The 56185-nt window shown below is 70.2% G+C and carries 54 protein-coding genes; 24 read left to right on the top strand and 30 right to left on the bottom strand.

Features of this window, described 5'->3' with window-relative positions; genetic code table 11:
- Positions 1-103 precede the first annotated feature (103 nt).
- Both Apa02nite_RS33170 and Apa02nite_RS33165 read left to right on the top strand, forming a co-directional pair.
- The gene (locus Apa02nite_RS33170; RefSeq protein WP_203828555.1) at positions 104-1741 is read left to right on the top strand and encodes a flavin-containing monooxygenase; all 1638 of its coding nucleotides are present in this window, start codon (positions 104-106) and stop codon (positions 1739-1741) included.
- A complete protein-coding gene (locus tag Apa02nite_RS33165) occupies positions 1728-2045 on the top strand; it encodes a DUF4286 family protein (protein ID WP_203828554.1) in 318 nt (105 codons plus the stop codon). Before Apa02nite_RS33170 ends, Apa02nite_RS33165 begins: the two co-directional genes overlap by 14 nt.
- A gap of 90 nt (positions 2046-2135) precedes the next feature.
- On the opposite strand, the gene Apa02nite_RS33160 is transcribed toward Apa02nite_RS33165, so the two are convergent.
- From Apa02nite_RS33160 to Apa02nite_RS33140, 5 genes are all read right to left on the bottom strand, one after another.
- Positions 2136-2957: an IclR family transcriptional regulator gene (locus Apa02nite_RS33160; RefSeq protein ID WP_203828553.1), complete on the bottom strand. Its 822-nt coding sequence runs from the start codon at positions 2955-2957 to the stop codon at positions 2136-2138.
- 163 nt (positions 2958-3120) lie between these two features.
- Positions 3121-4458 (bottom strand): FAD-dependent oxidoreductase, encoded by a 1338-nt coding sequence (locus Apa02nite_RS33155; RefSeq protein WP_203828552.1) that lies wholly within the window; start codon positions 4456-4458, stop codon positions 3121-3123.
- Positions 4458-4778, bottom strand: a complete 321-nt coding sequence (fdxA, locus tag Apa02nite_RS33150; protein ID WP_203828551.1) for a ferredoxin — start codon at positions 4776-4778, stop codon at positions 4458-4460. The genes Apa02nite_RS33155 and fdxA overlap by 1 nt, the downstream gene beginning before the upstream one ends.
- A 133-nt stretch (positions 4779-4911) precedes the next feature.
- Positions 4912-5109 carry a ferredoxin gene (locus Apa02nite_RS33145; RefSeq protein WP_203828560.1) on the bottom strand — a complete coding sequence of 66 codons (198 nt, stop codon included), beginning with the start codon at positions 5107-5109 and terminating at the stop codon, positions 4912-4914.
- A 2-nt stretch (positions 5110-5111) separates the two neighbouring features.
- A complete protein-coding gene (locus tag Apa02nite_RS33140) occupies positions 5112-6281 on the bottom strand; it encodes a cytochrome P450 (RefSeq protein WP_203828550.1) in 1170 nt (389 codons plus the stop codon).
- A gap of 118 nt (positions 6282-6399) precedes the next feature.
- Here Apa02nite_RS33140 and Apa02nite_RS33135 point away from each other — a divergent pair, with 118 nt between their 5' ends.
- A complete protein-coding gene (locus Apa02nite_RS33135) occupies positions 6400-7044 on the top strand; it encodes a TetR/AcrR family transcriptional regulator (RefSeq protein ID WP_203828549.1) in 645 nt (214 codons plus the stop codon).
- Between the two features lie 31 nt (positions 7045-7075).
- Here the strand turns inward: Apa02nite_RS33135 and Apa02nite_RS33130 are convergent, their stop codons facing one another.
- Positions 7076-8551 carry an MFS transporter gene (locus Apa02nite_RS33130; RefSeq protein ID WP_203828548.1) on the bottom strand — a complete coding sequence of 492 codons (1476 nt, stop codon included), beginning with the start codon at positions 8549-8551 and terminating at the stop codon, positions 7076-7078.
- Between the two features lie 326 nt (positions 8552-8877).
- On the opposite strand from Apa02nite_RS33130, the gene Apa02nite_RS33125 reads away from it, so the two are divergent.
- The 4 genes from Apa02nite_RS33125 to mftR all read left to right on the top strand — a co-directional run bounded on the left by Apa02nite_RS33125 (position 8878) and on the right by mftR (position 13370).
- Entirely contained in the window at positions 8878-10413 is a 1536-nt protein-coding gene (locus Apa02nite_RS33125; protein ID WP_203828547.1) for an aldehyde dehydrogenase, read from the top strand.
- 40 nt (positions 10414-10453) lie between these two features.
- A complete protein-coding gene (locus Apa02nite_RS33120) occupies positions 10454-11311 on the top strand; it encodes a mycofactocin-coupled SDR family oxidoreductase (RefSeq protein WP_203828546.1) in 858 nt (285 codons plus the stop codon).
- Positions 11312-11471: 160 nt separating this feature from the next.
- Positions 11472-12650: a pre-mycofactocin synthase MftD gene (mftD, locus tag Apa02nite_RS33115; protein WP_203828545.1), complete on the top strand. Its 1179-nt coding sequence runs from the start codon at positions 11472-11474 to the stop codon at positions 12648-12650.
- A 90-nt stretch (positions 12651-12740) separates the two neighbouring features.
- Positions 12741-13370: a mycofactocin system transcriptional regulator MftR gene (gene mftR / locus Apa02nite_RS33110; protein WP_203828544.1), complete on the top strand. Its 630-nt coding sequence runs from the start codon at positions 12741-12743 to the stop codon at positions 13368-13370.
- On the opposite strand, the gene mftF is transcribed toward mftR, so the two are convergent.
- The 6 genes from mftF to mftA are packed head-to-tail and all read right to left on the bottom strand — an operon-like array spanning position 13262 to position 18315.
- Positions 13262-14767: a mycofactocin biosynthesis glycosyltransferase MftF gene (mftF, locus tag Apa02nite_RS33105; RefSeq protein ID WP_203828543.1), complete on the bottom strand. Its 1506-nt coding sequence runs from the start codon at positions 14765-14767 to the stop codon at positions 13262-13264. The two genes, mftR and mftF, sit on opposite strands and share 109 nt — an antisense overlap.
- On the bottom strand, positions 14764-15480 hold the full coding sequence (mftE, locus tag Apa02nite_RS33100; protein ID WP_239164734.1) for a mycofactocin biosynthesis peptidyl-dipeptidase MftE: 717 nt from the start codon (positions 15478-15480) through the stop codon (positions 14764-14766). The genes mftF and mftE overlap by 4 nt, the downstream gene beginning before the upstream one ends.
- Complete coding sequence (gene mftD / locus Apa02nite_RS33095; protein ID WP_203828541.1) at positions 15480-16661, bottom strand: pre-mycofactocin synthase MftD; 1182 nt, start codon at positions 16659-16661, stop codon at positions 15480-15482. Before mftD (Apa02nite_RS33095) ends, mftE begins: the two co-directional genes overlap by 1 nt.
- On the bottom strand, positions 16661-17890 hold the full coding sequence (gene mftC / locus Apa02nite_RS33090) for a mycofactocin radical SAM maturase (RefSeq protein ID WP_203828540.1): 1230 nt from the start codon (positions 17888-17890) through the stop codon (positions 16661-16663). Before mftC ends, mftD (Apa02nite_RS33095) begins: the two co-directional genes overlap by 1 nt.
- The gene (mftB, locus tag Apa02nite_RS33085) at positions 17880-18176 is read right to left on the bottom strand and encodes a mycofactocin biosynthesis chaperone MftB (protein ID WP_203828539.1); all 297 of its coding nucleotides are present in this window, start codon (positions 18174-18176) and stop codon (positions 17880-17882) included. Before mftB ends, mftC begins: the two co-directional genes overlap by 11 nt.
- Before the next feature lie 10 nt (positions 18177-18186).
- Positions 18187-18315: a mycofactocin precursor MftA gene (gene mftA, locus Apa02nite_RS33080; RefSeq protein ID WP_203828538.1), complete on the bottom strand. Its 129-nt coding sequence runs from the start codon at positions 18313-18315 to the stop codon at positions 18187-18189.
- A gap of 132 nt (positions 18316-18447) precedes the next feature.
- Here mftA and Apa02nite_RS33075 point away from each other — a divergent pair, with 132 nt between their 5' ends.
- Positions 18448-19968, top strand: a complete 1521-nt coding sequence (locus Apa02nite_RS33075) for a GMC family oxidoreductase (protein WP_239164733.1) — start codon at positions 18448-18450, stop codon at positions 19966-19968.
- 217 nt (positions 19969-20185) lie between these two features.
- Here Apa02nite_RS33075 and Apa02nite_RS33070 read toward each other — a convergent pair whose 3' ends face one another.
- Positions 20186-20935 (bottom strand): excalibur calcium-binding domain-containing protein, encoded by a 750-nt coding sequence (locus tag Apa02nite_RS33070; protein WP_203828536.1) that lies wholly within the window; start codon positions 20933-20935, stop codon positions 20186-20188.
- Positions 20936-21127: 192 nt separating this feature from the next.
- Here Apa02nite_RS33070 and Apa02nite_RS33065 point away from each other — a divergent pair, with 192 nt between their 5' ends.
- Positions 21128-22243: a DUF4236 domain-containing protein gene (locus Apa02nite_RS33065; RefSeq protein ID WP_203828535.1), complete on the top strand. Its 1116-nt coding sequence runs from the start codon at positions 21128-21130 to the stop codon at positions 22241-22243.
- Between the two features lie 63 nt (positions 22244-22306).
- Positions 22307-23191 carry a hypothetical protein gene (locus Apa02nite_RS33060; protein WP_203828534.1) on the top strand — a complete coding sequence of 295 codons (885 nt, stop codon included), beginning with the start codon at positions 22307-22309 and terminating at the stop codon, positions 23189-23191.
- A 184-nt stretch (positions 23192-23375) separates the two neighbouring features.
- Here the strand turns inward: Apa02nite_RS33060 and Apa02nite_RS33055 are convergent, their stop codons facing one another.
- The gene (locus Apa02nite_RS33055; RefSeq protein WP_203828533.1) at positions 23376-23831 is read right to left on the bottom strand and encodes a GNAT family N-acetyltransferase; all 456 of its coding nucleotides are present in this window, start codon (positions 23829-23831) and stop codon (positions 23376-23378) included.
- Between the two features lie 49 nt (positions 23832-23880).
- On the opposite strand from Apa02nite_RS33055, the gene Apa02nite_RS33050 reads away from it, so the two are divergent.
- Positions 23881-24957 carry a DUF3616 domain-containing protein gene (locus Apa02nite_RS33050; RefSeq protein ID WP_239164732.1) on the top strand — a complete coding sequence of 359 codons (1077 nt, stop codon included), beginning with the start codon at positions 23881-23883 and terminating at the stop codon, positions 24955-24957.
- 7 nt (positions 24958-24964) lie between these two features.
- Here the strand turns inward: Apa02nite_RS33050 and Apa02nite_RS33045 are convergent, their stop codons facing one another.
- The 5 genes from Apa02nite_RS33045 to Apa02nite_RS33025 all read right to left on the bottom strand — a co-directional run bounded on the left by Apa02nite_RS33045 (position 24965) and on the right by Apa02nite_RS33025 (position 28372).
- Positions 24965-25180, bottom strand: coding sequence for a hypothetical protein (locus tag Apa02nite_RS33045; RefSeq protein ID WP_067697395.1), 216 nt, complete (start codon positions 25178-25180; stop codon positions 24965-24967).
- A gap of 80 nt (positions 25181-25260) precedes the next feature.
- Entirely contained in the window at positions 25261-25680 is a 420-nt protein-coding gene (locus Apa02nite_RS33040; protein ID WP_203828532.1) for an ATP-binding protein, read from the bottom strand.
- Entirely contained in the window at positions 25677-26534 is an 858-nt protein-coding gene (locus tag Apa02nite_RS33035) for an MEDS and STAS domain-containing protein (protein ID WP_203828531.1), read from the bottom strand. Before Apa02nite_RS33035 ends, Apa02nite_RS33040 begins: the two co-directional genes overlap by 4 nt.
- A 138-nt stretch (positions 26535-26672) precedes the next feature.
- A complete protein-coding gene (locus Apa02nite_RS33030; protein ID WP_203828530.1) occupies positions 26673-27458 on the bottom strand; it encodes an ABC transporter permease in 786 nt (261 codons plus the stop codon).
- Positions 27455-28372 (bottom strand): ABC transporter ATP-binding protein, encoded by a 918-nt coding sequence (locus tag Apa02nite_RS33025; protein ID WP_203828529.1) that lies wholly within the window; start codon positions 28370-28372, stop codon positions 27455-27457. Before Apa02nite_RS33025 ends, Apa02nite_RS33030 begins: the two co-directional genes overlap by 4 nt.
- A gap of 322 nt (positions 28373-28694) precedes the next feature.
- Here Apa02nite_RS33025 and Apa02nite_RS33020 point away from each other — a divergent pair, with 322 nt between their 5' ends.
- The 6 genes from Apa02nite_RS33020 to Apa02nite_RS32995 all read left to right on the top strand — a co-directional run bounded on the left by Apa02nite_RS33020 (position 28695) and on the right by Apa02nite_RS32995 (position 33847).
- Positions 28695-30185, top strand: coding sequence for an IMP dehydrogenase (locus Apa02nite_RS33020; protein WP_203828528.1), 1491 nt, complete (start codon positions 28695-28697; stop codon positions 30183-30185).
- A 34-nt stretch (positions 30186-30219) separates the two neighbouring features.
- Positions 30220-31638 carry a hypothetical protein gene (locus Apa02nite_RS33015; RefSeq protein ID WP_203828527.1) on the top strand — a complete coding sequence of 473 codons (1419 nt, stop codon included), beginning with the start codon at positions 30220-30222 and terminating at the stop codon, positions 31636-31638.
- Between the two features lie 159 nt (positions 31639-31797).
- The gene (locus tag Apa02nite_RS33010) at positions 31798-32595 is read left to right on the top strand and encodes a LamG-like jellyroll fold domain-containing protein (protein ID WP_239164731.1); all 798 of its coding nucleotides are present in this window, start codon (positions 31798-31800) and stop codon (positions 32593-32595) included.
- 146 nt (positions 32596-32741) lie between these two features.
- Positions 32742-33005: a GlsB/YeaQ/YmgE family stress response membrane protein gene (locus Apa02nite_RS33005; RefSeq protein WP_203828526.1), complete on the top strand. Its 264-nt coding sequence runs from the start codon at positions 32742-32744 to the stop codon at positions 33003-33005.
- A gap of 236 nt (positions 33006-33241) precedes the next feature.
- On the top strand, positions 33242-33436 hold the full coding sequence (locus tag Apa02nite_RS33000; protein WP_203828525.1) for a hypothetical protein: 195 nt from the start codon (positions 33242-33244) through the stop codon (positions 33434-33436).
- 24 nt (positions 33437-33460) lie between these two features.
- Complete coding sequence (locus Apa02nite_RS32995; RefSeq protein WP_067697412.1) at positions 33461-33847, top strand: winged helix-turn-helix transcriptional regulator; 387 nt, start codon at positions 33461-33463, stop codon at positions 33845-33847.
- Here the strand turns inward: Apa02nite_RS32995 and Apa02nite_RS32990 are convergent.
- On the bottom strand, positions 33844-34230 hold the full coding sequence (locus Apa02nite_RS32990; RefSeq protein WP_067697414.1) for a RidA family protein: 387 nt from the start codon (positions 34228-34230) through the stop codon (positions 33844-33846). The genes Apa02nite_RS32995 and Apa02nite_RS32990 overlap by 4 nt on opposite strands.
- Positions 34231-34387: 157 nt before the next feature.
- Between Apa02nite_RS32990 and Apa02nite_RS32985 the strand changes: the two genes are divergently transcribed.
- Positions 34388-35026, top strand: coding sequence for a tetratricopeptide repeat protein (locus Apa02nite_RS32985; protein ID WP_239164730.1), 639 nt, complete (start codon positions 34388-34390; stop codon positions 35024-35026).
- 101 nt (positions 35027-35127) lie between these two features.
- Here the strand turns inward: Apa02nite_RS32985 and Apa02nite_RS32980 are convergent, their stop codons facing one another.
- The gene (locus Apa02nite_RS32980) at positions 35128-35328 is read right to left on the bottom strand and encodes a DUF397 domain-containing protein (protein WP_203828523.1); all 201 of its coding nucleotides are present in this window, start codon (positions 35326-35328) and stop codon (positions 35128-35130) included.
- Between the two features lie 14 nt (positions 35329-35342).
- On the bottom strand, positions 35343-36152 hold the full coding sequence (locus Apa02nite_RS32975; RefSeq protein WP_203828522.1) for a helix-turn-helix domain-containing protein: 810 nt from the start codon (positions 36150-36152) through the stop codon (positions 35343-35345).
- A 309-nt stretch (positions 36153-36461) separates the two neighbouring features.
- On the opposite strand from Apa02nite_RS32975, the gene Apa02nite_RS32970 reads away from it, so the two are divergent.
- Genes Apa02nite_RS32970 through Apa02nite_RS32960 form a run of 3 tightly spaced genes read left to right on the top strand, consistent with a single transcriptional unit; the run spans position 36462 to position 37376 of the window.
- Positions 36462-36689, top strand: coding sequence for a hypothetical protein (locus tag Apa02nite_RS32970; protein WP_203828521.1), 228 nt, complete (start codon positions 36462-36464; stop codon positions 36687-36689).
- Entirely contained in the window at positions 36689-37042 is a 354-nt protein-coding gene (locus tag Apa02nite_RS52240; protein ID WP_307871997.1) for a helix-turn-helix transcriptional regulator, read from the top strand. The genes Apa02nite_RS32970 and Apa02nite_RS52240 overlap by 1 nt, the downstream gene beginning before the upstream one ends.
- Positions 37035-37376 carry an Imm51 family immunity protein gene (locus tag Apa02nite_RS32960; protein ID WP_203828520.1) on the top strand — a complete coding sequence of 114 codons (342 nt, stop codon included), beginning with the start codon at positions 37035-37037 and terminating at the stop codon, positions 37374-37376. Before Apa02nite_RS52240 ends, Apa02nite_RS32960 begins: the two co-directional genes overlap by 8 nt.
- Positions 37377-37550: 174 nt before the next feature.
- Here Apa02nite_RS32960 and Apa02nite_RS32955 read toward each other — a convergent pair whose 3' ends face one another.
- From Apa02nite_RS32955 to Apa02nite_RS32945, 3 genes are read right to left on the bottom strand one after another with little or no spacing between them, the layout of a single operon-like run.
- Positions 37551-38210 (bottom strand): NADPH-dependent F420 reductase, encoded by a 660-nt coding sequence (locus Apa02nite_RS32955; protein ID WP_203828519.1) that lies wholly within the window; start codon positions 38208-38210, stop codon positions 37551-37553.
- Positions 38207-39151 carry an SDR family oxidoreductase gene (locus tag Apa02nite_RS32950; protein WP_203828518.1) on the bottom strand — a complete coding sequence of 315 codons (945 nt, stop codon included), beginning with the start codon at positions 39149-39151 and terminating at the stop codon, positions 38207-38209. Before Apa02nite_RS32950 ends, Apa02nite_RS32955 begins: the two co-directional genes overlap by 4 nt.
- Positions 39152-39162: 11 nt before the next feature.
- Complete coding sequence (locus Apa02nite_RS32945; RefSeq protein ID WP_239164729.1) at positions 39163-39795, bottom strand: NADPH-dependent F420 reductase; 633 nt, start codon at positions 39793-39795, stop codon at positions 39163-39165.
- Positions 39796-39886: 91 nt separating this feature from the next.
- On the opposite strand from Apa02nite_RS32945, the gene Apa02nite_RS32940 reads away from it, so the two are divergent.
- Positions 39887-40798, top strand: coding sequence for a LysR family transcriptional regulator (locus Apa02nite_RS32940; RefSeq protein WP_203828517.1), 912 nt, complete (start codon positions 39887-39889; stop codon positions 40796-40798).
- A 42-nt stretch (positions 40799-40840) separates the two neighbouring features.
- Here the strand turns inward: Apa02nite_RS32940 and Apa02nite_RS32935 are convergent, their stop codons facing one another.
- From Apa02nite_RS32935 to Apa02nite_RS32920, 4 genes are all read right to left on the bottom strand, one after another.
- Positions 40841-43942, bottom strand: coding sequence for a GH92 family glycosyl hydrolase (locus Apa02nite_RS32935; protein WP_203828516.1), 3102 nt, complete (start codon positions 43940-43942; stop codon positions 40841-40843).
- Between the two features lie 100 nt (positions 43943-44042).
- Positions 44043-44603, bottom strand: coding sequence for a hypothetical protein (locus Apa02nite_RS32930; protein ID WP_203828515.1), 561 nt, complete (start codon positions 44601-44603; stop codon positions 44043-44045).
- A 228-nt stretch (positions 44604-44831) separates the two neighbouring features.
- Positions 44832-45737 (bottom strand): pentapeptide repeat-containing protein, encoded by a 906-nt coding sequence (locus Apa02nite_RS32925; protein WP_203828514.1) that lies wholly within the window; start codon positions 45735-45737, stop codon positions 44832-44834.
- Positions 45738-45808: 71 nt separating this feature from the next.
- On the bottom strand, positions 45809-54025 hold the full coding sequence (locus Apa02nite_RS32920) for a DNRLRE domain-containing protein (RefSeq protein ID WP_203828513.1): 8217 nt from the start codon (positions 54023-54025) through the stop codon (positions 45809-45811).
- A 368-nt stretch (positions 54026-54393) separates the two neighbouring features.
- Here Apa02nite_RS32920 and Apa02nite_RS32915 point away from each other — a divergent pair, with 368 nt between their 5' ends.
- A complete protein-coding gene (locus tag Apa02nite_RS32915; RefSeq protein WP_203828512.1) occupies positions 54394-54999 on the top strand; it encodes a YdeI/OmpD-associated family protein in 606 nt (201 codons plus the stop codon).
- 9 nt (positions 55000-55008) lie between these two features.
- On the opposite strand, the gene Apa02nite_RS32910 is transcribed toward Apa02nite_RS32915, so the two are convergent.
- On the bottom strand, positions 55009-55353 hold the full coding sequence (locus Apa02nite_RS32910; protein ID WP_203828511.1) for a hypothetical protein: 345 nt from the start codon (positions 55351-55353) through the stop codon (positions 55009-55011).
- A gap of 48 nt (positions 55354-55401) precedes the next feature.
- Here Apa02nite_RS32910 and Apa02nite_RS52555 point away from each other — a divergent pair, with 48 nt between their 5' ends.
- On the top strand, positions 55402-56121 hold the full coding sequence (locus Apa02nite_RS52555) for a DUF3885 domain-containing protein (protein ID WP_444978710.1): 720 nt from the start codon (positions 55402-55404) through the stop codon (positions 56119-56121).
- The last annotated feature ends 64 nt before the right edge of the window (positions 56122-56185 follow it).

Below are 56185 nucleotides of genomic sequence, written 5' to 3'. Positions count from 1 at the left end.
AGTATTCAATTTTTGAGCACAGCGGCTTATATTTGCCCGCAGAGCGCTGCTTCGGCGGCGCAGAGTGCCGCTTCGGCGGCCATGACCGAGCGAGGGTGAGTCAATGGCAGAGCGGACCGACCACGACGTCGACGTGGAAGTGCTGGTGATCGGGGCCGGTGTCGTCGGCGTCTACGCGCTCTACCGCGCGATCGACGCGGGCTTCTCGGCGCGCACGCTCGAGGCCGGCGACGGCGTCGGTGGTGTCTGGTACTGGAACCGGTACCCGCAGGCGCGCTTCGACTCGGAGAGCTACACCTACGGCTACCTGTTCTCCAAGGAGCTGTTCGAGGATTGGCGCTGGAAGGAGGAGTTCGCCACCCAGCCCGAGATCGAGAGCTACCTCAACCACGTCGTCGACCGTTTCGACCTGCGCCGGCACATCCACACCGGCCAGAAGGTCGCCTCGGCGGTGTACGACGAGGCCGCCAACGTGTGGGTGGTGACCACCGAGAAGGGTGACGTGGTCCGGGCGCGCTGGGTCATCTCGGCCACCGGCGGGCTCTCGGTGCCGCACTATCCGGAGCTCGACGGCCTGGACGACTTCGCCGGGCAGGCCCATCACACCGGAGCCTGGCCGCACACGCCCGTCGACTTCGCCGGCAAGCGGGTGGCCATCATCGGCAACGGCCCCAGCGGCGCCCAGCTGCTGCCGGCGATCGTCGACGTGGTGGCCTCGGTCGACCTCTACCAGCGCACGCCGACCTGGACCACCCCGCTGAACAACGGCCCGCTCACCGACGAGCGCCACCGCTGGCTCAACGACAACTGGGAGACCGTCGTCAAGGTGCTGAGCACCTCGCCGTCCGGCTTCCTGCACGAGCCGGCCGGCAAGTTCTCCACCGCCGACTCACCGGAGCAGCGCCAGGCCTTCTTCGAGACGATGTGGAAGGCGCCGGGCTTCGGCAAGCTGACCATGAACTACTACGACATGACCACGAACCGCGAGCTCAACCTCGAGTTCTGCGCGTTCCTGGCCGGCAAGATCCGCTCGATCGTCCAGGACCCGGTGACCGCGGAGCGGCTCATCCCGACGGACCATCTGTTCGGCGCGAAGCGGCCGCCGTTCGTGGCCGACTACTTCGAGTCGTTCAACAAGCCGGCCGCCTCGCTGATCGCGCTGCGCGAGACGCCGATCGTCCGGGTCGACGCGACCGGTATCGAGACCACCGAGAAGCACCGCGACTACGACATCATCGTCTACGCGACCGGCTTCGACTTCGGCACCGGCGCGCTGACCCGGATGGGCGTGCAGGGCCGCGAGGGCCTGGACCTCAGCAAGGGCTGGGAGGACGGCCCGGCCGACTTCGGCGGGTTCAGCGCACACCAGCTGCCGAACTTCTTCTTCCCCGGCGGCCCGCACGGCGCCGGCGGCGGCAACTACCCGAGGTACTCCCAGGACCAGGTGGACTGGATCACCGCGACGATCGTGTACGCGCGCGAGCACGGCTTCGACGTCTTCGAGCCCACCGCGGCGCACCAGGACGCGTGGATGTCCATGATCGAGACGCTGGCTCCCAAGTCGATCTTCTCGGCTGAGCACAGCCACTACTACGGCGCCAATGTCCAGGGCAAGCCCCGCAAGTTCCTGCTCAACCCCGGCGGGCGGCCCAAGCTCCACGACATGCTCGGCGAGATGTCCTCGACCGAGAACTACACCGGTGCGTTCAGGAAGAAGGTCGTCAACGATGCCCACCACTGACCCGCGGCGCGAGGCGCTGCTGGCCCTCAGCAACCCGATCGAGGGCAAGGAGGCCGAGTTCCGCGAGTGGTACTGGGGGACCCACATCCCCGAGATCCTGGCCCTGCCTGCCTTCGTGGCGGCCCATCGCTACGTGGTGCCACCGGACGTCACGCTCGGCGTCTCGCACCGCTACGCGACGCTCTACGAGGTGGAGGGCTCGGCCGACGAGGCCCGGACCCTGCTGTACACCTCGAACCTCAGCGGCAGCGACGCGCTCGACGTGACGACCGCGGTGGTCCTGCCGATCGCCCCCGGCGACTGAACGAATACCCGGAACAGCGTGCGGGCCCGGCTTCACCGCGAAGCCGGGCCCGTGCGCGTCAGAGGAAGGGAGTCAGAGGAAGGGAAGGGGTCAGGAGACCGAGTGCGCGGCGTCGGACCGGGACCCGGTGAACCGGCGGGTCAGCAGCGCCGCGGACTCCTTGACCAGCGTGGTCAGCTCGCTGGTCTTGGTGGCGTTGAAGCGCGTCTCGGGAATGGTGATGCCGACGTCGCCGATCACCACGTCGGCCGGCCCCATCACCGGGGCGGCGATCGCGATCGCGCCGTCGATCCGCTCGCCGTGCGACAGCGCGTACCCGTCGCGGCGGATCTGCGCGAGTCGCTCGGTGAGCTGGCCGGCGTCGACGAGCGTCCGGTCGGTGAGCGCCTCGAGGGCGCCGCCGGTGATCTCGCTCTGGGTGTCCTCGGGCAGGAAGGCCAGGATCGCCAGTCCGCTCGCGCCCGCGTGCAGCGGCAGCCAGACACCCTGCGGAACGGTGTAGCGCAGCGGGTGCGAGGATTCGACCGACACCGCGAACATCAGCCGGCGGCGCTGTTCGTTGTAGACGGCGAAGAAGGACGACTCGCCGCTCTGCGCGCTCAGCTCGGCGAGCACGTCGTTGGCCGCCTCGCGGATCGGGAAGCGGGTGTTGGCCGTCCAGGCCAGCCGCAGGAACTCCAGCCCGAGCCGGTAGTTGCCGGCCGGGGTGCGCGAGACCATCCCCAGCTCCTCCAGGTCGCCGAGCAGCCGGTGGGCGGTGCTGGCGCTGACGCCGAGCCGGACGCCGAGCTCGCGCACACCGTACGACTGCTCGCCGCTGTCGACCATCAGCGTGATGATCTCGAGCCCGCGGGCGAGGGGATGCCGCTGGCGGTCGGGGGTGCTCGCCGCTCCGTTTGTCTGCGCGTCCACGGCCTGCTCCCTCGTGATGTCGGCTGCTCCCGACGCCGGACCATTCCGCACAGCGGGATGGAGATTCTCTTAAACAAAACAGTAGCAGGACTGGCAAGTGAACCAGCATAGGAAGAGGCCTCCCCGCTGACCAGCGGGGAGGCCTCTTCGGTGGTGCGTGGGGTCAGGAGCCTGCGGACGTCCGCACGCCGGCGGCGGTCAGCATGTCCGCCCGGTCGTGCAGCTTGACGCGCTCACGCCCGCGGTCCGCGCCCAGGCGCGCCTCGGCGGCCTCGATCAGCTGCCAGCGTGTCCAGTCGACGACCGGCACACCCCGCGACGCCAGCAGCGCGTCGATCGCCGCGGGCGTGCGGCCGGGGTCCGGCAGCGTCGCCGCGTCCGCCAGCACGGACGCGGCGGTCTCGCTGGCGCACAGCCGGTTCGTGCCGATCACGCCGCTCGGGCCGCGCTTGGCCCAGCCGACGACGTACAGGCCGCTGAGGTGGCCGTCGCGGTCCAGGACCCGGGAGTCGCGGTGCGGGATCGTGCCGGCCGCGTCGTCGAACGGGGCGCCCTGCAGCGGCGTGCTGCGATAGCCGACCGCGGGCAGGACCAGCCCGGCGTCGACCTGCTCGACGACCGTGGGATCGCTCGTGCGGGCCAGCCGCGCCGCGGTGACGGTGGTGTCGCCGAGGAACGCCACGGGTGTCCGGTCGAACAGCAGCCGGATACGCCGGTCCCGGCCCCGAGGTTCTCGATCGGCGATCTTCTGCAGCGAGGCCAGCAATCGCTTGGCGGCCGGCTGAGCGGCCACCCGCGCCTGCTCGGTTTCGGACAGCGTCAGGTCCTCGGGCGCGACGACGAGGTCGGCGCTCTCCACCTCGGCCAGCTCCAGCAGCTCCTTGTTGGTGAACTTGGCGAACTGCGGGCCGCGGCGCCCGACGACCAGCACCTCGCGGACCGCGTGCCCGGCCAGCGCCTCGACGACGTGCTCGGGCACGTCGGTGCGCCGCAACTCCTCCGGGGTGCGCACCAGCATCCGGGCCACGTCGAGCGCCACGTTGCCCACGCCGACCACCAGGGCCCGCTCGGCCGCGAGCACCGCGGTGTCGAAGCTCGCGTCCGGGTGCCCGGAGTACCAGGACACGAAGTTGCGGGCGGCCAGCACGCCGGTCAGGTCCTCGCCCGGGACGCCGAGCGGGCGGTCCAGCGGCGCGCCGGAGGCCAGCACGACCGCGTCGTAGTGCGCGCGCAGCTCGTCGAGCGTGACGTCGGCGCCGACGCTGACGTTGCCGAGGAACCGCACCCGGTGCGAGTCGAAGACCTCGGCCAGCTGGGCGACGATCGACTTGATCTTCTGGTGGTCGGGTGCGACGCCGTAGCGCACCAGCCCGAACGGGGTGGGCAGGCGTTCGAACACGTCCACCGCGACGTCGTGCTCGGTGTCCTCGGTGAGGATCTGCGCGCAGAACAGCCCGGCCGGGCCGGAGCCGACGACGGCGACGCGGAGCCGGCGGCCCATCAGCTCGCCTGGTGGGGGAGCGCCACGACGTAGTCGACGTCGTGGTCGATCCTGCCGAGCTTGCGGGCGCCCTTGAGCGGACCGGTCCCGACGAAGAACTCCGCGTTGAGGTCGAGGAACTTCTCGTCGTCGCCGGCCAGGTCACCGTCGTACCGGATGGCCGACATCGGACACACCTCCTCGCAGGCGCCGCAGTCGATGCACTGGTCGGGATTGATGTACATCATCCGGCCGCCCTCGTAGATGCAGTCGGCCGGGCAGACCTGGATGCAGCTCTTGTCCTGAACGTCGACGCAGCCCTGCGTCACCACGAATGTCATGTCATCTCCTGGGGTGTTCTTTCAACAGAACAAAGATTTCGTACGGCGGGGAGCCGCGCCGGGAGCCGGACCATCGCCCCGGTCGAGCGTTCCGTTGTCCGTGGCAGGCGTGCGTGCGATCGGAACGGTCAGGTCAGTCGGCGAGCGAGAGGGCGCGGCCCGGGCAGACGTTCACCGCTTCGCGGGCCCGGGCGAGCTCGTCGCCGGCGTGCGGCTCGGCGCGCAGCAGCACCACGAGCCCGTCGGCGTCGTCCTGGTCGAAGGCGTCCGGGTCGACCAGGACGCACTGGCCGGCGCCGACGCACCGGTCCCGGTTGGCCACGATGCGCATGCTCACCACGCCACCTTCAGCTCGTTGACGCCGTAGTTCGGGCCGTTCTCCTTGAACGGGATCTCGTCGAACGGGACCGCCAGGCGCAGGGTCGGGATGCGCCGTAGCACGGTCGCCAGCACCACCTCCAGTTCCAGGCGGGCCAGGTTCTGCCCGAGGCACTGGTGCGGGCCGAAGCCGAAGGCGAGGTGATTGCGGGCCAGCCGGGTGAAGTCCAGCTCGTCCGGCTCGGGGAAGACCGAGGCGTCCCGGTTGGCCGTGTTGGCCAGGCCGAACACCGTCTCACCCTCCTTGATCAGGACGCCGCCGATCTCGATGTCGGCCAGGGCCAGGCGCTGGTGGCCGACCTCGGCGATGGTGAAGTAGCGCAGCAGCTCTTCGACCGCGCCGACGGTGATGGCCGGGTCGTCGCGCACGGCCTCGAGCTTCTCGCGCTTGTCCAGCAGGGTGGCGATGGACAGCGAGATCATGTTGGCGGTCGTCTCGTGCCCGGCGATCAGCAGCAGGAAGCCGATCGGTCCCAGGTCCTCGGGCGAGACGCCGGCGGCGAGCTGGCGGCTGAGCAGGTCGTCGCCCGGCTGCTTGACCTTCTGCTGGACGAGGTCGGCGATGTAGCCGCGCAGGTTGGCGACGGCGGCGCCCTTCTGCTCCGGGGTGGTGTCGATGCGGGAGAAGTTGGCGCTGTTCTCCTGGAAGAAGTCGTGGTCCGCGTACGGCACCCCGAGCAGCTCGGAGATCACCATCGACGGGATCGGCAGCGAGAGCGCCTCGACCAGGTCGACCGGGGCGGGGCCGGCGAGCAGCGCGTCGATGCTCTCGTCGACCATCTCCTGGATCCGCGGCCGCCAGGCGCCCAGGCGCGACACGGTGAACTCGCCGATCAGCGAGCGGCGCAGCGCGGTGTGGTCCGGCGGATCCATCTCGATGAGCCCGGGCTTGTAGTCCGGACCCATGTGGGCCATGTGCGCGGGGTGCCGCGGGTCGCGGCGGTCCGAGCTGAAGCGGGTGTCCATGAGCATGGCCCGGACGTCCTCGTGCCGGGTGAGCACCCAGAGCCGGCGACCGTCGGGGCGCTGCACCCGGCTGATCGGGGCCTCGGCCTGCAGGCGCACGTGATCGGCCGGCGGCCGATAAGGGTCCGTACGGGTGAACGAGATCGTCGGTGACGTCATGGCGTACTCCTGGGAGCGGGCTAGTCTGTAAACGGAATGTCATCGTCCGGTTATGACTGCGAGGCTAGTCACATGATGTCGCCTGCGGCCATACTTTTCGTAACAGGATTTTAAAAAAGTGGTTGCTGAGCCAGTGTTGCGGGCGGACGCCCGCCGAAACCTGAACCTGATCATCGCGACGGCCCGGGAGCTGTTCGCCGAGTCCGGTCTCGACGTGCCGATGGAGGCGATCGCGCGCCGGGCCGGCGTCGGGGTCGGCACCCTGTACCGGCGTTTCCCGGACCGCGGCGAGTTGGTCGCCGCGGTGGCCGCCTACACGTTCCGGGCCGTGCTGGTCGACCTGCGGGCCGCGACCGACGCGACGGCGAGCGCGTGGGACGCGTTCGTCCGGCTGCTGACCGGCTCGGAGAACCTGCTGCTGACCATCTCCCTCGCGTTCCTGTCTCCGCAGGCCTGGACGGCGGTGCACGCCGCACCGGAGTCCCGCGACGTGCACCGCGAGATGATGACCGCCCTCGACCGGCTGGTGAGCGACGCGCAGCGCGAGGGGGCGATCCGCGCGGACGTCGGCGCCGGCGACGTGCTGAGCCTGGTGTCGCTCGTGCTCGGCTCGCAGCCGTCGGCGGCCGGCTCCGCCGAGCGCGTGCGACACCAGCGCTGGCTGTGGCTGGTGCTCGACGGTCTCCGGGCGCGACCGGGCAGCCCGTTGCCGGGAACCGCGGTCACGCTCGGAGACCTGAATCTCGATGTCGTCGACAATTAAGCCTTATCGCTTAATGATAGGCTTGTTCGGGTCAGCCCGCGAGGGGCGTCAGCGCGCCCTTCGCGGTCGCCGCGGCGTCCTGCTCGCCGGCGGACTCGCCGAGCGAGCCGGTGCGGATGAACAGCGCCACCACGAAGGCCGCCACGGCGCAGACCGCGATGATGGTGAACAGCTGGTTGTAGCTGGCGTGGGTGCTGAACGGCGTGCCCTCGATGAGGTTCCGGGACAGGATCGTCGTGCCGACCGACGTGCCCACCGCCGCGAAGGCGTTCTGGGTGACCATGTAGAAACCGGACACCTCACTGGTGTTCTCGCTGTGCACGCCCTCGACGACGAGGTTCGGCAGCGAGCTGAGCATGAAACCGGTCGCGCAGGTCAGCACGAGCTGCGAGACGATCCAGCCGGCCACCGTGCCGAGCAGCAGGGCCGACAGGATCGCGGCGGCCAGGCCGAACGCGGCCCCGATCAGGAACGCGTTGCGGGAGCGGCCACCCCGGGAGATGCGTCCGCTCAGCGGGGCGATCGCGAAGCCGAGCAGCGAACAGGCGAAGGAGATGTCACCGGCGACACCGGCGCTCAGGCCCAGCCCGACCGGCGCGATCGTCGGCATCTGCATGACCAGCTGGCCGAGGAAGCCCGAGATGCCCAGGGTGCCGAACGAGACCAGCATGGTGACGAGCAGGGTCAGGCCGATCTTGCGCGAGGCGAAGTAGCGGACGTTGAGCAGCGGGTTGTCGGTGTAGAGCTCCCAGGCCAGCCAGGCGGCCAGCACCGCGAGGCCGCCGGCGATGAAGGCCCAGGTCTTGCCGCTGTCCCAGCCCCACTCGTGGCTCTGGTTGATGCCGTACATGGCCAGCGCGATACCCGGTGCGAACAGGATGCCGCCGAGCCAGTCGATCTTCTCGAAGCCGGTGCGGCTGACCGCGGCCGGCAGCAGGAACGCGCCGGCCGCCGTGACCAGGGCGAGCACCAGGGAGACCACGAAGATGTAGTGCCAGCCCCAGGCGTCGTAGATGTTGCCGGCCACGATGTTGCCGGCCGCGCCGCCGCACATAGCCGCACCGGCGACCGTGGCCACGGCGACCGGCAGGTTCTTGCGCGGCAGGTTCTCCCGCAGGATGCCCACGCAGAGCGGGACCAGCCCGCCGGCGAGCCCCTGGATCGAGCGGCCGACGACGAGCACGGCCAGGCTGTCGGCGAACAGGCTGACGACCGAGCCGACGACTGACGCGAGCAGGACGACGATCAGCACGTTGCGGCGCCCGAAGGCGTCACCGAGGCGACCGCTGATGGCGGCCGACGCGGCGCCGACCAGCAGGAACCCGGTGAGGATCCAGCCGGCGGCGCTGGGTGTGGAGTGGAACTGCTCGATGATCCCGGGCAGTGCGGTGTACATCATCGTCGCCTCGAAGGAGCTGACGACGGCGGCCAGGATCAGGATCGTGATGATCAGCGCCTCCGGGCGCGAGGAGCGCGGCTCGGCCGCCGGATCGGTGGTAGTGGGCATCTTCGCCTCTTTCGTGTGGCCTCGGTGGCCGTGCTCGTCCGGTGCGGCGCCGCACCACAGTGAGCCACGGAGTTCTGAGCGGAAGTAATCACCGTGAGGGAGTGTTCCGTTATAGAGAACGCATGATCCCTATAACGTGATCGAGTGTGTTGGAGGTAACAATCACTGTCAAGCACGTGTTACGGGAAACGACGTTCTAGGTCGTCTCTTGACAGTGACCAGCGGTCGCCGGATGCTGTTCGTGTTTACAATGAAACAGTCGTTCCATTTAAGGGAACGGTGTGCTGCCAACGGCGCGGCCCGCGGTGGCGGTGAGCGGAGGTCAGATGTCCAGCCAACTCAGCGCTGATCAACCGGCGGGGCGCGAGCGGTTCGCCGCCCGGGACGCCGAGGTGCCCCTGCGGCACCCGGATCGGTTCTTCATCGACGGGCGATGGGTCGCCCCGGCCACCCCGGCGAGCTTCGGCATCGTCGACCCGGCCACCGAGGAGCTGTACTACCGCGTCTCGCTGGCCGGCGAGGCGGACATGTCGCAGGCCATCACCGCGGCCCGCACCGCGTTCGACCGCACCGGCTGGTCGCTGCTGGCGCCCGCCGAGCGCGCCGAGTGGGTCCACAAGCTCGCCGAGGGGCTGCGGCGCCGCGCCGACGACGCCGGACTGCTCTGGACCCGGCAGGTCGGGGTGCTGCAGACGATGGCGGTCGCCTCGATGGCCCGCGTCGGCGCGACCTACGACTTCTACGCGGACCTGGCCGGCGACTTCGCCTGGGAGGTGCGGCACACCCCGATGCAGGGCGGCTTCGGCGTCGTGGTGCGCGAGGCGATCGGCGTCGTCGGCGCCATCGTCGCCTGGAACACGCCCGCCTCGCTGATCGCCTACAAGGTCGCCCCGGCTCTGGTCGCGGGCTGTACGGTCGTCGTCAAGGCGCCGCCCGAGGCGCCCGGTGAGGCGTACGTGCTGGCCGAGGTCGCCGAGGAGATCGGCCTGCCGGCCGGCGTGCTCAACGTCCTGACCGCGGACCGAGAGGCGTCGGAACTGCTGGTCCGCGACCCCCGGGTCGACAAGATCGCCTTCACCGGCTCCAGTGCGGTGGGCAAGCGGATCGCCGGCATCTGCGGCGAGCGGATCGCGCGCTACACCCTCGAACTCGGCGGCAAGTCACCGGCGATCATCTTCGACGACTACGACCTGGACACGGCGGCCAAGGCACTCGCCGCCGCCGAGTGCACCCTCAACGGGCAGGTGTGCGCGTCGCTGACCCGGGTGATCGTCACCCGGGACCGTCACGACGCGTTCGCCGAGGCACTGGGCAGCCACTTCGGCGCCGCGCGGATCGGCGACCCGTTCGACCCGGCCGCGCAGATCGGGCCACTGGCCATGGAGCGCCAGCGCGACCGGGTGGAGAGCTACATCCAGCAGGGTGTGGCCGAGGGGGCGCGGCTGGTCAGCGGCGGCGGCCGGCCCAAGGACTTCGACCGCGGCTACTACCTCGAGCCGACCGTGTTCGCCGGCGTCGACAACCTGTCCACGATCGCCCAGGAGGAGATCTTCGGCCCGGTGCTGTCGGTCATCCCGGCCGACAGCGAGGAACACGCGATCGAGCTGGCCAACCAGACCGTGTTCGGCCTCAACGCCTCGGTCTTCACCAACGACATCGACCGCGCCTACTACGCGGCACGCCGGATCCGCTCGGGCACGGTGGGGCACAACGGTTTCCGCAGCGACCCCCGGATGGGCGTCGGCGGGTTCAAGCAGTCCGGCTTCGGCCGCGAGGGCAACCGCGAGGGGCTCCTGCCGTACCTGGAGCCCAAGAGCGTGATCCTCGACGAGCTCCCGGCCGGCTACGGCCCGCACCTCTGACCAGCCAGCTTCCGCCGACTATTCAACGCAGGAGACAGTCATGCCAGGACGCCTTGAGGGCAAGGTCGCCTTCATCACGGGAGCCGCTCGCGGCCAAGGTCGTACCCATGCGGTGCGGTTGGCCCGCGAGGGCGCCGACATCATCGCCGTGGACCTGCCCGAGGCCATCGACACGGTGCCCTACCCGCTCGCCGGCAAGGACGACCTCGAGGAGACGGTACGACAGGTCGAGGCGCTCGGCCGCCGGATCGTCACCCGGCCGGCCGACGTCCGGGTGGCGGCCGACCTGCGGGCCGCGGTCGAGGCCGGGGTGGCCGAGTTCGGCCGGTTGGACATCGTGGTGGCCAACGCCGGCATCCTGACCATGGGCAGCGACACGGTGAAGGCGTTCCTCGACGTCGTCGACGTGAACCTGGTCGGGGTGTTCAACACGGTGGCCGCCGCCGAGCCGCACCTGCGGGCCGGCGCCTCGATCATCCTGACCGGCTCCACGGCCGCGCTACTGGTCGGCACGGTCGACCGGGGCGGGCCCGGCGGTCTGGGCTACGCGCACGCGAAACGGCACGTGGCCCGCCTCGGGCACGACCTGTCCCGGGTCTTCGCGAGCCGCCGGATCCGGGTCAACGTCGTGCACCCCACCAACGTGCACTCCGGGATGATGGACAACGACTTCATGTACCACGCGTTCCGGCCCGACCTGGACAGCCCGACCAGCGAGGACATGATGCCGGCGCTGGTGGACAAGTCGCCGATGGGCGTGCCGTGGCTGGAGCCGGAAGAGGTCTCCGAGGCGGTGCTGTACTTCGCCTGCGACGAATCGCGGTGGGTCACCGGCCAGCAGCTCAAGCTCGACGGCGGCCAGCTCGGTCCGGTCACCGACCCGGGAGTCCCCGCCTAGCCCCTCATGCGTGCGGAAAGCCAGTGTGCCCGGACCGGTTCCGGTCGCACTGGCTTTCCGTGTTTGCGCAGCTCAGAGCCGCTAAATATGGCTCATTCTAGTTATGGCACGTGGTGCCAAAATAGCGTACGGTCGTCGTGAGACGAAGGGTGAGAACGCGATGGCGAGCACACGAGACTGGTTCGAGACGGTGGCCGAGGCCCAGCGGCGGGCGAAGAAGCGCCTGCCCAAGGGGGTCTATCTGGCGCTGGTGGCCGGCGCCGAGGCCGGCGTGACGATGGACGACAACGTCGCCGCGTTCAGCGAGCTGCGCTTCCGGCCGCACATCGCCGACCTGCCGGCCGAGCGGAGCCTGGCCACCACGGTGATGGGCCAGGACGTGAGCATGCCGGTGCTCATCTCGCCCACCGGTGTGCAGGCGGTGCACCCCGACGGCGAGCTGGCCGTGGCCCGGGCCGCCCGGGACGCGGGCACGGTCATGGCGCTGTCGTCGTTCGCGTCCAAGCCGGTCGAGCAGGTCGGCAAGGAGAACGACAAGCTGCTGTTCCAGTCGTACTGGGTGGGCACCCGCGAGGAGGTGCTGGCCCGCGCCGAGCGGGCCCGCGCGGCCGGCGCCAAGGGCCTGATCGTGACCGTGGACTGGGTGTTCGGCTACCGCCGCGACTGGGGGAGTCCGTACATCCCGGAGCGGATCAACCTGCAGGCCATGATGCGGTACGCACCGCAGGTCGTGCACAAGCCGGGATACCTGTGGACCTGGCTGCGCAGCGGCCACCTGCCCGACCTCGGCGTGCCCAACCTCGGCGCCCGCGAGGCGGCCGTGCCGACCTTCTTCGGCGCGTACGGCCAATGGATGGGCTCGTCCCAGCCGACCTGGGAGGACCTGGCCTGGCTGCGGGAGCAGTGGGGCGGCCCCTTCATGATCAAGGGCATCACCCGGGCCGACGACGCGCGCCGGGCCGTGGACATCGGCGCCACCGCGATCTCGGTGTCGAACCACGGCGGCAACAACCTCGACTCCACCCCGGCCAGCATCCGCAACCTGCCCGCCGTGGTCGACGCGGTCGGCGACCAGATCGAGGTGCTGCTCGACGGTGGCATCCGCCGCGGCAGCGACGTGGTCAAGGCCCTCGCCCTGGGCGCCAAGGCCGTCATGCTCGGCCGCGCCTACCTGTGGGGGATGGCCGCCGGTGGCCAGCGCGGCGTCACCAACGTCCTGGAGATCGTGCGGCAGGGCATCAGCGAGACCCTGCTGGGTCTCGGCAAGGCGTCCGTGCACGACCTCGACCGCGACGACGTCATCGTCCCCGCCGGGTTCACCCTCGACGACAAGGCCTGAGCGGCACCGGCGAGGCCACTGCCGCCCGGGCGGGAAAGTCCCGTGTGGGAGGATTCCCGCGACGAGCGGGAGCGATCGAGCGGAGACAGCGTGGCGGAGCCGGCGACCAGCGCGGACAAACCACCACCGGTCCGGACCGGCCGTCCCAGGGTCGCGTCCCGGGCCGAGCTCGAACGCCTCGGCTTCGCGCTGTTCGAGCGGCAGGGTTTCGACAACACCACGATCGACGACATCGCTGCGGCGGCCGGCATCGGCCGCCGCACGTTCTTCCGGTATTTCGCGTCCAAGAACGACCTGGTCTGGGGCGACTTCGAGGCCCAGCTGACCCGGCTGAGCGCGCTGCTGGCCGCGACCCCCGACCTGCCGATGATGGACGCGCTGCGCACCGCGGTGGTCGAGTTCAACCGGTTCGACGGCGACATCGTGCCCTGGCACCGTCGGCGGATGGAGCTCGTGCTGCACGTGCCCGCGCTGCGCGCCGACTCGACCCTGCGTTACCGCTCCTGGCAGGCGCTGATCACCGAGTTCGTGGCGGCGCGCACCGGGCTGCGGGCCACCGACCCGATCCCGCGGCTGCTCGGTCACCTCGCGCTGGCGACCAGCGTCGCCGCCTACGAGCTGTGGCTCGAGGAGGAGACGGCCGACCTCAGCGCGCTGCTCGACGCGTTGTTCCGCCGGCTGGCGACCGGCTTCCTCGACGTGCCGGAACGCCGCAGCTGAGGCAGCAGCGCGGCCACCGACCGGCCACGCAGGGCGGACAGCCACACCCCGGCGCCGTACGCGACATCGTCGAGCCGGTGGGCGAGCCAGTAGCGGGGCGGGTCGAGCTCGATCGTGTGGTTGTTCGCGTACTCCAGCACCACGTCGGCCACGGCGGCGACCGCGGCCGCCCGGCGCACCCGCCGGGAGACCAGGCAGCCCGCCACCGTGACCGGCCACCAGTGCCGGGTGACCAGGGCGCCGGTCTGCAGCAGGGTGCCGACCGCGCCACCGGCGGTGAGCCGCGCGGCGATCCCGGCCGAGCCCTCGACGTCGAGCTTGCGGGCGATCCGCACCGCGGTGACCCCGCAGATCGCTGCCGCGACCGGCAGCGACCAGCGGCGCTGGGCCAGCAGCGCGACGGTCAGGGCGGCGCTCCATGGCGCCACGATCGCCGGGGCGACCGACTGCGGGTGGCGGAGCGCGAGCGGGTGCGCGCCGGTGCCGTACTGCAGCTTGCGGACGAACCAGTCGCCGAACGCCGCCCGGTGCTCGTGCGCCGCGGCGACCGATGGTTCGAACCGGACCCGCCAGCCGGCCGCGACCGCCCGCCAGCCGAAGTCGACGTCCTCGGCGACCCGCATGCTCTCGTCGAACCCGTCGCCGATCGCGGCCACCCGGGCGACCGAACACGCCGTCGACGCCCAGGAGACGTACGACCCGGGCCGCACCGACGCCGGCCGGGCACCCAGATCCAGCGAGCCCCGCGCGTTCTCGAACCGCCCGATCCAGGTCTGTGACGACGCGGTGTGCAGCCCGGTGATGCGCGGCACCGCCACCGCCGTCCGCGGGTCGGTGAAGTGTCTGAGCAGGGTCGGCACGGTGTCCGCGGCCAGCACGATGTCGGAGTCCACGAACGCCACGAACGGCGTGCGCACCTCCCGCAGCCCGGCGTTGCGGGCACCGGCCGGCCCGAGGTTGTCCGGCAGCGCGAGCAGCCGCGCGCCGTGCCGGGCGGCGACCGCGGCGATGCCGGCCCGGTCGGTGGAGGCGTCGTCCACCACGATCACCTGATGGCTCGGGCCGATGCTGGCCAGCAGCCGGTCGAGCGGTCCGGGCCGGTCGTGCACCGGGATGACGTAGGTGCACCGGGCATCGGGATGCGCCGGCAGCTCACCGACGAGTGGATGCGCGATCGCGAGGTCGAGCAGCCGGTCGGCGAGTTTCGCGCTCGCCGCGTCACGCACCCGCAGCGTCCGGCCGGAGAACAGTGCCCGCGCGCGCGGTGTCAGCCGCAGCAGGTGGGTGGTGGGCGCCCCGCCGAGCAGGGCCCGGCCGTTGTCGACGACCCGGGTCTTCTCGTCGAGCACGACGACGAAACCGGGCGGCAGGGTGCTGGTGGGATCGGGTCCGGTCATGCGGATGTCGCCTCCACGGCCGTCAGTCTTCCGCGGGTGTCGGGGGTGAACCGGTCGATGCGGCGGGCGGTCTGGTCGACCAGCGCGTCCATCAGCAGCCGGCCTTCGTGCGCCGACGCGCCGGCCGGGTCGCCGAGCACGCCGTTCGGGGCGACCGACCGCACGCCGCCGGTGATCAGGTCCGGCAGCAGGTCGGCCAGCGGCCGGGTGTCGCCGGCGGCCGCAGCGGCCAGGCGGACCTCGTCCGGGGCCAGATGCAGCAGCACCGACGTCTCGGCCCGGCCGGCGTGCGCGTCGGCGCCGGGGAACACGCAGGGCGTCCACGCGACGTGGTGCCCCTCGGCCCGCAGCATGGTGACCGCCGCGTCGAGGGTGCGCACGTTGCCGCCGTGACCGTTGACGAAGACCACCCGCCCGGCCCACAGCGCCAGCGACCGTACCGTCTCGATGAGCACGAACCGCAGCGCCTCGTGCCCGATGGAGATCGTCCCGGGGAAACCCGCGTGCTCCCCGCTGTTGCCGAACGCGATGGCCGGCGTGACCAGCGCACCGGGCAGGAGCGCGGCCGCACCGGTGGCGACGGCCCGGGCGATCACGGTGTCCGTCGTCAGCGGGAGGTGCGGGCCATGCTGCTCGGTGGAACCCACCGGGACCAGGACCAACGCACGCGCCGTCGGCACATCGGGCCACACGGCGCGAGCCAGCTCGCTCATCACCGGGTTCCACCGAGCGTACGGGTGAAGCCGTCGGGGACGGCCAGGTCGTCCGGCCCCAACTCGTCGGTCGAGGCGTGCCCGAGGCCGAGGACCGCCGAGTCCAGCCCGCCGCGCAGGATGTCGAGCACGTTCTCGACGCCGGCCTGCCCGTTCGCGGCCAGCCCCCATAGGTACGCCCGGCCGATCAGCACCGCCCGCGCGCCCAGGGCGAGGGCCTTGGCCACGTCGCCGCCGCGCCGGATCCCGCCGTCGAGCAGCACCTCGACCTGGTCACCCACCGCCTCGGCGATCGACGGCAGCAGCCGGATGGTCGCCGGGGTGGTGTCGAGGTTGTTGCCGCCGTGGTTGGAGACCGACAGTGCGGTGACGCCCGCGTCCACCGCGCGCCGCGCGTCGTCGACCCGGCTGACGCCCTTGAGTAGCACCGGCCCGCCCCACTGCCGGGCCAGCCAGGCGATGTCCGCCCAGGTCGGCGGCGTCGACTCCTGCCATTCCCGGTACGCGCCGAAGAACGTCGGCACCCCACCGCCGGGCTGGCGCATGTTCGGCGTGGTCAGGTCCGGCAGCCGCCCGGCCCGCGCGAACCGCCACAGCCAGCCGGGATGCGGCAGCACGTCCGGTGCCATCCGCAGCATGGTCCGCAGGTCGACCCGCTCCGGGATCGTCGGGCTGCCCCAGTCCCGGCCGTGCGAGAACGACCAGTCCAGGGTGACGATCAGTGCCGTGCACCCGGCGGATCGGGCCCGTTCCATCCGCTGCACGATCGTGTCGCGCCCGCCGCTCCAGTAGATCTGGAACGCGGTGGCCGGGTTGGCCGCGACCACTGCTTCGACCGGCTGGGACGCGAACGAGCTCAACCCCATGATCACGCCCCGGGTGGCGGCGGCCCGGGCGACCGCGACCTCGCCGTCCGGGTGCGCGGCCTGCACCCCGGTCGGCGAGATCAGCACCGGCATGGCGGTCGGCATCCCCAGCACGGTGGTGCTCAGGTCCCGCTTCGGGTGATGGCCGACCACCCGGGGTGCGAAGCCCAGCTCACCGAACGCGGCGACGTTGTCGGCGACCGTGCTGCCGCGTTCCGACCCGGCCAGCAGCGCGCCGTACACCGCGTACGGCAGGCGCCGCCGGGCCCGCCGTTGCGCCTCCGCGACCGTCTCGAACCACGGGTTGCGCAGCATCAGCGCAGATCCGCACCGGCCAGCGGTGACTCCTCGCAGAAGCTGACCGGCGGGCGCGCCAGGTCGTCGCGCCGGGAGATGGTGACACTCACCGGACGCTTCGCCGGCGCGGTGCGATGCGAGTGGTCCCCGGACGGGCGCGGCACCTCACCGCGGACCCCGGCCAGCAACGCCTCGCCGTAGCCCTGCACGCATTCCGGGTCCGGCCCGTCCAGGGGCAGCCCGGTGAAGAACTTGGCTGCCATGCACCCGCCCTTGCAGGTGTCGAAGAACGCGCACGAGCTGCACGCGCCACCCTGCTGCGGCTCGCGCAGCTGCAGGAACAGCGGCGAGTGGCGCCACACCCCGGCGAAGCCGCCCGTGCCGAGCACGTTGCCGGCCAGGAACTCGTCGTGGATGGCGAACGGGCAGGCGTACACGTCGCCGATCGGGTCGATCAGGCACACCACCCGGCCCGCGCCGCACAGGTTGAGCCCGGGCAGCGCCTCGCCGAACGCCGACAGGTGGAAGAACGAGTCGCCGGTCAGCACCTGGTCACCGTTGGCGACCAGCCAGTCGTAGAGTTCGCGCTGCTGGTGCGGCAGCGGGTGCAGGTCGTCCCAGACGTCGGCGCCGCGGCCGGACGGGCGCAGCCGGGTCAGCCGCAGCTGGGCGCCGTACCGGTCGGCGATCTGCTTGAACTCGTCCAGCTGGGCGATGTTGTGCCGGGTGCACACCACCGACAGTTTGAAGTTCGTCATGCCGGCCTCGGCCAGGTTGGCCATCGCCCGCATCGCCATGTCGTAGGAGCCCCGGCCCCGGACCGCGTCGTTCACCTCGGCGGTCGCACCGTCGAGCGAGATCTGCACGTCGACGTAGTCGTTGGCGGCCAGGCGAGCGGCGACCTGCGGAGTGATCCGGACGCCGTTGGTGGAGAACTTGACGCCGACGTGGTGCTCGGTGGCGTAGTCGAGCAGCTCCCAGAAGTCCGGGCGCACGGTCGGCTCGCCACCGCCGATGTTGACGTAGAAGACCTGCATGGCCTCCAGCTCGTCGATGACGGCCTTGGCCTGCTCGGTGCTCAGTTCCCGCGGGTCGCGCCGGCCGGAGCTGGACAGGCAGTGCGTGCAGGACAGGTTGCAGGCGTAGGTGAGTTCCCAGGTCAGGCAGATCGGGGCGTCGAGACCGTACTCGAACAGATCTACCAGGCGTTCGGTGCGGGCCGGCGGCGCTTGCAGCTCAATGGTCATCGGCGGGGCTCCTTTCGAGCAGCATGGACGACCGGGCGAGCACGGTCAGCGCTCGGGCGTAGCGGGGGATGTCGTCGGCGCCGACGCCGGCGTCCTGGCAGGCGGCGCGGGCGGTCGGTGCGGTCGCGAGCGCCTGCACGACGGCGAGCAGTCCGCGGTCCTTGAGGAAGGACAGCTTGCGGGTGCCGAAGTGGTAGAGCAGCGCGCCGAAGGGCTCGGGCCGCACCGAGACCTGCGGGTGCAGGTCCCAGGCGCGGTCCAGGTCGAAAACCGTTGCGGTGGGCATGGCGCAGCGCTTAGTAGACGCCGCACATGCCGTCGATCGAGACCTCTTCGACCAGGTCGTCGGCCTCGATCAGATTGTCGGCCGGAACCTGCTCGACGACGGTCTCGGCGGGGTTGTCGGCAGTCTTCTGCTCATCCATGATTTCCTCCTCTGCCTGGGCGGACTCCCTGGAGTCGCACCGGGTGGCGATGACCCGACGCTAGTGGCGACACGCCGGCCATGGGCTGGCTTCGAGACTAATGGCATGCGGTGCCAAAATGGAAGTGTGGACGTGCCCGAACCTGCTGACGTCGTCGTGATCGGTGCAGGTGCCGCCGGCGCCGTCCTCGCGGCCCGGCTCAGTGAGGACCCCGGCCGGAGCGTCGTCCTGCTCGAAGCCGGCGCCGTGGAGATCGCCCCGGAAATGCTCGACGCGCGCGGTGTCCCCGGCGCGCAGCCCGGCCACCCGGCCACGGTCAGCTACCCGGTGACCCTGACACCCGGCCGGGACTGGCACGTGCTCCGCGGCCGGATCCTCGGCGGGTCCACGACGGTCAACGGCGGCTACTTCATCCGCGCCCGCCCGGAGGACTTCACCCGCTGGTCGCAGCCGGGCAACCCGGCCTGGACCTACGATCGCGTGCTGCCGTTGCTGCGCCGCCTGGAGTCGGACCTCGACCATCCCACCGGCGACCTGCACGGCCACGACGGGCCGATGCCGATCCGCCGGTCCAGTCTGGAGCATCCCGCGGCCGCCGCGTTCCGCCGCGGTGCCGAGGCCCTCGGCTTCCCGTGGGAGCCGGACAAGAACGGCCCGGGCCGCCCCGGCTTCGGCCCGGTGCCCGGCAACGTCGACTCCGGGATCCGGTACAACACCGGCCTGGCGTACCTGTCCGCCGACGTCCGGGCCCGCCCCCACCTGACCGTGATCGGAGGGTGCCGGGCCACCCGCATCCGCACCGAGCGGGGTCGTGTCACCGGCGTCGTCACCCCGTACGGCGTCGTCGCGGCCCGCGCGGTCGTGCTCAGCGCCGGCGCCTTCGCCACCGCGCAGCTGCTGTTGCTCTCCGGGATCGGACCGCGCGCCGACCTCGAGCGCCTGGGCATCCCGGTCGTCCGGGACGCCCCCGCCGTCGGCGCCCGGTTCAGCGACCATCCCCAGCTCGTGCTGCAGTGGCAGCCCCGCGACGACCTCGGACCTCCCGACGGCTCCTGGCTCGGCGGCTGCCTGCACCTGAACTCGAGTGCGGCCGCCGTTGGCGGCCCGGGCGACCTGGAGGTCCTGCAGTCACTGACCCCGATGGCGACGCTGACCGGCGCCACCGCGCAGCCCGGCGGCCCGCTGGCCTTCCTGGTCGCCGATCAGACGCCGAGCCCGATCGGCACGCTGCGCCTACGCTCGGCCGACCCGGACCAGGTCCCCGTCATCGACTACGGCTACCTGCAGTCGCCGGCCAGCCTCGGCCGCCTGCGCGAGGCGGTGCGGGTCACCGCCGAGATCGTGGCCAGCATGCCGATGCCGGGTCAGCTGCTCGGGCCGTCGCCCGCGACCCTGCGCGACGATCAGCACCTGGACAACTGGATCCGGAGCCATCTCGGCACGGCCCAGCACACCTGCGGCACCGCCCCGATGGGCCCGCCCGACGGCCCGGCCCCCGGCGTCGCCGACCAGTACGGCCGGGTGCACGGAGTCACCGGCCTGCGGATCGCCGACACCGCGCTGCTGCCCGACGCACCACACCGAGGCCCGGCCGCCACCGCAGTCCTGATCGGCGAACTGATCGCCGACGCCATCCGGCTCGAGGAGGCCTGACCTCCCGGCTCAGATGCGGCGCCGGCCGATCACCTGGTGCAATTCGGCGCTGATGCCGACGCGCTCGCACGGCTCGACGTCGGTCACCTGGGCGGGCGCGCCGAACAGGGCAGTCAGCTCGGACTGCATCGTCGCTGCCGGGCCGCCGTTCGGCAGGTGTTCGGGCCACAGTAGACGTGTTCGCCGTCCGTGGTGCCCCGATGTCGATGTTCTTCGGCTACTCGCAGACCTCGCCGTCGCCGTCGCGGTCCTGGTACCAGTCGTACTCGGGATCTGAACCCTCGCGGTAGGGGCCGTAGCCTGCGGCGTTGGCTTTCGCGCAGGACGAGAACCGCGGATCGGTGCCGGCGTCCTCGTCAGGTTCGCTGTCCTGGTCCTCATCGTCCTGAAGGAGGGGATCGTCGTCGCCGTTCACCTCGCAGCCTTCACCGTCCCCGTCGAGGTCGAACTTCTTCTGAAAGCCCGCCTGCCCCTTGCGGATCGGAGCCTTGCCGGCCGCCTCGACGTCGTCGCAGTCGGTGTAGGAGACCGGCTTGGGTTTCGGTGCCGGCGACTTCGATGTCGGTGCGACGCTGCTGCGAACCGGTGCGGCTGCCGCGGTTGACGGCGACGCGGTGGCGGTCACCGGTTGCGCGATCGCCGGGGCTGCTCCGGGATCCGCGGCCTTCTTCGGCGTCTCCGAGTCCGGAGCGAAGAGGGCGATCCCGCAGAAGAACAGCAGCAGAGCGCCGATCACGCCAAGGCTGATCTTGTGCCATCGCTTCCACCGGGAGGGCGGCCTCGGGGAAACCGGCAGCACGGTTGTCGGATAGGGCGGCGGAAAGCCGGTTGGCCCGAATGCCTGCGGGCCATAGTGAGGCTGCGGCGGCGGAGTGATGCCGGGCGGAGGGAGCGCGGAATACGGGCCGTGCGGGTATTGGTCTGGGACACCGGACTGCGCCCAGGGATCTTGAGGAGGCTGCGTCACGGGCGGAGTATGTCCGACTGTCCGGATCCGCGGTAAGTAGCCGATCGGGCACCCTCGAACAACGACTATTCGGCACTCCAATAGCGACGCCGCCGCAATCCGACTACCGGAGCAATCGCCTCGTAGATCGGGGAGGTGTCGCTATCCGGTCGGCGGATCAGTCCATCGCGCCGGTGTGTCTATCGTGCCCGGGTGGGTTTCTCCATCAAATTGGCTCCGGGCGTGCGTATTCGTGCGTCGTCGCGAGGCGTACGTGCCAGTGTCGGTCCGCGAGCAGCGCGGGTTCATGTCGGCGGCGGCCGGGCCGGGTTCTCGTCAGGGATCGGTCCGGTCAGCTTCTACACTGCGGCCGGCGGGGGTCGTCGACCGTCGTCCGGAAGCGCGGCGGCCAGCCATCGGCAACAGGTGCTTGCCCAGCAACGACAGATGCAACAGCACGAGCGCCTGCTGACCGCGCAGGCCCTGAACGCGTCGTTGCAGCACATTCTTCAGATTCACCGGACCGACTTCCCGGCTGCTCAGCGCCCGGTGGCGCCCGAGCCACCGGTCCCGGACCGGGCCGGCATCTACAGGCACTACGAGAAACAGGCACTCGCCGGGATCGGGCTTCTGCAGCGCAGCGCACGAGTGAAGGCGAAACAGGACGCGGCCGCGTGGACCGTCACCGAAGTCGCCCGCCAGCATGCCGTCCTGGAGTCGACACGCGGGCAATGGCAGCACGAACTGGATGAGCAGTGGCGAATGCTGTGCGCGAATGACCCGGACGTGGTGTTGGCCACGCTCACGGAAGCGTTCGGTGACAACGAGGCCGCTGCCGCGCCGGTCGGCATTGATGGTGCCGAGGTGTCCCTGGTGGTCCTGGTCCCGCAGGTGGACGACGTCATCCCGGAGCAGATGCCCGAGATCACCGCCAGCACGGTCAGGTTCAAGAAGCTGACCCAGACTGCCCGCGCTGACTACTACAAGTGGTACGTGTGTGGTCAGGTGCTCGTGACCGTGCGGGAGGCATTCGCGGTCAGTCCCGCTCTGGCCCGCGCGACGGTGGCGGTGCTGCGTGACGACGGCCGTGAGGTGTTCGGTGCTCGTGCGGTGTCCTGCCTGCTCGCCGCCACGGTCCACCGTGACCGTCTCGATCGGGTGCAATGGCATCAGGACGACGACTCGGCGGCGATCCTCAACGCGGTCACCGACGACGTCCTGCTCAACGTGAAAGGGCGGACCAAGGCATTGCACCCTGTCGACCTTTCCGGCGAAGCCGAGATAGCCGCATTGATCGCGGCGGTCGATCTGGACGAACTGACCAACTGAAAGCCTGCGGGCGCCGTTCTGATTTCGCTCGCAGTAGCCGGTGTATCCGGCATCATGGCGTGCGTGGCTGCGGCCAACCCGAACGTGACGATCACCGTGCTTTTCGATCGTTGGGGACTGCGCGGAATCTCGTCCGGAGGAACAGCCATGCCATCAACCAGGGGTGAGCGGGATGGAAAGTCCCTGCAGCGGCGCTTGCAGGTACTCCAGATGCCGGTGGTGCCGCTGCGTCGCGCGGGATTCCTGGACCCGTCACCGACTGATCCGGATTGGGAACGGACTCCACAGGCCGTGGGCGTCGGCCCGGATCACCAAGTATTGGCGGTGTGGAATCATCGCCACCACTCGCACCGCAGGCTGGTGACGATTCACGACGGTGGCCGGGTTCCCCTCGACTCGGTAGCCCTGGACGGGTGCTTACAGCCGCACTTCGTGCAGCCGCTTCCTGAGGGCCGACTCCTGCTGGTCCAAGCACGGAGGCGACAAGGCGACAACAATGCCGAGATCTGGAGTTCTGACGGGCACCGGCTTCATGCAGGCGATCTTGGCGATGCCATCGAAGACGTGCTGACCACCCCCACCGGTGAGATCTGGGTCAGTTATTTCGACGAGGCGATGGGCGGCAGTGGTCCGCAAACACACGGTCTTGCCCGTTTCAGCGACGATCTGCGACCAGTCTGGCTCTACCCGGGTAATACGGTGCCGCCGGTTCCGGAGATTTTTGACTGTTACGCGGTGAACGTGGCCGGTGAAACGGCCTGGACCTGTGCTTATACCGAATTCCATCTGGTCTCCGCATGTGGAGAGCGCGCCGCCGACCATGGTCAGTCACCGTACCGAAGTGCCCAGCGGCTTCTCATCGATGGCCGCACCGGGGCACTCCTCAGCGGGCCGGGCCCCGAGTACGACCTGATCAGCGGCTTCAGATCAACCCGGATGGCGTGGTGACGACCGGCTCACCACAGCGACTGGTGCTACCAGACGGCTTGGAACTGCCCGCCGCCAGATCGACCTGCCGCGGGCCGGACCTGCACGTCATAATCTGCAGCACCTGGTATCGCGCTGACCTTCCATTGCTCAGCACGGAAGGTATTCGCCCGTAGCAACAACCGAACCTGGTGAGCCGTGACGGTCAGAGCTCCTTCGCCAGGTTGCGGCCGGTCTCGTGGAAGCCGAGCTGCTCATACAAGGCGCGCGCGCCCGCATTGTGCGCGAACACGTGCAGACCGATTCTGGTCAGGCCGTTGGCGTGGCACCAGCTTTCGGCGGCCAGCATGATGGCGCGGCCGTAACCCTGCCGGCGGACGTCCTGTTCCACGGCGACGTTGTAGACGAACGCGGTCTCGCGGGTGACCTTGACCCAGAGGAAACCGACGCGGCGCTCGCCGTCGTAGGCGTACCAGAAGTGGTGGCCGGGGGTGGCCTGCTCCGACGGCAGCAGCTGCGCGTAGGTGTCGGCGGCGGTGCTGGCCGCGGCCTCGGCGGACTGGCCCGACCCGACGAGACTGTCCGCGTAGTGGACTTCGGCCTCGGCGCGCCAGGGCTGGTACTGATCCTCGGTCATCGGCTCCAGCCGCACGTCTGTCATGACCGACAAACTAGCGAGCCGAGCCCACCGCTGGCCCGGCGGTGCGACGATGACGACCATGACCGTCGACTACACCGTGCGACTGCGGTTCTCCGAGGACTCGCAGGCCGCGGCCACCCACACCAACCTCTCCGCGGTACGCCTCGACGGGCCGGTGTTGTGGATCGCCGGGGACGAGACCGCGACCATCGAACGCCTCACCGCCGACAACCCGGAGCGGCCGGCCGAGTTCGGGGACGAGGCGCGGTTCCGGCTCGGTGACCTGGTCGACCTGCCCGGTGCGGACGCCGACGAGGAAGCCGACGTGGAGGGGCTGGCCCGCAGCGGGCACTTCCTCTGGGCGGTCGGGTCGCACAGTCTGCGCCGCAAGCAGATCCGCAGCCATCACGACGGGCCGAAGGCCCTCAAGCGGCTCGCGCGCACCGAGGGGCAGGACAACCGGCAGATCCTGGTACGGCTGCCGATCGCGGACGTCGACGGGGTGCCCACGCCCGTACCGGAAAAGGTTGTTGATGGGGTGCGGCACCAGGCCGCGGCCTTGAGCGGGAAGGACGACCTGCGCCGGCTGCTGCGCGACGACGAGCATCTGGCGCGGTTCCTGCCGATCCCCGGCAAGGACAACGGGCTGGACATCGAGGGCATCGCGGTGCGTGACGACCGGGTCTACCTGGGACTGCGCGGGCCGGTGCTGCGCGGGTGGGCGTTCGTGCTGGAGGTGCGTCCCTACGTGACCGAGGACGAGCCGGCCCGGCTGCGGTTGCGGCCGTTCGAGGACGGGCGGCCGTACCGTAAGCATGTTCTTGATCTGAACGGCCTCGGCGTGCGGGACCTCTGTCCGGACGGTGACGATCTGCTCGTGCTGGCCGGGCCGACCATGGCGCTCGACGGACCGGTGCGGATCTACCGCTGGCACGGGGCGGCGCGCACCGAGATGCCGTCGATCGTGCGCGACAAGCTGATCAGCCGGGAGCTGGAGCTGACCTTCGGCGAGGGCGACGATCACGCCGAGGGGATGAGCATGCTCGGCGACGACCGGGTCCTCGTTGTCTATGACAGCCCGGCGGCCGCGCGGCTGACCGAGGACGGCACGGTGATCGCCGACGTGCTGCTGCTGCCGGGCCGGTGAACGTAGATCAGGGGTGTTTGTGCGGGTCGGGGCGCACCCGGTTGTGCTTGGCCACCCGCAGGCCGATCAGCGCGGCGGCGACATACGCGCCCAGCTGCACGAAGTAGCCGCCGGGCAGCCAGCGCAGTGCACCGGCGTCCTGGTTGACGACGAGCCGGATCACACCCTGAGCGCCGAGCGCGAGCAGGATCAGACCGAAGACGAGCCACACGGCCTGGCGCATCGTCGCCTCCTCAGGCCGGTTCCGCCGTTGTGCCGAGCGTAGGCGGCGGACCGGAACCCGGCGGCCGGTTCCGCGGAAACCTAGACGTCGAGGCCGGCGGTGATGGTGGTGCCGGGCTCGGTGGTGATGTCCAGGTGGTCGGCGATCTGCCGCACGATCCACAGGCCGCGCCCGCCCGGCGACGACAGCGGCGCCGGCCGCCGACCGGCTTCCTGCGGCCGGGCGAGTCCCGGTCCGTCGTCGCTGACCTGCAAAAACACACTTCCTTCGGTACGCCAGAGCCGCAACCGGCCGGAGCCCCCGCCGTGCCGGAACGCGTTCGTGGCCAGCTCGGTGGCGATCAGCAGCAGCGTGCTGAGCCGCTCCTCGGGCAGCCCGAGCGCGACGGCGTGCGCGGCCACCGCGGAACGCACCGCGTAGAGACTGTGGCTGTCGAACTCCTGGAGCAGAGAGGTTTTCTGCGGCGATTCACTCTCGTCAGCGCCTCGCTCGGTTGTCATCGCGCGGGCTGTACCCGAAGTTGGCCCGCTTCATCCGCGCCGACCAGCCGCAACGTCTCGGTCACGCTCCCGCCGCACGAGATGATCATGTGGCGGTCGGTGGGCAGGCTCAGCGCCGCCTTGGCGATCACGGTGGCCGTGGTGATGTCGATGAACCGGAGTTTTCCCAGGTTGACGTGGATGTCGTCGTCCAGGCGCAACGCTTCGGAGAGCGCCTGCTGCAGCGGTTCGAGGCGGGTGTAGTCCAGCTCGCCGGCGATCCGGATGCCCGGCGGGCGGTGCTGGCGGCAGATCCGCAGCAGCGCGTCGTCGTGGTAGGCGACCGCGGCGACCGTCTTGGCGTGCGCCTCGGCCGCGAACGCCAGCGTGACCGGGTCGAAGCCGTCCCGGTCGTACTGGCAGATCGCGGTCAACCGGCCATCGGTGCTCAGATCCGCGGCCCGGGATTCGAACGCGAGCAGCTCCTGCACCGCGGCGACCGGCTGGGTGGCCCACCACATGTCCGCGGTGACCCGCAGGCCGTCGTAGCCCTGCTCGCGGGCCAGGGCGATCTCCGCGGTCAGCGTGTCGAGGGTGTCGGTGGCGCTGGTGCTGGTGCTGCCGTTGGCGAACCACAGCCGCCCGCCCTCGGCGATCGCCAGCTGCCCGGTCGCGGTGGCCCGGGCGACGGCGAGGCCCCGCCAGGAGAGTTCCTCGGTCAGCTTCTCCGGCGAGATCGAGTCGGTGAAGCAGAGCACTTTGTGACCCCGGTCCAGCCCGGCGGCCACGAAGTCGGCGATGAGGTCGAGACGCTCGTCGGGATCGGAGTACGTCAGGCAGACGTGGTCACCGTCCTCGATCGCATCCACTGTCACGGCATCGCTCAATGCACTCTCCCACCCTCGGCACGACCGCCACCAAGTTAGTGCATCGCCCGGAACGCGGGCCACGACCTCGCCGACGATCGCCGCCGGACGTGCGGCGTCCGGCGGCGATCGAGGAATTTCCGGTGGTCAGGCGTCCGCTTTTTTCAAGCGGTAGGCGGCGGCGACAAGAGCAGCTATCACGTACGCGGTGAAGACCGCCAGCCCCGACCACGGCCCGAGCGAGCCGTCCGAGGTGTGCAGCGCCATCACCGCGCTCCCCGCGTTGCTCGGCAGATACGGCGACACCGTCTCGGCGAGCGACCCGGGCAGCAGCATCATCAACCCGGGCAGGATCAGCAGGCCCCCGGCGAGCACCGCGATGCTCCCGGCGCTGGAGCGCAGCAGCGTGCCGAGCGCGACACCGAGCACCGCGACCAGGCCGAGATACAGCCCCGCCCCGACCAGGGCACGCAGCACCCCGGCGTCACCGATCCCGAGCGCGGCCACCCCGCTGTCCAGCAGCGGGCTGCCGATCGTGAACGCGAGCACCGCGGCGACCGTCATCACCCCGAAGGTGATGCCCCCGGCGATCAGCGCCTTGGACCAGAGCACCGGGGTGCGGGCCGGCACGGCGGTCAGCGTGGCCCGGATCATCCCGGTGCTGTACTCGCCGGCCGACAGCAGCACGCCGAGCACCCCGACGGCGAGCGCGGCGAGCGTGGTGCCGGACAGCGCCAGGCTGACCGCGTCCGAACCCATCCCTGCGCGGCCGACCATCGCCGCGATCAGTCCGAAAGCGATCACCAGCACCGCGGAGACCCCGGTGGTGATCCAGGTGGAGCGCAGCGTCGAGAACTTGGTCCACTCCCCGGCGAGCACGCCGCGCGCGGTCAGTCGATAAGCGGGCCGGGCCGGGGCAAAGGCGGTAGTCATCGGGCAAGCTCCAACTGGCTGACGTATTCGACGGATTCCCTGGTCAGGTCCATGAACGCCTCTTCGAGCGACACGGTCCGCGGGGTGAGTTCGAAGAGCGGGATGCCGTGCTCGGCCGCGACCACCCCGATCTGGCGTGGTTCGAGCCCGGCGACCAGCAGTTCCTCCTCGGCGACCCGGGTGATCGTGACGCCGGGGCCGGCCAGCAGCCCGCCGAGCAGGGCGGTGGCCGTCGTACCGACCGTCACCCCGCCGCCGGCGGCCTGGGCGACCAGGCTTTCCACGCTGGTGTCGGCGAGCAGCTTGCCGCGGCCGATCACGACGAGGTGGTCGGCGATCAGCGAGGTCTCGCTCATCAGGTGTGAGGACAGCACCACGGTGCGGCCCTCGGCGGCGAGCCGGGCCAGCAGGTGCCGGACCCAGAGGACACCTTCGGGGTCGAGGCCGTTGACCGGTTCGTCGAGCATCACCACGCCGGGGTCGCCGAGCAGCGCGGCGGCGATGCCGAGCCGCTGGCCCATGCCGAGCGAGAAGTTGCCGACCCGTTTGCCGGCCACCTTGGTCAGCCCGGCCAGCTCGATCACCTCGTCGACCCGCCGGCGGGGGATGCCGTGCGTGCGGGCCAGGGTGAGCAGGTGGTTGCCGGCGGTCCGGCCCGGGTGCACGGCCTTGGCGTCGAGCAGCACGCCGATCTCCTGCAACGGCGCGGTGTGCTCGGCGTACCGGCGGCCGTTGACCAGCACTTCACCGGAGGTGGGCGTGTCCAGCCCGACGATCATCCGCATGGTGGTGGACTTGCCGGCGCCGTTCGGCCCGAGGAACCCGGTCACCTGACCGGGCTGCGCGGTGAACGTGAGCTGGTCGACCACGGTCTTCTCGCCGTAACGCTTGCTGACCTGCTTGACCTCGATCATCGGCGGTCCCTCCTGACGTGCCGGGTGGACCGGCTTCCGGAATCCATCGTGCGTGTCCGGGCAGCCCGGCCGCCTCGTCCAGGCGTGGGCCGTCGCACTACTACAGCTGCGGTAATTCCGGCGGCCGCCTACTGCCGACCGCAACCGGAGCGTGGTGCTGCGGGCGGCCGGCACGCGGTGGTGTCACTCCGGCTACCCGGAAGAGCGGCATGTCGCCTTCTGAGTGGACGGTGCTCGGGCGCGGTGGTGACTGCTGGTAACGTTATCCGATCGGTTCCCAAAGACCGTAAACCCTGCATATCGACCGTCAAGGAGTGCAGCAGTGCGGATCCTGCCCGAGATCTCCCGCACCTTCGGTGAGTACCTGCTCCTGCCCAACCTCACCGACGAAGGCTGCACGCCGGACAAGGTCGACCTGTCCGCGCCGCTGGTCCGGCATCCGGTCGGGGAGCGCTCGCCGATCCGGATCGCCACCCCGCTGACCAGTGCGATCATGGGCGCGGTCTCGTCGCCGCAGCTGGCGATAGCGCTCGCGCAGGTCGGCGGGATCTCGTTCATCCACCAGAACCAGCCGGTCGCCGAGCAGGCCGCGATGGTCGCCGCGGTCAAGAAGCACAAGGCCGGGTTCCGGTACAACGACGTCAACATCAAGCCGTCGGCGACGCTCGAGGAGGCCGACCGGCTGCTGCGCGAGCACGACCGGGCCGTGGTGATCGTCACCGACGACGGCAGCCCGTCGGGTGCGTTCCTCGGGCTGATCACCGCGCAGGACTTCAACTTCCACCGCCACCAGGCCGGCGACACCGTCGAGTCGCGGATGCGCCCGGTCGCCGAGTTGGCCACCGGCACCCCGGGGATGTCGCTGACCACGGCGAACTCGCTGCTGTGGGACTCCCGCCAGGACGTGCTGCCGCTGGTCGGCGACGACGGCCGGGTCACCGCGCTGGTCCAGCGCCGCGACTACGAGCTGCACCAGCAGTTCAGCAACGAGTCCGTCGACGACGCCAAGCAGTTCCGGGTCGGCGCCGGCGTCAACACCCACGACTACCGGGAGCGGATCCCGGCCCTGGTCGAGGCGGGCGCCGACATCCTGTGCCTGGACTCCTCGGACGGCTACTCGGTCTGGCAGAAGGACGTCATCGAGTACGTCCGCAAGGAGTACGGCGACACGGTCCGGATCGGCGCCGGCAACGTCGTCGACGCCCGGGGCTTCCGCTACCTGGCCGACGCCGGTGCGGACTTCGTCAAGGTCGGCATCGGCGGCGGGTCGATCTGCATCACCCGCGACCAGAAGGGCATCGGCCGCGGCCAGGCCTCCGCGCTCACCGAGATCGTCACCGAGCGCGACCGCTACGCCGAGCAGACCGGGATGTACGTGCCGCTCTGCTCGGACGGCGGGATCATCCACGACTCGCACATGGCGATCGCGTTCGCGTTCGGCGCGGATTTCCTGATGCTCGGGCGGTACTTCGCCCGGTTCAGCGAGAGCCCGGCGCCGCAGGTGAAGCTCGGCGGCCAGATCGTGAAGGAGTACTGGGGCGAGGGCAGCGCGCGGGCCCGCAACGCGGCGCGCTACGGCCAGGGCAAGGAGCTGGCCTTCGAGGAGGGCGTCGACGGGTACGTGCCGTACGCGGGCAGCCTCTACGACAACGTCAAGGTCACCCTCGCCAAGATCCGCTCCACGATGATCAGCTGTGGGTCGGTCAACCTGCGGCAGTTCCACGAGTCGGCGACGCTGATCCAGGTGTCCCAGCAGACGTTCGTCCAGAACTCCGAAGAGGTCGACCGCAACGACCGCCCCACCGTGGTCTGAGGTCCGACTCGTATCGGTAGTGAACAATGTCCCGGTGAGACGATCAGTCGGCGCGCGGCTGCGACGCGCCTACCGGGACGGGGCGCCGCTCGATCTGCCCGGCGCCGTGATCGGTGCCGACCTGCTGGCCGCGCTGCTGCTGGGTGGACCCGGGAGCGCGGCCGGCCGGGTCGCCCGGCTCGACCTGGCCGGCGTGCGGATCACCGGCACGCTGGACCTGACCGGCGCGCGGATCGAGACGCCGCTGCGCCTGCGGCGCTGCGTCTTCGACGAGACCCTGCTGCTCGACCACGCCGAGCTGGTCCAGATGACTCTGGACGGCAGCGTCCTGCCGGGCATCCAGGCCGAGGGGCTCCGGGTGAGCGGCGATGTAGGGGTACGCGACGCCGGCATCGCCGGTGACATCGGGATGCTGGCGGCCCACGTCGCAGGCAGCGTCGAGCTCGACCGCAGCACGGTCGGCGGGACGGTGTTCCTGCAGCGTGCCGACGTGGGCGGGCACGTTCGCCTGCGCGGGGCGCACGTCGCGCACGGGGTGAAACTGTTCGGCGCCCGGATCGGCGGCAACCTCGACCTGGCCGACGCGCGGATCGGCCGGGCGCGCGACAACGCCGCCGCGGTGGCCGGCCCGTCCGAGGTCGGCGGCAGCATCTTCGCGCGGGACGTGCACGCCGACGGCGAGCTGCACCTGATCGGCGTGCAGGTCGGCGGGAGCATCGCGGTGCAGGGCGGCACGCTGCGCTGCACGGACGGGTACGCGGTGCTGCTGATCGAGGCGCAGGCCCGGCTGCTCACGTTGCGGCCGGGCCCGGACTCAGCCGGGCAGATCAGCCTACGGGATGCCCGCTTCGGCCGGATGATCGATGACCCGGTCGGCTGGCCCCGGGACTGCCGGATCGAGTTGGACGGGCTCGGCTACGAGCGGCTGACCCGCCGATCCGACGACGTCGCCACCTGGACGGCGTCGCAGCGGCTCGACTGGATGGCCCGGTTCGGGGCCGGGTTCGCTCCCGGTCCGTACGATCAATTGGCCGCGGCCTTGCGCCGCGACGGCCGTGAGCAGGACGCCCGCCAGGTGCTGGTGGTCCGGGAACGGTTGCGGCACCGGGCGATGGGCCGGCTCGGTGCGGTCTGGGGCGCGATCCAGGACGCCACGATCGGATTCGGGTACCGGCCCGGGCGGGCGCTGCTCTGGCTGCTGATGGTGGTGGCGGCGAGCACGGCCTGGTTCGCCTGGTCGGGGCCGCTGCGCGCGGTCAAGGCCGGCGAGGCGCCGACCTGGGACCCGTTGCTCTACAGCCTCGACGTGCTGGTGCCGCTGGTCAGTTTCGGTCATGACCAGGCATGGGACCCGGTCGGTGCGGACAAAGCGGTCACCGTGGCGGTGATGGTGGCCGGGTGGGTGCTGGCGACCACGGTGATCGCCGGAGTGGGCCGGTCGCTGCGCCGCTGACCCCACGCCCGCCGCCGCCGTCTCGCCGCCGCCTTACCTGCCGCGATCTTGGAGACTTGCGCCGGTATTTCGACCAGAACTCGCCAAGATCGCGGCGAGTGGGGTGACAGCAACCTCTTGAAGATCACCTCGTTTTCCGGAGTGAGGCCGTGGAATGGGGTGAGCACGCTGACAAAGCACAGGATCGCCCTGGTACTGGTGGTGGTGCTGGCCATCGCCGGGGGAGTGGCGCTGGGCCTGCGGATCAGTTCCGGTCATGGCACGGCGCCGCAATGGCGGGCCGGGGACCCCACCGCGACGCCGGTGCCGCAGCCGAGCCCCGCGGTGGCGTCGTACACGTTCGACACCACCGCCCGGGACACCGCGGTCTCCGACACGTCCGGGCTGGGACACGCGCTGCAGCCGCGCTCGCGGTTCGGCGGCATCCTGCGCCCGGTGCCGCACGGCTCCGGTCAGGCGGCACAGTTCCCCGGATCCTGCGAACAGGCGGAATGCCCGCGCGTGGTGCTGCAGACCCCCAGCACCCCGGAGCTGAACCCCGGACCGCGATCGATCAGCTTCGGCGCCACGGTGATGCTGGCCGCCGGGCAGACCAGCGACGGGCAGAACGTGCTGCAGAAGGGCTACTCGGTCGCCGGTGGCCAGTACAAACTGCAGATCGACAAGCGCCCCGGCCATCCCAGCTGCGTGATGACCAGCGAGGACTCCGGCGACATCCAGCTGGCGAAGAGCGACGTCACGGTCGCCGACGGCACGTGGCACACCGTCGAGTGCCGGCGCTCCGGCACCACGCTGACGATCCTGGTGGACGGCGCCGACCACGGCGCCACCACGATCCCGGCCGACCTGACCGTGGACAACGGCGCGCCGCTGGTGCTCGGCGGCAAGGGCCTCAGCTCCAACAGCGACCCGTTCCAGGGCGCCCTCGACGATGTCTGGATCCGCATCAGCCGGTGAGCCGGTTCGCCGGCTGGTCGTGGGGGGTGTCTCGAGGTCGCGGAGACACCTCTGTGAACCAGCCGGTGAGCGGGACCACGTTTGGGTGGCGGCCGGAACCGGGAAGTTCCCTGGCAGCAGGTTATCCCTCGCCAAGGAGCGCAGTCGTGGAAGTCACCGGAATCATCACCGCCATCATCGTCGGTCTCATCATCGGCGCGCTCGGCCGCCTGGTCGTGCCCGGCAAGCAGAACATTCCGATCTGGCTCACCCTGGTCATCGGCGTCGTCGCCGCGATCATCGGCACGTTCCTGGCCGCCGCGATCGGCGTCGCCGACACCGGCGGCGTCGACTGGATCGAGCTGGCCCTGCAGGTCGGCCTGGCCGCGGTCGGCGTGGCCCTGGTCGCCGGCACGCGTGGCCGCCGCTGACCGCACTGACCTCCCCGGCGACGGCGCCTCCGCTTCGGCGGAGGCGCCGTCGTTGTCGTTGTCGTCGGGTCGTCGCCGATTTCTCATCCGCGGAGAAGGAGGCGGGGACCGCGTCCGCCCCATCAGCATCACAGGTGGCCAGCTTCACAACTTGCGGTCGGTGGCTACCGAACGTGCCTACGGTTGATGTCGTTGCCGAAATCCCTTCGGCTTCATCCCTGAACCAGGAGCCAAGATTGCACGCGGAAATCGTCAACGCACTCGACATCCATCTCGCCGAGGTGCAGATTCTGCGTCGCCAGCTCACCGAGGCCCGTGCGATCGAGCCGGGTGAACGCCTCGACGTCGTCCTGCAGATCGCCGCGAGCGCGGAACGCCTCAGCCACATCGTCTACGCCAACGGCGCGACACCGCTGGCCGCGTCGCACTGACGACGGCGTACTACGCTCGGACCGGTGGGGACCAGGCAGGAGATCGGCGCGCTGCCGCCCGAGGCTGATCTGGCCCGGGCCGACTCGCTGGCCCGGGCCATCTTCTCGGACGTGGCCAACAAGTGGTCGCTGCTGATCATCGAGTTCCTCGGGCTGCGGACGATGCGCTTCAACGAGCTGCGGCGCGAGGTCGGCGACATCAGCCACAAGGTGCTGACCCAGAACCTGCGCACGTTGGAGCGCAACGGCCTGGTCGACCGGACCGTGCACCCCACCGTCCCGCCCAGCGTGGAGTATTCGCTCACCGAGGCGGGCGTCGCGCTGCGCGAGGTGGTCGACGGCATGTGCGGCTGGACCCAGACCTACCTCAAACAGATCGAGGCCTCCCGAGCCCGCTTCGGCGACGCCTAATCCAGCACGGCCACGGCTTCGACCTCGACCAGGTGTTCGGGGACGTCCAGGGCCACGATGCCGAACAGCGAGGCCGGGGCGGCGATCGTGACGCCCAGCCGGGCCGAGGCGCGGGCGATGCCGTCGAGCAGTTCCGGCATGAGCGCGGGTTTCCAGTCGACGACGTGGGCGGTCAGCTTCACCACGTCGGCGAAGGTGGCGCCGGCGGCGGCCAGAGCAGTGCCGACATTCAGGTACGCCTGTTCGACCTGAGTGGCGAAGTCACCGCCGTCCCACGCGACCTGGCCGGCGACGTGGATCAGCCGCGAACCGGTGGCCACCGAGACCTGGCGATAGATCGGGATCTCGGGCAGGCCGGGCACGTCGAGCAACGTAACAGTCATGCCGACGACCGTACGATGATCGGCCCTGACCTCGGAAGAACGCACTTTTCCCATCTCAGGGCACCTTTGGGTAACCGCCCTGCCTCTAGGCTCCCGTGTGGATGTTCGAGGACGGGGGCCGGAGATGAGTGCCGAGGATCGGATCGAACGAGTGAGGATGGCCTACGACCGGGCGGTGCACGACGGCGACGACAGCGGGCTGGCCGACGCCGAGCGGGGCTTGGACGCGTTGGAGGCCGACGCCGCGCTGGCCCGCGGGCGGATCCTGCACGCGCGGTTTCTGACGGCTCGTGAGGGCGACGGCCCGTCCCCGGCCGAAGACCCGGCTGAACTGCCGCTGTTCCAGCGCGCGGCCGAGCTGTACCGATCTTTGGGCGACGTGCGCGGCGAGGCGGAGGCGCTGTTCTGGATCGGCTGCCTGCATCAGGTCATCCGGCGGGACAACACGAGCGCGGTTCCGGAGCTCGAACGGTCCGGCCGGCTGGCGGCGCAGGTCGGCGACCAGGCGATCCAGGCCGAGGCGCTGCGGCATCTGGGCATCGCGGCGCACATGGCCGGGCGCCTGGACGAAGCCCGCGACCGGCTGGAGGAATCCTCGCGGCTTCGCCGGGAGCGCGGGCTGTTGCCGGGTGTGGCCGCCAACATGGTCGGGCTGGCCTACATCGCCGCGGCCCAGGGCCGCCACGCGGACGCGACCGCGACGCTCGACGAGGCGCACGCGATCGCACAGGCGCACGGCGCGCACGCCATCGTGCGGCAGATCGAGCAGGCGAGAAAGGCGACAGTCCCGGAGTAGCGCCGCCCGGCGCGACAGATTCAGCATCTGCACCGCGACGCCATCACCGAACCTGCTACCCCGCGTGCCTGGTGCCGCCACCGACGGCACCAGGCTGCTGGTCAGGCGGGGAGGTCGAACTCGCCGTCTTTGACGCCGCCGATGAAGGCATCCCATTCGGCGAGGGTGTAGGTGTGCGGTGTCTTGGTGCGGTCCTTGGTGTCGCGCATGGCGACGCCTTCGTCGGTGATCGCGACCTCGACACAGTTGCCGTTGGCGCCGCTACGAGTGCTCTTGGTCCAGCGCGCGTTGGTGAGGTCCACGACCGTTCCTTCCCCTATTCGGCGGCCGAGGCCACCCGCTCGATCCACGCAGCAGTATCTTGCGGGTTCAACGCCTGGGCGGCGAGCCGCAGGAAGCTGTTGCGGTACCAGACTATTTCAGAGTCGGCTTCGACGAAGAGGCCACCGCCCGCGTTCTCCATGTAGACCAGGGGAGGGTCGGGTTCCTGAAATTCCAGGACCGCAAACGCTCCTGGCATGCCGAGGTGAGCGCCGGTGCTGAAGGGGATGACCTGGATCGTGACGTTCGGTTTCTGTCCTGCGGCAAGCAGGTGCACGAGCTGCTCACGGTAGGTCTCGAGGCTTCCTACCCGTCGCCGGAGCGCGGCCTCGTCGAGGATCGCCCACAACGCGACAGGGTGCGGCTTGGTCAGGGCTTCCTGCCGGCGCATGCGAATGTTGAGGCGCTGTTCGATCTCTTCGGCAGGCGCTTCGGGCAGAAGCGCGCGGATGATGGTTTCGGTGTAGGCCCGAGTCTGCAGCAAGCCGGGAATGAACAGACTCTCGTAGCCGGACATCCTCGTTGCATCAGCCTCGAAGGAAGCGAGTGTGCGGTAGCTGTCCGGCAGATCGCCACCTTCGAAGAGCTCCAGCCACTTCAGCTGCTTCGAGCGCTTGCGGAGGTCGTGCATGGCGGCGCGCTTCTCCGGGTCGGTGACACCGTAGTAGTCCATCAGGTGATTCAGGGTGCCGGCCTGCGGAGTCGTCTTGGCGGTTTCGATCCGGTGTAGAGCGCCCTGCGACAACCCAGTGTCCGCTCCGACCGCCTCGCGACTGCGGCCCGCAGCAGTGCGCAGTTCGAGCATTTCCGCAGCAAGGCGTCGACGGGCGACGGTCGGCGCTTGTCTGCGAACCGGCATCGATCTCGACTCCATCCGTCGGGCTCCTGTCTGTGAGTCTGCCGCGCCTACACGCCGGATCTCAGGAAGGGATCATCTTCGACCGGTTGCAAAAGTACATCATGTACTTGTACCGTCGCTCGAAAGCAACTCAGTCACTACTCATGGTGATCTTTCCTGGCAATGGGGACGCGGCGCGGCTGACAACTGGTCCTGCGAAACGCGCCGGCCATGCGTACGGATGCGGGGTTTTGAATTTTGGAAAGGGGGTGGGTTGTGATTACGCAAAGTGAGCTGATTGCGGCGTTGAGCGCGCTCGGGGTTGATGCCGAGGTGCAGATCAACCTGGACGGCATCCCGCTGGACATCGACGGACTCATCCTCGACGAGCGGCGTGGCGTCATCTTCCTGCGGCCGCATCCGGAGGATGTCCCCGACGCGCTGCGGCGGTTCGTCGCCGCGGTGACCTCCGCGCCGGGTGCCCGCGGTCCCGACGAGTCGTGATGGACAGCACCGTGCTGCGGCTGGTGGGCGCCAGGGAGATCGCGACGCGCCTCGGGCGCTCCCGGCAACGGATCCAGCAGTTGGCCGAGCAGGACGACTTTCCCGAGCCGTTCCAGGAGCTGGCCATGGGCCGCGTCTGGTGGGAGCACGACATTGAGGACTGGATCCACCGAGCTCGCGACGGCGATCCGGCCGGAGATGTCTGCGGCGATGACGCCATCCGGGAGCTGGCCGAGCGGATCGCGGACCACCTGGCCGAACGTGATCAGATCTTCGTGGACGGCGACCTGATCGGGGCGCTCGTCGAAATCCTGCGTCCGGCCTTGAGGTCACTACGATGCCGGCGTGACTGACGATCCCTCCCTGTCTCCGTTTCACGTCTTCACGCGGGAAGACGGGCAGCAGGAATTGGTGCTCTTCGACGGCGACATGGAGGATGTCGAAGACGTCTTCGACGAACTCGATGCGGAGAGCAACGGACACGGCTGGGAGAGCTTCGCCCAGTGGCTGATCCGGGCCGAGATGCCCGGCCTCACGGACACGATCTGGTTCAGCTCCGAAGGTGGCACCTTCGTGGCCGGAAGCTCCGACTCCGCTGCGCTGCGCCGACTTGCTGAGCGTCTGCACGCCGCATTCCACGATCGCGCTCTGTTGTCACGACTCCTCACCGAAGCCGATCTTGACTGACCATCGGACCTCGGCCGGGCCTCGGCGAACCCCACTGGTACCGGGGTTTCTACACCGCCTATCCGAGCGAGCGAGTGCTGGTTGTGGTCTACACCACGACCGTCGGCGACCACTGGGGGCAGCCGGATCTCACCACGGGAGAACTGCACCACGTGACCCAGTGGCGGTGACCGGTTACCGCGTCGCGGCGGCCAGCGCCGTGCGGATGGCCACCTCGCCGGCCGACTGGCCGTTCTCATCCGAGTACGGCCCGTACGGAGTTCCCCAGACCGGCGTGCCCGTCGATTGGCGCCAGCTGCCGGCCAGTGGTCCCGCGTCCACCACGCCATACCCGAGGGACTCGATGAACGCGGTCACCGCCGTCGTCGCCGCCGGGGAGTCCCCGGCGACCGGCAAGTACGAGCGGTCTTCCGCCCCCGCCAATGACAGCAAGTGCTTGTAGAAGATGTTGTTGAACGCCTTCACGACCACAGTGTTCGGGAGATACCGCTGCAGCAGCTCACTCGAGGTGAGCGACCCGCTGTCGAGCGAGGGGATGGGCCCGTCCCGTTCCGGGCCGTAGTTGCACGTGTCGATGGCCGTCTTTCCGGCGAGCGGCACGGCGGCCACGTCGGCGAAGGCTCTGACCGGCACGGTGACCACGACCAGGTCACCCGCGGCCGCGGCCTCTCCGCTCGTCGCCGCCGACGCGCGCGGCCCGAGTTCCGCGACCAGGTCCGCGAGCGTTGCGGGACCGCGTGAATTGCTGAGCACAACCTGATGCCCGGCCGCGACCGCCAGCCGCGCGAGGGTGCTGCCGATCGCGCCGCTGCCGATGAATCCCACGGTCGTCATGCGCTGACCCCGAAGTAGTGGCCGTTGTCCAGATCGGCGAGCAGGCGCGGCTGGACGGGCTCCCAGCCGAGCGCCTGGCGGGTGATCAGGTTCGACGCCGGGTAGGTCTGCGTGACGATGTTCGCGAGGAAGCCGTAGTAACCCGGCAGCACCAGTTCGTCCACGGGGAGGCTCACGACGGGCAGGCCCAGGCGACTGCCGATGGCCTCGGCGATCGTGCGGAACGCGATGCCCTCGTCCCCGACCGCATGCCAGTACCGGCCGGCCGGACCCTTCTCCAATGCCAGGCGGAACAGCGGGGCGACATCGCGGATGTGCACCGCGTTCCACAGGTTCGCCCCGTCGCCGGGATAACCGACGAAGCCCTTTTCCTTCGCGAGCCCGATCAGCGCCGGGAGGAAACCGGCGCGGTCGGTCGTACTGTGCGCGATGTTGGCGATCCGCACGATCGACGACCGCACGCCCCGCTCGGCCAGGCCGATCACGGTGGTCTCCACGACGTTACGAGCCCGTAGCGTGCTCCGGTGCTCCTCGCCGCTGGGCAGCGCCGGGTCCTCCTCGGTGGCCGTCCGGCCCAGGACCCCCTGCCCGGGCGAGCCGATACTCCCGGCCGCGACCAGCGGTTTCCCGGTGCCGGCCAGCGCCTCGCCGTACGCGAGCATGATCGGGACCTCCGCGGCGGCCACGGCGTGGATCCCGCCGGTGAACAGCAGATCCTGCCGGTGCGCGACGTGGATGACGCCGTCGGAGTCCGCGGCCGCCTCTTTGAGCCCGTCGAGATCCTCGAGGTCCCCGCGACGCACTTTCGCGCCGAGTGCGGACAGCGCCGCCGCGGCGGCATCCGTCCGGGCCAGCCCGGTCACCTCGTGTCCGGCGGCGATCAACTCGGGAACGATGTACGAACCGGAGTGGCCGGTCCCGCCAGTGACGAAAACGCGCATGCTGCTGTTCCTTAGGAGTGGGAGCTGAGGCTGAGGGCGAAGTTGAAGTCACCTGTGCCGTGACGGGCCAGGCTGACCATCAGCAGGCCCGTTCCTTCCAGCCAGTGCGCCATTGCCAGGCCGCCGGCATCCAGCGGTCGCAACCCGAGGCTCTCGATGAACGCCGACACGCTCGCCTTGGCCGGCGCGTCGTCGCCGGCGAAGAGCACGTCCAGCCGGCGGCCGGGCACCATGACGTGACCGAAGACGGTGTTGAACGCCTTCACCACGTGCGCGCTCGCCGGGGCGGCCGCCGCGATCTGCTGCGCCGCGGACGTGCCGTCCGGGGTGGTCAGCCCGCTCGCGTCGGCTTTCATCGGGTTGGTGATGTCGACGATGACCTTGCCGGCCAGCGCGTTGCCGTACCCGGTGACGACCGGCACGGCGCTCGCGTGCGGCACGGCGAGGATGACGATGTCGCCGGCAGGGGCGGTGCCGATCGTGCCGGCCGTGGCGCCGCCACCGAGCGCGGCGGCCACCTCCCCGGCCTTGGCCGCGTCGCGACCGATGAGCTCGACGGCGTGGCCGGCCTCGACCGCGCGGGCGGCGAGGGCGCGCCCCATGCCGCCCAGGCCGATGATGCTGATGCTGCCTGTTTTTCTCACGTGGTGAGCGTGTCACCGGCCTGAGCTGGGTGTCCAAGACCTGTTTCAGCTGTGGCGATACCCTTCAGGCATCGCCGTTCCGGGAGGCTTCATGGATCTGGACCTGCGCAAGTTGCGCTACTTCGTCGCCGTCGCCGACCGGTTGCACTTCGGTCGCGCCGCCGATGACCTGCACATCGCCCAGCCGGCGCTCAGCCGGCAGATCCGCGCGCTCGAGCAGGATCTCGGCACCCCGCTCCTGGTCCGGGACAGTCACGGCGTGCAGCTGACCGCCGCCGGCCGGCAGCTGCTGACCGACGCCGGCCCGCTGCTGGCCTCCGCGCACGCGGTGCGCCGCCGGGTGACCGCGGCCGCGCGCGGCGACCAGCGGCTCATGGTCGGCTTCCGGGCCGGCATCACGGTCACCCCGGCGGTGCAGCTGTTCGCCACCCGGCACCCGGGCGTGACCGTGGACGTGCAGCGGATCGAAGCCGACGACCAGGCCGCGATGCTGCTCGACGGCCGCATCGACATCGGCTACGTGCGGCTGCCCCTCGACGAGGCCGGCCTGCGGGTCACCCCGTTCTACACCGAGCCGCGGGTGGCGGTGCTGCCCGCCGGGCACCGGCTGGCCGGCAAGGAGCAGGTCACCGAGGCGGACCTGGCCGGTGAGCCGCTGCTCTGGCACGCCGACCCGAGCACCCAGCCCACCAAGCGGCCGCACCCCAACGCCGGATACCTGGTGCGCGGGGTGGACGAGACGCTCGCGCACGTCGCGGCCGGCCGGGGCATCTCGTTCCTGGCCCGGTCAGCGACCGTTTTCTACTCCCACCCGGACGTCAGCTACGTGCCCGTCGCGGATCTGGCGCCCGAGCAGGTGTGCCTCGCGGTGGCGGCATCACGCACGTCGCCGCTGGTCGAGGATTTCCTCAGCGCGGCGCGGGAAACGGCCGAGATCACCGCCGAGTGCGGCAACTACGAGATGTGGCAGCTCGGCGGCGACGCTGCTGCACAGCACCGGTGACCAAGGATCAGGCCCGCCGGCGACGGGCCTGATCCTTTGCGGTCAGCCGCGGACCTCCACCTCGTAGATCCGCGCCGCGTTGTTGCCGTCCGACGCGGCCGTCAGCACCGAGATCCGCACGTACCGCGCGTCCGCGTTCACGGTGCTCGTCGTCGAGTCCGCGGTGTTCGCCCGGACCGAGGCCCTGGTCGTCCACGCCGTACCGTCATCCGAGGTCTGCACGTCGAAGTCGCGGGTGTTCCAGGCCGGGTATTCGCCGCCCGCCCCGGCGTGCCGGATCACCACGGTGCCGATGTGCTGGCGACTGCCCAGATCGGTCTGGACGAACTTCGTGGCGCCTCCTGAGCACCACTTGTCCACCCAGCCGCCCAGCCAGCTGCCGTTGAACGCCTTCTCCGGCCCCTCCGCCGCGCCGCACGACGAGTCGGCGCCGGCCGGCTTGCGCAGAGCCAGGTCGACCGGTGCGGACGACGAGCCGTAGACCTCCAGTTCGTACACCCGGGCGGCCGCGTCGGCGGTCGAGGTGGGTGTGGTCACGTCGAGGCGCACGTAGCGGGCGGTGCGGGCCGGCACCGGCAGGTAGTTGCGGCTGTTCTTGTTGCCGGTGACCGCGACCGCGCTGCTGTAGGTCGTACCGTCGGAGCTTGTCGAAATGGTGAAAGCGGCGCTGTTCCAGTCCTGCGGCTCGCCGCCGAGCGCGGCGTTCTTGACGATGAACGATGACACGTTTTGTGCCGAGCCCAGGTCGACGGTCACGGTGCGCGGGGTGGCTGAGGAGCACCATTTGCTGTTGCCCTTCAGCGCGCCGTCGACGGCTTTCGCGGCGGTCTCGCTGCCGCAGACCGCGGCGCCGCCGACGGCCGGTCGGCCCAGCGCCAGGTTGTCGCCGAGGGACGGCTCGGCGGGCGGCTGGTCGGCTCCGTCGCCGAAGCTGGGCGGCACGTCACCGCTGCCGGTGCCCCAGACCGAGGGAGCAGACCCCATCTCGTACGAAATAGTGCCGCCGTTGGCGATGTCCGGATAGCGCAGATAGTTGTGCGTCGTCGAGGTGCCGTCGACCGATAGTGATTGGACATACGGCGCCGTCGCGCTGCCCCCGCTGATCGTGATGTTGCCGCCCGGGCGCTGCAGCAGCACGCTCGGGAAGATCCCGCCGTGTACCGCGAGGGTGTCCGCGCCGGGGGTGACCGGGTAGAGCCCGAGCGCCGCCCACACGTACCACGCGGAGGTCGCGCCGAGGTCGTCGTTGCCGGGCAGGCCACCCGCGCCGGTGGTGAACGACTCGGCCATCACCCGCCGCACCGTCTCGCTGGCACCGGCCGGCCGGCGCACGAAGTTGTACGTCCACGGCACCCCGTGCTCGGGCTCGTTGCCGACGTAGAAGTACGGCCGGGACAGCCCGCCGTTCAGCTCGGTGAAGTGATGATCGAGTCGCTGGCCGGCGGTGCCAGGGCCGCCCATCAGCGTGATCAGCGCGCCGAGGTTGTGCGGCACCATCCAGGTGTACTGGGCCGCGTTGCCCTCCACGTACGGCTTCTCGGTCGCCGGGTTCAGCGCCGCCGACCAGTTGCCGTCCGACCCGCGGGTGTGGATGTACGACGACTCGCCGTTGAACAGGCTGCGCCAGTACTGCGCGTGCGTCGCGTACGTGCCGGCGCCGGCCGTGTCGCCGAGCGCGGCCGCGAACCGGCTGATCGCGAAGTCCGACGCGGCGTATTCCAGGGTCTCCGACGGGTTGCCCGGGATGTAGTGCTGACCGTTGTAGACCGCGTAGTTGCCGCGCAGCACGTACCCCTGGGTCGCCCCGCCGGTCGCGCCCTTCTTCATCAGCGCGAGCGCGGCGGCGGTGTCGAAACCGCGCGCGCCGAACGCGTACGCGCTGCCCACGATGATCGGGCCGGGGTCGCCAGGCATCACGAAGTCCTCGATGCTCTGGTGCGACCACTTCGGCAGCAGCCCGCCCTGCTGGCCGTCGAGCACCATCGACTTCACGATGTCCGACATCACGTCCGGCGCGATCAACGCCACCAGCGACGACCACGACCGGTAGATGTCCCAGCCGGAGTAGTTCTGGTAGACCGGATGCGTCGCGGTGTGCACCTGCTGGTCGAAGCCCATGTACTGCCCGTTGGTGTCGCTGGCCACGTTCGGGTTCATCAGCACGTGGTAGAGGGCGGTGTAGAACTTCTGCAGGTCAGTGGCTCCGCCACCGGTGACTTGCACCCGGTTCAGGGCCGCGTTCCACGCGGTGTCAGCCCTTGATCGTACGGTGTCGAAAGCGGCCGCCTCGGCGGTCGCGTTGTTCTGCGCGTTCGCCACGCTCACGAACGAGACGCCGACCGTCGCGGTCACCACCGGGTTCGCCGTGGTGTCGAACGTGACGTACGCGCCGGCCTGGGTGCCGCTGGCCGCCGTCGACCCGGCGCTGACCGTCGCACCGGAGAACGTGCCGACGCCGGTCGGCGCCCGGTCGAACAGGATCGAGTAGTACATCTTGAACGTCCGCCCGCCGCAGAACCCGCCCGCGGTGTGCTCACCCCAGACCCGGTTGCCGCTGATCGTCACGTTGCCGGCCCGGTCGCCGGTGGCCGACCGGGAGGCGTTGATCAGTACGCGGGCGGTGGTGCTGGCCGGGTAGGTCAGCCGCAGCGCGCCGGTCCGGGTGGTCGCGCTGAGCTCGGCGTCCACGCCGTACTTGTCGAGGCGGTTGCGGTAGTAGCCGGGCGCCGCGGCCTCGTTGCCTTTCGTGTACGCGCTGGCGTAGCTGGTCCACGCCGAGCCGGGGGAGGACCCGATCGCCCCCGTGATCGGCAGGATCGGCAGGTCCTCGTTGTTCGGGCAGCCGGCCCCGTTGAAGTGGGTGAGGCTGAACGACTCGATCGTCCGGTCCCGGTCGCGGTAGCCCGACGGCGACGCACTGGGCGTGTCCGGACTGAACTGGACCATGCCGAACGGCACTGTCGCGCCGGGGAACGTCGACCCGCCGGCGCCACCGCCGACCGGGTTGGGTGAGTTGCTGTCGTCCGTGCCGACCAGCGGATTGACGTATCCGGTCAGCGGAAGGTCGGCGGCCTGCGCCGAGGTGGGTGGGATGGCCAGAACGGTGGTGGCCAGCAGCGTTACCGCCGCCAGGGTACGGAGCATGAAGTGCCGTCCCTTCACGTGTCATGGGAGTATGACAACGCTGTCAGGACTCATTGAAACAAGTCAATGAATTGAGGTTCCGGAACCGACGCGCCGCGCCTTACGCCTGGTCCGCGGTCGCGGGATCGTCGCTCTCCCGGCGGTCCTCGGCCGGCGCGGGAACGCACACGACGGCGACCGCGGCGAGAGCATAGGGGACTGGTGCGACCAGGCCGTAGAACCAGCCGGGCTGCACCCCGCCGCCGGGGATCTGCTGGTGGGCGAGCAGCAGCGCGGCACCCAGGAACGCCCACGAGCCGAGTGCCGCGAGGCGGGCCGGCTGGACGCCCAGTGCGCGCATCGCCAGCCAGTTGGCGATCGGCACCACGACGGCGTAGACACCGACGGCCAGCGCCGCGGTCAGCAGGCCGCTGAAGTCGCCACCCGCACGCTGCTCCCGGTGGTAGCTCGCTACCAGAACGCTCGCCAGCACCGTGACCAGCGCCAGGCCGAACACCGCGGCCCACAGGGCGGCGGTCGCGATCCGCACCAGATGCCGAGGGCCGATGATCCACTGGTCAGAACTGGTCACCCGCCTCGCCGACAGCCAGTCCACCAGCCGCCAGACGCACGCCACGACGAACACGACCGGACTGAGAACGACCACACCGAGCAGACTCACACCGCCCATCATGCCGGGCGAGAACCCGCGCCCAGCTCCGCGGAACGCCCGGCGGCCCGTCACCGGCCCGGCTGGCTCCCACGGCCCTTATCGGGCCGCCGTAACGGCCGCTAGGCCCAGCCCGGCAGCCCCAGCTCCGGCGCGGCGAGCACCCATCGTGGTCTCACGGCCGTGATAGCCACCATGGGCGCTCGCCGTGCTGGACCGGCGAGCGCCTGTGGTGCGGACTCAGCTGGTGGCTCGGGCGACCGCGTCGCGGATCAAGGCGATCCCGGTGTCGCCGACGATTGCCTGCAGGGAGTCGTAGTCGAGGTAGAGGTCGTCGCCGGGAGTGTGGTGCTGTAGTTGGTAGCCGACCCAGAACTCGAGTTCGGGATGGCCGGCCGCCTGCAACCGGCTCAGGATGCCGGTGGCGTCCGGGACTACCGTGAGGGAGTCGCGGATCGGCAGACGGACACCGGAGAGCCGCATGCCGGTGAACGACACGTCGACCAGGCGGCAGCCGCGCAGATCCAGATCGGTCAGCGCGGCCGGGCCGACGAACGTGACGTCCTCGAGTTCGCCGCTCATCCGGCACGCGGTGAAGGCGCAGCGTTTGAAGAACATCTCGGCGATCCGGGTCCGGTCGAAGGTGCACCGCTCGAACGTCGCGCCGTCGACGAGCGCACCGGTCATCGTGAGGTCGTCGAAGGTGCAGTCACGCCAGGTGGTGCCGGTGCCGCGGTGCCGGGCGCTGAGCACCGTGCCGGTGATGGTGGCGCCGCTGAGGTCGCAGCGCTCGAACGAGCCGCGCCAGGCGCCGAAGTTCGTCAGGTCGGCGCCGCGCAGCAGGCAGTCCTCGAACTGGGGGTCGATCAGCGTGAAGTGCCGCAGCCGGGCCCCGCTCAGGTCGACGCCCCGCAGCCGGGCTTTGCGCAGCTCCGGAAGGGGACGGTCGGCGACACCGACGGTCAGCCCGGCCGCCTGCACCGGGGTGAACCCGGGCTCGGCCAGGGTGAAGCCGCGCAGGTCGATCCGCCCGTCCACGGTGGGCAGTCCCAGCCCGTCGAGGGAGCGGCGCCAGGACAGGCGCCGCAGGACCTTGGCGGCGGTCCGCCGGCCGTCCTCGGTGAGCCAGCGTTCTCGGTGGTCCATGAGGAAACTCCTCGAGGTGGGATGCCCGGACTCGTCGTCCGAGCATCCCACCTCAGTCAGGCCGGCTGAACTCAGCGGGGCGGGCGGGTCGGCAGCAGGATGCCGTTGCCGAACTGGCGGGCGTAGTCCTGCACGTGCTGCGCCCACTGTTCCGGCGTCGTCATGTCCCACCAGGTCCGCAGATGGGGGTTCCAGAAGTCCGGCGCGTTCTCCGGCGGGAAGTGCCGCGCCTGGAAGACCCGGGTCCGCAGGTACCGGTTGGCCGCCACCCGTTCCTTGGCGACCCGGTCGATGACGTTGCCGCGACCCGCCTCGGCCAGCCGGGTGCTGGACCGCTGCGCCTGCTCGCGCGCACTCATCTCGATCCGGCCGGCGTCCACGTCGGCGACCGTACGGTCCACGATCGCCTTGAGCCGGGCACTGATCTTCGCCACGTAGTAGCGGTTCTCCAGGTTCGTGACGATGTTGATCCGGCCGTACGCGAAGCCCTGCGCGGCGCCGAGCGCACCGCCGATGGCCGCGCCGGTCGCGGTCGCCTGCGCCAGCCCGGTCCACGAGCACTGCACGCACATCAGCCCGTAGTCGGTGGCGCCTCCGGCGGCGCCGGCCCCGAGGCCGACGATCGCCTGTGAGGCCCAGCCGGGCAGCGTCCGCGGCAGCGCCCCGGCGATGCCGAGTCCCACCCCGGCACTGATCCCGCCGGTGATCGCACCGACCACGCCCGCGGTCACGAAGGCACCCACCGAACAGGCGCCCTGCTCGCCCTGCGCACAGCTGATGCCCTGGCCGGTGAGTCCGCCGCCCAGTCCCGCGGCCGCGCCGCAGAGGACCAGGCCGAGGCCCTCGGTGGCCAGGCCCAGGGCGGCGCAGCCGGCGAAGATGCCGACCCCGGCCGCGACCGAGCCGAGCACGGACAGCCAGCTGTGGCCGTCCAGTTCGACGTTGCTGATCGGGTTGCCGCCGGCGAAGCCGTACCGGCCGCCGGTCAGCCCGGTGTCGGCGCCCGAGCCGCTGTAGGAGTCACGGCTGAGGAACTGGTTGATGTTCGGGTTGTAGGTGCGGGCGCCCATGCTCAGGTTCCCGGTGCCGACCGACACCCGCGCCGAGTTGAAGCGGTAGCTGTTGTACGGGAACGTGAGCCCGTCATCGGTCTTGTCCAGCCCGGTGGTGAGCGCATCGGTCCGGGCGCCGTACGCGGTGTAGCCGTACGTCGCGTCGGTCGTGCCGGACGAGCCGGTCAGCGCCTCCACGTCCTGGTGCGGGCTGTACGTGTAGTAGTCGGTCTGGTTCACCGGCGGCGTGCCCTGGGCGGTGTTGCGCAGCACGAGCCGCTCCCCGCCCGGGGTGTAGTCGTACGTCGTGCTCCCGCCGCCCCCGGCCGCGTACTGCCGCTGCTCGGCGTTGACGACGCCGGTCGTACCCAGGTAGTCGAAGTTCTGCTGACCGATCTGCTCGCCGCCGAGACTGATCTTCTCGGTGGTGGCCCGGTTCAGCGAGTCGTACGTGTAGGTGTCCTTCTTCGTCTTGCCGTCCGTGGTGGTGCTGGACTGCGTGACGAGGTTGTCGTAGCCGTCGTAGGTGTACTGCTGCTCGGCGCCCAGGTTGGTGCCGAGCACGGCCAGGTTGGAGATCGCGAAGAGCCGGCCCAGCGTGTCGTACTGGTAGCCGCCGGTGACCGGTAGCGGCGCGACGATCGCCTGGGAGCTCGAGATCCGGCCGCGGTCGTAGTTGAAGAACACGTCCACGTCGTCGACGAGCTGGTGGATGATGTTGCCGGCGCTGTCGTACTCGTAGGTCTGGTTGTCCTTGCCGTCCGAGTTGGTCACCTTGGTGATCTGGTTGTTCGGGCTGTACTCCCGGTCGGCGGTGCGGTTCAGGGCACTGTGGTCGTCGGCGTTCTGCAGCGCGCCGACGTCCTTGGTGACGTTGCTGTTCGGGTCGTAGGTCAGGGTGTGCGACGCGATCGTGGCGCCGGCACCGGTCTGCTCGCTCATCGTGGCGAGCGCGCCGTCCAGGTGGTACGTGTACCCGACCTTGTTGCCGTTGCCCTTGGTCTGCGAGGCACGCTGCCCGGCCGGGGTGTAGGTGAACGCCGTGGTGATCCCGGCGTCCCCGGCACCCTTCTTTGTCACCACCTGGGTGAGCAGGTTGCGGATGTCGTACGTGTAGGTGTTGGCGTCGGCGTCGTTGGTCTGGGTCAGCAGGTTGCTCGCGGCGTCGTAGCCGTAGGTGAGCGTGTGCTTGACCGTGTCACCGGACTTCTCCTGCAGCTGGGTCGGCCGGCCGAGCTTGTCGAACGTCGCCGGGTAGTGGTCGAACTGCGCGTTCGGCGAGGTGTCGGCGACGTCGATCCGGTTGCCGTCGAGGTCGTACGTGTAGGCCGCCGTGACCGGCTGCTGCCCGGGGTCACCGGAGTTGTCCCGGACCAGCCGGACCGCGTCGGCCACCGTCGTGTCGCCGTTGGCCCGCAGCACGATGTTCTGCCCGGTGCCCGCCTTGAGCGCCCACTGGCCGTCTTCGGTCGCCGGGTTGCTCAGCGGCACCCAGGTCCCGCCGCCGCTGGCCTGATTGACGAAGACCGGGTCGCTGCCGTTCACCGAATATCCGGCCGGCCCCTTGCCGACGCCGGCCGGGAACCAGACGTAGACGGTGTAGTCGCCGTCCTGCGGGATCGTCGGGTTCCAGCTGAACGTGTTGATCGTGCCGGTCCAGTAGGTGGAGCCGTCGAAGCCCTTGCCCCGGGGACCCGCCTCCCAGCCCCGGTCGGCCGAGGTGTTCGGCGAGTCGGCGGTCAGGATCTGCGACTGCCAGCCGGCCGGCAGCCCGCCGTCGTGGTAGCCGGCCAGTTTGCCGTCCGGGTGGTAGTCCCAGGTCATCTGGCGGGCCGCGGTGCCGTCGGCGGCGGTCAGCTTGCGGGAGGTCTGCAGGCCGAGCGGGTTGTAGTCGTAGTCGGTGGCGATGTGGAACGGGTCGGTGGACCGTTTGATCCAGCCGTTGTCGAAGTAGTCGTACGTGGTGGTCGTCGACGTGGCCGGGATCCCCTTGCTGCGGCTGATCTGGCTGACCTCGGTGACCTGCCCGGCCGCGTCGTAGGTGTAGTCGGTCTCCGGCCGGTTGTCCGCGCCGTAGACCGAGTCGGCCGCCGCGGACGCGTCGTAGGCGCCGAGCGACTTTGACCGGCGGTTGTCCTTGTCGTACTCGGCGGACAGGGTGTACGACCCGGCCACCCCCGACGCCACGCCCTTCGGAGTGATCACGCTGGTGTTGTTGCCGACCTGGTCGTACTGGTACTGCGTGGTGTTGAAGGCGCCGCTGACGTGCGGGACCTGGACCTGGGTGACCTGGCCGTTCGCGTCCAGCGAGTAGTACGCCGTGGCCTTGTTCTGGTCGGTGCGGGTCAGGACCAGACCGTCCGCGTCGTACGTGGTCGCGGTGGTGGTGCCGGCCGCGTCGGTGGTGCTGACCGGCCGGTGGTCGACGTCGTACCCGACCTTGGAGACGTGCTGGAGCGGGTCGGTGAGCTGCACCTTGTTGCCGACACCGTCGTACCCGGTGATGGTTTTGCCACCGAGAGCGTCGGTGACCGTGACCGGCTGGTCGGCCGCGTCGTAGGTGACCGTCGACGCGTTGCCGTTCGGTGACGTGCTGGTCAGCTGGTTGCCGACCGCGTCGTAGGTGAACTTCACGATCCGGGCCGCCGTCGTGCCGGTGTCGGCCGGCAGCGTGCTCGAGGTGGTCCGGTCGGCGGCGTCGTAGACCGCCGTGCTGACCGCGCCGTTCGCCGCGGTCGCCGTGGTGACGTTGTCGTTGGCGTCGTAGACCGGCGCCGGGTAGGTGAGGAAGGTGTCGGCCGCCTGGTCCTTGGGCACCTTGGCGTCCAGGTCACGCAGGAACACGTCGTAGTTCTGGGTCGCGACGTTGCCCAGCGGGTCGGTGACCGAGGCCACCTCACCGCGCGGGCCGTAGGCGAGCCGGGCGACCCCACCCTCCGGGCTGGTGATCGAACGCGGCTGGCCGGTCGGCTCGTAGACGGTGACCGGCAGCGGCAGGTAGTAGCTGTAGGCGGTGGTGTGGTTGTTCGCGTCGGTGGTGCTGATCAGCCCGCCGTACGCGTCGTAGGCGTACGTGGTGACGAACCCCGACCCCGCCGCGGTGCCGTTCGGCGCCTGCGCGGTGAGCACGTTGCCGAAGTCGTCATAGGTGTAGTGCCACTTGCGCCCGGCCGCGGACACCTGATCCACCAGGTCGGCGACGTGCCCGGCGAGCGCGAACCGGTACGCGTACCGGGCCGTGCCGGTGCCGGCCGCGTCGGTCACGCTGATCGGGTAGCCGGTGTCCTGGTCGTAGGTCCAGGTGGTCCGGGCCCCGTTGTTCTCGGTCAGCGTGGCGACGTTGTTGTCGCCGTCCCAGGTCAGTTGGGTCCGCTGGTTGAGCGGGTTGACCTGCTGGATCATCCGACCGGCCGCGTCGATCTGGAAGACGTACCGATGGTTGTTCGCGTCGGTGGCCGTGGTCTGCTGCACCGCGCCGGCCACCGACCCGGGCACCTGGTAGGCGAACTGGGTGGCCTTGCCGAGCCGGTCGGTGACCGCGTCGGTGCGCCCGCCGAACAGCGACAGGCTCGGCCGGTACGCGATCCGGCTGGTGGCCCCGCGCGGATCGGTGACCGCCACTAGCTTCACGTTGAGCAGCGTCGGCGTGTAGCTGAATGTGAACGTCTTCGCGGCAGCGTCCCCGGCCCCGTCCACCAGGCGTCCGAGCAGGCCCTGCGGGGTGTAGTAGAACGCGACGGTCCGGCCGGCGACGTCACTGACCGACTTGACGTGGTCGATGATCTGCGGGTCGGTCAGGTTGGTCGCCGCGACCAGGTTCCCCGAGCCGTCGACGTACGAATAAGCCTCGCCCCTCGCGTAGTAGTTCACCGTCAGCGTCTGCCGGGCGACCGGGTCGGTGATGTAGGTGAGGAACCGGGTCGGCCGGCCCAGCGCCTGGCGCGACGCGTAGGTGAAGTCGGCCTCGTTGCCGTTCGCGTCCACCTGCGCCGTCGGGTAGCCGGCGCAGTCGAAGTAGTACACCGTCCGGTCCGGCCGGGTCATCGACCAGGCGCTGGCGTTCTCCGTGGTCAGGCCACAGTTGACCAGCTGCTGCAGGTACAGGTGCACGCCCGGCGGCGCCCGCCAGACGCCCGCGCCCACGTCCCGGACGAACCGGTGCGCGTTGCCGGTGCCGTCGACCATGGTCACCGTCAGCGGGTTGACGATCGGGAAGAAGTCCAGCGGCTGACCCACCCGCATCGGCGCGGACGCCTGCATGGTCCAGCCGTACCCGGAGTCCGCGTCGATCGTCGAACTGGAGTTGTAGGTCATCCGCAGCAACGTGGTGAAGCCGCGCGACGGGTTCGCGAACAGGTCGTAGTTGAACACCGAGTTGCCCGACGAGAGGTTCGTGGAGATCGTCGAACCGGACCCGGCCGGCGTGGTCGTGTACTGGTAGAAGCTCTCCAGGCCGAGCTGGTTGTTGCCGGACGGGTCGACGCTGACCGGCTGCGCCAGCGCGCTCACCCCGGCCGACGCCGACAGGTACGTGCCGCTGCCGGTGTCGAGCATGTCCCAGGCCAGCGCGTAGCCCTCGGCGTCGTTGCCGCTGGCCGGCGTCGGCGCGACGATCTTCGCGTTCAGGGTCACCGTGGCGCCGGGCGCGAGATCCGCCGGCAGCGCGGTCCGGACCTGGTTGGACGCGTCGGTGGCCTCGGTGCCGTCGGGCAGCGTCCAGTGATAGGTCAGCACCTGGCTGCCCGCCGCCCAGGTCGCGTCGGTGGTGTTGTTGATCGTGACGGGTGCGGTGTACTCGCCGCCGCCGACCAGTTGCTCCGGCGTGGACGGCGCGTAGTAGGTGGCGTCCGTCGACCGGTCCAGGTAGCTGAGCACCAGCTGCGGGGCGAGCCGCGGCTCCTCGGTGGCCGGGCCGGCGAACACGGTGCGCTCCTGCGGCGCGGCCGACGTCTCGTCCTTGAGCTTGACGAGCAGGCCGTGGTTGGAGCCGGCGTCGCCGAGCCAGCCCCGGACGACCGCGGTGGCGTCCAGGTTCTGCCGGTTCGGGTCGTTGGTCAGCCCGGAGACGGTACCGGCGGCCGCCGCGGTGAAGTCACCACCGGCCGAGCTCCACGCCGTACCGGTCGCGGCGGTGTTCCAGGTGGCCTGCTTGCCGGTGAACGAGCGGGTCAGCCCGTGCAGCTCGTAGACCGCGCCGGAACTGGTCGTGGTCGTCGTCTCCTGCCACAGCTTCAGGTGCGCGTCGACGATCCGGGCACCGGCCGGGATCCCCTGAAGGGCGCCGAAGTCGAGGACCGAGCGGGTCACCCCGTAGGTCGCGGAGTTGTCGCCGACCGACAACCACGGCTGGGCGACGCCGCCGTCGGTCAGGGTGTTCAGGACGGCGCCCGGCTGGCTGGACGACAACGTGGTCGCCGCGGCCGCCGGCAGCAGCAGCGTGGTCCGGCCCGCCTTCGGCAGCCGGACCAGCTGCGTCGGGCCCGGGATGAGCTTTCCGCCCTTGGTCTTCACCACCGCCATGTAATAAAACGCATTACCGTACGGGTCGGAGCTGTCCGCCGGGGTCGGGACGGCCGTCGAGTCGGCGAAACCGGTCGCGCCGGAGGTCACCGGGGAGACCAGGGTGCTCGCGCCCGGCGTGAAGCTCTGCTGGACGCTGCGGTGCACCTGGTACTCGGCGAGGTCGTTCGCCGCGTCCCCGGTCGTGTTGGCATACGCCGGCCAGGACAGCTCGGCGCCGGTGGCGTGCACGACCGCCGGAGGGTTCACCGCCACCCCGGGCACCCCGTAGGTGAGGACCAGTTTGGGGTAGGTGACGGTCTCCCCGCCATACGCGTAGATCGAACCCTCGAAGCGGGGACCGCCCTGGTTCAGGGTGGACTCGTCGGTGGCCTTGAGCACGAACCCGTTGTTGGTACTGCCGTTCACCCAGGACTGCACGGCCGAGGTGACCGGGAAGTCCACCCAGGCGCCGAGCGTGTTCGCCTTCTTGGTGGCGGTACCGGCGACCGGTCCGCCGATCGACTTGGCGCTGTTCCAGGTGGCGGTCGCCGCGCTCCACGCCGCGTTCGCCTGCAGCGCCTGCATCGGCACGCTGTTCGCACCGGTGGTGAACGTCTGGTCGTAGTAGAGCCGCAGGTCCGCCGAGGCGACGGTGGTTCCGGCCGGGACCGCCGGCAGCGGGATCTTTATCAGCGTACGGGCGGGGCCGGTGGCCGTCGTGCCGACCGACAGGCGCCACGACGTGCTGTAGTTCGCCGCCGGGCCGTCCGCGAGGACCATCGTGTTCGCGGCGGCCGACGGGGTCGGCGCCACCACGATGGTCGGGTCGATCGTCACCGGGTAGACCCGGGCCGCGTCGGCGAGCCAGCCCGCGTCCGGCCGCACGGTCACGTGCACGGCGCCGGTCACGGCGTCGACCGTCATGCTCTGCGTGACCTCGGTGCTGGACACGTGCCCGTACGGTGACGTCTTGTCGATCTTGGAATCTGCCATGTAGGGGGCCGGAATCGTGAAGACGGGAGTCCCGGACTCGCCGGCCCGGAACTCGATCGCGCCGCCGGCCACCTGCCGCGGCACGAGGCCGCCGCCGACCGTGATCGTGTAGCGGTAGGACCGGTCGGCCGCGGGGGCCTTCGCCAGCACGATCGACTTCTGCACGCCCTCGGGGCCGACCTGATAGCGCAGGTCAGCGCCGGGATAGGCGTCCGGGTAGGTGACCGAGTCCTTCGCGATCTTCGGCGCCGTGATGGCCGCGCCGTCCGCGGCGACCTGCACGGACGCGCCGCCCTGCTCGATGCGCAGCAACTGCGCGGCGTCCGGCGAGAAGTAGGTGTGGAACGCGTTGCCCTCGGCGCCCGCGGTGAACGCCCCGTGCGAGACGGTCTTCACGCTCGGGTCGATCTTCTGCCAGGCACCCTTGCCGTCGCGGTAGTTCACCGGCAGCGCGGAGATCTCCTGCTGCACGCTGCCGTCCGACATGGTGTACGACGCGGTGGTCGCGGTCCGGCGGTCGGCGAGCTCCTTGACGCGCTTGGCGCGCGGATCCGGCTTGAGAGTCGGGGTGCCGCCCTTGTCGGACGGCTTCTTGTAGGCGGTGGTGGTGGACTTCGGGGTCGTGGCGGCTTTCCAGCCGGCGTTGCCCCGCGGTTGCACATGATGGTCCTTCTTCGGGGCTGCCGCCGCCGTCTCCGGTTGGGCGATCACGCCGGTGACCAGCACCGGAACCATTAACATCGATAGCCATCGATACCAAAGCGCATGGTGATGCCGCTGATGCATGCCGCGTCCTCCGTGTCAACGAGCCCCCGCTCCCGGGGCGGCCAGTCGTCAAGCGTAGAGAACGCAGTGATGACTTTCGATCTCTTGAACATAAATGAACGTCAATATGGCACGCTTACCAGCTGACCTGCGCCCTCTCGCCGGTGAGTGGGTTCGCTCGGCCGGTCGGCTGTTTCTTGGCGCCAGCCCAATGAGGCGCACCCGCTGACCGAAAATGACGATGCCCGGACACCGCCGCATATGAGGCCGAGCGGCACGAGATGAGCCCGGTGGAGGTGGGACACGCGGCCGAGGGGCCGCTGCGCGTCGGTTAGCCTGCCCTCATGGTGAGCGCCGAGCTGGATGAGTTGATCGTTGCGGACGCGGACGAGCTGCGTGCGTGGTTGTCGGTCAACCACGCCACGGTGCCCGGTGTCTGGTTGGCCCTGACCAAGAAGGGCGGCACCGTTACCACGCTGACCTGGCAGCAGGCGGTCGACGAGGGACTGTGTTTCGGCTGGATCGACGGGCAGGCCCGGAGGCGGGATGAAGAGAGCTCGTGGATCCGGTTCACCCCGCGCCGAGCCCGCAGCGTCTGGTCACAACGCAACGTCACCCACGTCGCCCGGCTGGAAGCGGCCGGGCGCATGATGCCCACCGGCCGCGCCGCGGTGGACGCCGCGAAAGCGGACGGGCGGTGGGCGGCGGCCTACGCCCCGTCGTCGGAGGTCGAGGCGCCGGCCGACCTGCTCACCGCGATCGCCGCGGTTCCGGCCGCGCAAGCCATGTTCGACGTGCTCACCAAGGCGAATCTGTTTGCTCTCGTCCACCGGGTCAACGGCGTCAAGCGGGTGGAGACCCGCGAGCGGAAGATCGTCGAGTTCGTCGCCATGCTGGCCCGCCACGAGACGATCTACCCGCAGAAGGCCAAGCCGCCGACCGCGCCGTGATCGGTGAGGTCAGGCCAGGAGAGCCAATGCCGTCCTTGCCGACGCCCTGACCTGATCCCATTCCGTTCTCCCGGCCAAGGCCTCGACGTGCCACAGGCCGGCGTTGTGCTGTCCGCTCATGGAACTGAGGTTCTGGTCGATCTCGGTCAGCGCGGGCAGCGCCGCGGCGTTCAACCAGCCACGCTCGACGAAGGTCGGTACCAGCCGGAACCCATCGTCGAACTCCAGCGCCAGCTCGTCCACCAGCGGGAAGCCCTTCTCGCCGAGCCAAGCGACCTGGGCGTCGGCTTCCAGCGCAAGCACGGCGACGCTCCGCACGAAAGCGGCGACGAAAATGGCGCCTGGCTGTTCCACGAGGTCAGCCTATTTGACCACTCCCGCTACCTGCGTGGCGGCGGCCGGATGCAGGGAAGCCGCGAGACGCCGCCGCGATCGCCTCGCTGCTGGACCGACTTGCGAGAGCGAGAATTCGCTGTGCCTGGACATCAACGCCGATTAGGTTCGCGTGCCATGAGAAGCCGGCAACATCTCGTGGAAGTTGCCCGAGTGGAGCGAGCGTGGGACACCTCCTGGCCTGGCTGCCCGCCTGTGGCGCGTGTGCTGCGCCGAGGGTTTTCGGGGCATTCGGTTCGGTTCTACACACTCCCGGGAGGGAAGCGGTACGCCACCTCAGACTCCGAGCATGCGGAGATCCTGCGCCGGCATCACGTTCTCTTGACAGCGATCTTCGGGGGCCTCGGCTCGGGCGATGAATTGCTGACCGCGGTCACCTGCTCCTGGTCGGCAGCTTCACAGCCGCCACCACGCGATAGCGCGGTGGCCTCCACCACGCCTGCCGCTGTGCACTGGCGTAGTGATGACCTGTCGACGGGCCCGCGCTTTCCCTCCTGGCAACACCACTACGTTTCGCAGCTGGACCAGCGCGATCCGGCGTTCGACCAGCTTCTACTCTGCGTGGCCGACGACATGACCGACGACGTCATGCTGTTCGGCGACACCGGCACGTGGGCCTACCACCCCTATGACGGCGGCGCGGAGGTGTTCGCCCCGGACGCCGGGGCCCGCGATCAGCTCGCGGCCGCACATGCCGACTGGGCAGTACCGACTTCGCCGGCAACGTAAGCCGTGATGAGGGGCATCACGGCGCCTTCACGGCGTACGAAAAAAGGGTAGCTAACTGCTGGCG

It is taken from the genome of Actinoplanes palleronii (assembly GCF_016862315.1).
GTDB lineage: Bacteria > Actinomycetota > Actinomycetes > Mycobacteriales > Micromonosporaceae > Actinoplanes > Actinoplanes palleronii.
Note: the sequence above shows the minus strand (reverse complement) of the source record. Positions and strands in the feature narration are given on the sequence as shown.

Excerpts from the sequence above, each read along its gene's own strand:
- Apa02nite_RS33170 (WP_203828555.1), top strand. The coding sequence starts at position 104 with ATGGCAGAGCGGACCGACCACGACGTCGACGTGGAAGTGCTGGTGATC.
- Apa02nite_RS33165 (WP_203828554.1), top strand. The coding sequence starts at position 1,728 with ATGCCCACCACTGACCCGCGGCGCGAGGCGCTGCTGGCCCTCAGCAAC.
- Apa02nite_RS33155 (WP_203828552.1), bottom strand. The coding sequence starts at position 4,458 with ATGGGCCGCCGGCTCCGCGTCGCCGTCGTCGGCTCCGGCCCGGCCGGG.
- fdxA (WP_203828551.1), bottom strand. The coding sequence starts at position 4,778 with ATGACATTCGTGGTGACGCAGGGCTGCGTCGACGTTCAGGACAAGAGC.
- Apa02nite_RS33145 (WP_203828560.1), bottom strand. The coding sequence starts at position 5,109 with ATGCGCATCGTGGCCAACCGGGACCGGTGCGTCGGCGCCGGCCAGTGC.
- Apa02nite_RS33140 (WP_203828550.1), bottom strand. The coding sequence starts at position 6,281 with ATGACGTCACCGACGATCTCGTTCACCCGTACGGACCCTTATCGGCCG.
- Apa02nite_RS33130 (WP_203828548.1), bottom strand. The coding sequence starts at position 8,551 with ATGCCCACTACCACCGATCCGGCGGCCGAGCCGCGCTCCTCGCGCCCG.
- Apa02nite_RS33125 (WP_203828547.1), top strand. The coding sequence starts at position 8,878 with ATGTCCAGCCAACTCAGCGCTGATCAACCGGCGGGGCGCGAGCGGTTC.
- Apa02nite_RS33120 (WP_203828546.1), top strand. The coding sequence starts at position 10,454 with ATGCCAGGACGCCTTGAGGGCAAGGTCGCCTTCATCACGGGAGCCGCT.
- mftD (WP_203828545.1), top strand. The coding sequence starts at position 11,472 with ATGGCGAGCACACGAGACTGGTTCGAGACGGTGGCCGAGGCCCAGCGG.
- mftF (WP_203828543.1), bottom strand. The coding sequence starts at position 14,767 with ATGACCGGACCCGATCCCACCAGCACCCTGCCGCCCGGTTTCGTCGTC.
- mftE (WP_239164734.1), bottom strand. The coding sequence starts at position 15,480 with ATGAGCGAGCTGGCTCGCGCCGTGTGGCCCGATGTGCCGACGGCGCGT.
- mftD (WP_203828541.1), bottom strand. The coding sequence starts at position 16,661 with ATGCTGCGCAACCCGTGGTTCGAGACGGTCGCGGAGGCGCAACGGCGG.
- mftC (WP_203828540.1), bottom strand. The coding sequence starts at position 17,890 with ATGACCATTGAGCTGCAAGCGCCGCCGGCCCGCACCGAACGCCTGGTA.
- mftB (WP_203828539.1), bottom strand. The coding sequence starts at position 18,176 with ATGCCCACCGCAACGGTTTTCGACCTGGACCGCGCCTGGGACCTGCAC.
- mftA (WP_203828538.1), bottom strand. The coding sequence starts at position 18,315 with ATGGATGAGCAGAAGACTGCCGACAACCCCGCCGAGACCGTCGTCGAG.
- Apa02nite_RS33055 (WP_203828533.1), bottom strand. The coding sequence starts at position 23,831 with ATGACAGACGTGCGGCTGGAGCCGATGACCGAGGATCAGTACCAGCCC.
- Apa02nite_RS33050 (WP_239164732.1), top strand. The coding sequence starts at position 23,881 with ATGACGACCATGACCGTCGACTACACCGTGCGACTGCGGTTCTCCGAG.
- Apa02nite_RS33045 (WP_067697395.1), bottom strand. The coding sequence starts at position 25,180 with ATGCGCCAGGCCGTGTGGCTCGTCTTCGGTCTGATCCTGCTCGCGCTC.
- Apa02nite_RS33040 (WP_203828532.1), bottom strand. The coding sequence starts at position 25,680 with ATGACAACCGAGCGAGGCGCTGACGAGAGTGAATCGCCGCAGAAAACC.
- Apa02nite_RS33030 (WP_203828530.1), bottom strand. The coding sequence starts at position 27,458 with ATGACTACCGCCTTTGCCCCGGCCCGGCCCGCTTATCGACTGACCGCG.
- Apa02nite_RS33025 (WP_203828529.1), bottom strand. The coding sequence starts at position 28,372 with ATGATCGAGGTCAAGCAGGTCAGCAAGCGTTACGGCGAGAAGACCGTG.
- Apa02nite_RS32990 (WP_067697414.1), bottom strand. The coding sequence starts at position 34,230 with ATGACTGTTACGTTGCTCGACGTGCCCGGCCTGCCCGAGATCCCGATC.
- Apa02nite_RS32985 (WP_239164730.1), top strand. The coding sequence starts at position 34,388 with ATGGCCTACGACCGGGCGGTGCACGACGGCGACGACAGCGGGCTGGCC.
- Apa02nite_RS32975 (WP_203828522.1), bottom strand. The coding sequence starts at position 36,152 with ATGCTCGAACTGCGCACTGCTGCGGGCCGCAGTCGCGAGGCGGTCGGA.
- Apa02nite_RS52240 (WP_307871997.1), top strand. The coding sequence starts at position 36,689 with ATGGACAGCACCGTGCTGCGGCTGGTGGGCGCCAGGGAGATCGCGACG.
- Apa02nite_RS32955 (WP_203828519.1), bottom strand. The coding sequence starts at position 38,210 with ATGACGACCGTGGGATTCATCGGCAGCGGCGCGATCGGCAGCACCCTC.
- Apa02nite_RS32950 (WP_203828518.1), bottom strand. The coding sequence starts at position 39,151 with ATGCGCGTTTTCGTCACTGGCGGGACCGGCCACTCCGGTTCGTACATC.
- Apa02nite_RS32940 (WP_203828517.1), top strand. The coding sequence starts at position 39,887 with ATGGATCTGGACCTGCGCAAGTTGCGCTACTTCGTCGCCGTCGCCGAC.
- Apa02nite_RS32935 (WP_203828516.1), bottom strand. The coding sequence starts at position 43,942 with ATGCTCCGTACCCTGGCGGCGGTAACGCTGCTGGCCACCACCGTTCTG.
- Apa02nite_RS32925 (WP_203828514.1), bottom strand. The coding sequence starts at position 45,737 with ATGGACCACCGAGAACGCTGGCTCACCGAGGACGGCCGGCGGACCGCC.
- Apa02nite_RS32920 (WP_203828513.1), bottom strand. The coding sequence starts at position 54,025 with ATGTTAATGGTTCCGGTGCTGGTCACCGGCGTGATCGCCCAACCGGAG.
- Apa02nite_RS32915 (WP_203828512.1), top strand. The coding sequence starts at position 54,394 with ATGGTGAGCGCCGAGCTGGATGAGTTGATCGTTGCGGACGCGGACGAG.
- Apa02nite_RS52555 (WP_444978710.1), top strand. The coding sequence starts at position 55,402 with ATGCAGGGAAGCCGCGAGACGCCGCCGCGATCGCCTCGCTGCTGGACC.